Annotated in this window: 50 protein-coding genes and 1 pseudogene; 23 read left to right on the top strand and 28 right to left on the bottom strand. The window is 38.4% G+C overall.

Features of this window, described 5'->3' with window-relative positions; genetic code table 11:
• A pseudogene (locus WIW52_RS03095) lies at positions 1-177 on the bottom strand (IS5/IS1182 family transposase); the annotation flags it as partial.
• 418 nt (positions 178-595) lie between these two features.
• Here WIW52_RS03095 and WIW52_RS03100 point away from each other — a divergent pair.
• A complete protein-coding gene (locus tag WIW52_RS03100; protein WP_337708549.1) occupies positions 596-1,078 on the top strand; it encodes an AAA-associated domain-containing protein in 483 nt (160 codons plus the stop codon).
• A 64-nt stretch (positions 1,079-1,142) separates the two neighbouring features.
• The gene (locus WIW52_RS03105; protein WP_337708551.1) at positions 1,143-1,874 is read left to right on the top strand and encodes a VIT1/CCC1 transporter family protein; all 732 of its coding nucleotides are present in this window, start codon (positions 1,143-1,145) and stop codon (positions 1,872-1,874) included.
• Here WIW52_RS03105 and WIW52_RS03110 read toward each other — a convergent pair.
• The gene (locus WIW52_RS03110; RefSeq protein WP_337708553.1) at positions 1,855-2,781 is read right to left on the bottom strand and encodes an MBL fold metallo-hydrolase; all 927 of its coding nucleotides are present in this window, start codon (positions 2,779-2,781) and stop codon (positions 1,855-1,857) included. The genes WIW52_RS03105 and WIW52_RS03110 overlap by 20 nt on opposite strands.
• Positions 2,782-2,803: 22 nt before the next feature.
• Positions 2,804-3,061, bottom strand: a complete 258-nt coding sequence (locus WIW52_RS03115) for a hypothetical protein (RefSeq protein ID WP_337708555.1) — start codon at positions 3,059-3,061, stop codon at positions 2,804-2,806.
• A 126-nt stretch (positions 3,062-3,187) separates the two neighbouring features.
• Here WIW52_RS03115 and WIW52_RS03120 point away from each other — a divergent pair, with 126 nt between their 5' ends.
• The 7 genes from WIW52_RS03120 to WIW52_RS03150 all read left to right on the top strand — a co-directional run bounded on the left by WIW52_RS03120 (position 3,188) and on the right by WIW52_RS03150 (position 9,479).
• On the top strand, positions 3,188-4,372 hold the full coding sequence (locus tag WIW52_RS03120; RefSeq protein WP_337708556.1) for a glycosyltransferase: 1,185 nt from the start codon (positions 3,188-3,190) through the stop codon (positions 4,370-4,372).
• A gap of 2 nt (positions 4,373-4,374) precedes the next feature.
• A complete protein-coding gene (gene cas4, locus WIW52_RS03125; RefSeq protein ID WP_337708557.1) occupies positions 4,375-4,983 on the top strand; it encodes a CRISPR-associated protein Cas4 in 609 nt (202 codons plus the stop codon).
• 49 nt (positions 4,984-5,032) lie between these two features.
• On the top strand, positions 5,033-6,247 hold the full coding sequence (thiD, locus tag WIW52_RS03130) for a bifunctional hydroxymethylpyrimidine kinase/phosphomethylpyrimidine kinase (protein ID WP_337708559.1): 1,215 nt from the start codon (positions 5,033-5,035) through the stop codon (positions 6,245-6,247).
• Entirely contained in the window at positions 6,244-7,113 is an 870-nt protein-coding gene (locus tag WIW52_RS03135) for a ribokinase (RefSeq protein WP_337708561.1), read from the top strand. Before thiD ends, WIW52_RS03135 begins: the two co-directional genes overlap by 4 nt.
• Before the next feature lie 93 nt (positions 7,114-7,206).
• Positions 7,207-7,902, top strand: coding sequence for an MBL fold metallo-hydrolase (locus WIW52_RS03140; protein WP_337708563.1), 696 nt, complete (start codon positions 7,207-7,209; stop codon positions 7,900-7,902).
• Entirely contained in the window at positions 7,895-8,620 is a 726-nt protein-coding gene (locus tag WIW52_RS03145) for a class II glutamine amidotransferase (RefSeq protein WP_337708565.1), read from the top strand. The genes WIW52_RS03140 and WIW52_RS03145 overlap by 8 nt, the downstream gene beginning before the upstream one ends.
• 34 nt (positions 8,621-8,654) lie before the next feature.
• Complete coding sequence (locus WIW52_RS03150; RefSeq protein WP_337708567.1) at positions 8,655-9,479, top strand: transposase; 825 nt, start codon at positions 8,655-8,657, stop codon at positions 9,477-9,479.
• Here WIW52_RS03150 and WIW52_RS03155 read toward each other — a convergent pair.
• Positions 9,476-10,459, bottom strand: a complete 984-nt coding sequence (locus WIW52_RS03155; RefSeq protein ID WP_337708568.1) for a histone deacetylase family protein — start codon at positions 10,457-10,459, stop codon at positions 9,476-9,478. The two genes, WIW52_RS03150 and WIW52_RS03155, sit on opposite strands and share 4 nt — an antisense overlap.
• Positions 10,460-10,494: 35 nt before the next feature.
• On the opposite strand from WIW52_RS03155, the gene WIW52_RS03160 reads away from it, so the two are divergent.
• Positions 10,495-11,556, top strand: coding sequence for a M24 family metallopeptidase (locus WIW52_RS03160; RefSeq protein ID WP_337708569.1), 1,062 nt, complete (start codon positions 10,495-10,497; stop codon positions 11,554-11,556).
• On the opposite strand, the gene WIW52_RS03165 is transcribed toward WIW52_RS03160, so the two are convergent.
• Both WIW52_RS03165 and WIW52_RS03170 read right to left on the bottom strand, forming a co-directional pair.
• Entirely contained in the window at positions 11,553-12,692 is a 1,140-nt protein-coding gene (locus WIW52_RS03165; RefSeq protein ID WP_337708571.1) for an aminotransferase-like domain-containing protein, read from the bottom strand. The two genes, WIW52_RS03160 and WIW52_RS03165, sit on opposite strands and share 4 nt — an antisense overlap.
• Complete coding sequence (locus WIW52_RS03170) at positions 12,665-13,618, bottom strand: ornithine cyclodeaminase family protein (protein WP_337708573.1); 954 nt, start codon at positions 13,616-13,618, stop codon at positions 12,665-12,667. The genes WIW52_RS03165 and WIW52_RS03170 overlap by 28 nt, the downstream gene beginning before the upstream one ends.
• 60 nt (positions 13,619-13,678) lie before the next feature.
• On the opposite strand from WIW52_RS03170, the gene WIW52_RS03175 reads away from it, so the two are divergent.
• Positions 13,679-13,993 carry a winged helix-turn-helix transcriptional regulator gene (locus tag WIW52_RS03175; RefSeq protein WP_337708575.1) on the top strand — a complete coding sequence of 105 codons (315 nt, stop codon included), beginning with the start codon at positions 13,679-13,681 and terminating at the stop codon, positions 13,991-13,993.
• Here WIW52_RS03175 and WIW52_RS03180 read toward each other — a convergent pair.
• The 4 genes from WIW52_RS03180 to sul7s form a co-directional block, all read right to left on the bottom strand.
• The gene (locus WIW52_RS03180; RefSeq protein WP_337708576.1) at positions 13,983-14,666 is read right to left on the bottom strand and encodes a polyprenol monophosphomannose synthase; all 684 of its coding nucleotides are present in this window, start codon (positions 14,664-14,666) and stop codon (positions 13,983-13,985) included. The genes WIW52_RS03175 and WIW52_RS03180 overlap by 11 nt on opposite strands.
• Positions 14,638-15,117, bottom strand: a complete 480-nt coding sequence (locus tag WIW52_RS03185) for an RNA-binding protein (protein WP_337708578.1) — start codon at positions 15,115-15,117, stop codon at positions 14,638-14,640. The genes WIW52_RS03180 and WIW52_RS03185 overlap by 29 nt, the downstream gene beginning before the upstream one ends.
• A 3-nt stretch (positions 15,118-15,120) precedes the next feature.
• Positions 15,121-17,241, bottom strand: a complete 2,121-nt coding sequence (locus tag WIW52_RS03190; protein ID WP_337708580.1) for a xanthine dehydrogenase family protein molybdopterin-binding subunit — start codon at positions 17,239-17,241, stop codon at positions 15,121-15,123.
• A gap of 64 nt (positions 17,242-17,305) precedes the next feature.
• Positions 17,306-17,494 (bottom strand): winged-helix single-stranded DNA-binding protein Sul7s, encoded by a 189-nt coding sequence (sul7s, locus tag WIW52_RS03195; protein ID WP_337700172.1) that lies wholly within the window; start codon positions 17,492-17,494, stop codon positions 17,306-17,308.
• Between the two features lie 70 nt (positions 17,495-17,564).
• Here sul7s and WIW52_RS03200 point away from each other — a divergent pair, with 70 nt between their 5' ends.
• On the top strand, positions 17,565-17,924 hold the full coding sequence (locus tag WIW52_RS03200) for a hypothetical protein (protein WP_337708582.1): 360 nt from the start codon (positions 17,565-17,567) through the stop codon (positions 17,922-17,924).
• Here WIW52_RS03200 and queC read toward each other — a convergent pair.
• A complete protein-coding gene (queC, locus tag WIW52_RS03205; protein WP_337708583.1) occupies positions 17,921-19,312 on the bottom strand; it encodes a 7-cyano-7-deazaguanine synthase QueC in 1,392 nt (463 codons plus the stop codon). The genes WIW52_RS03200 and queC overlap by 4 nt on opposite strands.
• A 44-nt stretch (positions 19,313-19,356) precedes the next feature.
• On the opposite strand from queC, the gene WIW52_RS03210 reads away from it, so the two are divergent.
• Positions 19,357-21,594 (top strand): DEAD/DEAH box helicase, encoded by a 2,238-nt coding sequence (locus WIW52_RS03210; protein ID WP_337708586.1) that lies wholly within the window; start codon positions 19,357-19,359, stop codon positions 21,592-21,594.
• Here WIW52_RS03210 and WIW52_RS03215 read toward each other — a convergent pair.
• Positions 21,591-22,073 carry a M48 family metallopeptidase gene (locus WIW52_RS03215; protein ID WP_337708588.1) on the bottom strand — a complete coding sequence of 161 codons (483 nt, stop codon included), beginning with the start codon at positions 22,071-22,073 and terminating at the stop codon, positions 21,591-21,593. The two genes, WIW52_RS03210 and WIW52_RS03215, sit on opposite strands and share 4 nt — an antisense overlap.
• A gap of 157 nt (positions 22,074-22,230) precedes the next feature.
• Between WIW52_RS03215 and WIW52_RS03220 the strand changes: the two genes are divergently transcribed.
• On the top strand, positions 22,231-23,250 hold the full coding sequence (locus tag WIW52_RS03220) for a zinc-dependent dehydrogenase (protein WP_337708590.1): 1,020 nt from the start codon (positions 22,231-22,233) through the stop codon (positions 23,248-23,250).
• Here the strand turns inward: WIW52_RS03220 and WIW52_RS03225 are convergent.
• Both WIW52_RS03225 and WIW52_RS03230 read right to left on the bottom strand, forming a co-directional pair.
• Positions 23,173-24,090: a cobalamin biosynthesis protein gene (locus tag WIW52_RS03225; RefSeq protein WP_337708592.1), complete on the bottom strand. Its 918-nt coding sequence runs from the start codon at positions 24,088-24,090 to the stop codon at positions 23,173-23,175. The genes WIW52_RS03220 and WIW52_RS03225 overlap by 78 nt on opposite strands.
• Positions 24,045-24,794: an adenosylcobinamide-GDP ribazoletransferase gene (locus WIW52_RS03230; protein ID WP_337708594.1), complete on the bottom strand. Its 750-nt coding sequence runs from the start codon at positions 24,792-24,794 to the stop codon at positions 24,045-24,047. Before WIW52_RS03230 ends, WIW52_RS03225 begins: the two co-directional genes overlap by 46 nt.
• 18 nt (positions 24,795-24,812) lie before the next feature.
• Here WIW52_RS03230 and WIW52_RS03235 point away from each other — a divergent pair, with 18 nt between their 5' ends.
• The gene (locus tag WIW52_RS03235) at positions 24,813-26,198 is read left to right on the top strand and encodes a cobyric acid synthase (protein WP_337708595.1); all 1,386 of its coding nucleotides are present in this window, start codon (positions 24,813-24,815) and stop codon (positions 26,196-26,198) included.
• A 48-nt stretch (positions 26,199-26,246) separates the two neighbouring features.
• Positions 26,247-27,365 carry a GMP synthase (glutamine-hydrolyzing) gene (locus WIW52_RS03240; RefSeq protein ID WP_337700526.1) on the top strand — a complete coding sequence of 373 codons (1,119 nt, stop codon included), beginning with the start codon at positions 26,247-26,249 and terminating at the stop codon, positions 27,363-27,365.
• Positions 27,366-27,391: 26 nt separating this feature from the next.
• Here WIW52_RS03240 and htpX read toward each other — a convergent pair whose 3' ends face one another.
• Positions 27,392-28,360, bottom strand: coding sequence for a zinc metalloprotease HtpX (gene htpX, locus WIW52_RS03245; RefSeq protein ID WP_337708596.1), 969 nt, complete (start codon positions 28,358-28,360; stop codon positions 27,392-27,394).
• Positions 28,361-28,563: 203 nt separating this feature from the next.
• Here htpX and WIW52_RS03250 point away from each other — a divergent pair, with 203 nt between their 5' ends.
• Together WIW52_RS03250 and WIW52_RS03255 are read left to right on the top strand one after the other, a co-directional pair.
• On the top strand, positions 28,564-28,959 hold the full coding sequence (locus tag WIW52_RS03250) for a CBS domain-containing protein (RefSeq protein WP_337700154.1): 396 nt from the start codon (positions 28,564-28,566) through the stop codon (positions 28,957-28,959).
• Between the two features lie 109 nt (positions 28,960-29,068).
• Positions 29,069-29,836: a cytochrome C oxidase assembly protein gene (locus WIW52_RS03255; RefSeq protein ID WP_337700152.1), complete on the top strand. Its 768-nt coding sequence runs from the start codon at positions 29,069-29,071 to the stop codon at positions 29,834-29,836.
• 129 nt (positions 29,837-29,965) lie between these two features.
• Here WIW52_RS03255 and WIW52_RS03260 read toward each other — a convergent pair whose 3' ends face one another.
• The 3 genes from WIW52_RS03260 to WIW52_RS03270 are packed head-to-tail and all read right to left on the bottom strand — an operon-like array spanning position 29,966 to position 32,866.
• Positions 29,966-32,263: a tRNA(Met) cytidine acetyltransferase TmcA gene (locus WIW52_RS03260; protein WP_337708598.1), complete on the bottom strand. Its 2,298-nt coding sequence runs from the start codon at positions 32,261-32,263 to the stop codon at positions 29,966-29,968.
• A gap of 5 nt (positions 32,264-32,268) precedes the next feature.
• Positions 32,269-32,514 (bottom strand): MazG nucleotide pyrophosphohydrolase domain-containing protein, encoded by a 246-nt coding sequence (locus WIW52_RS03265; RefSeq protein WP_337708599.1) that lies wholly within the window; start codon positions 32,512-32,514, stop codon positions 32,269-32,271.
• Positions 32,504-32,866, bottom strand: coding sequence for a hypothetical protein (locus tag WIW52_RS03270; RefSeq protein WP_337708600.1), 363 nt, complete (start codon positions 32,864-32,866; stop codon positions 32,504-32,506). Before WIW52_RS03270 ends, WIW52_RS03265 begins: the two co-directional genes overlap by 11 nt.
• 53 nt (positions 32,867-32,919) lie before the next feature.
• Here WIW52_RS03270 and WIW52_RS03275 point away from each other — a divergent pair, with 53 nt between their 5' ends.
• The gene (locus tag WIW52_RS03275; protein ID WP_337708601.1) at positions 32,920-34,356 is read left to right on the top strand and encodes a gamma-glutamyltransferase family protein; all 1,437 of its coding nucleotides are present in this window, start codon (positions 32,920-32,922) and stop codon (positions 34,354-34,356) included.
• Here WIW52_RS03275 and WIW52_RS03280 read toward each other — a convergent pair.
• A complete protein-coding gene (locus WIW52_RS03280) occupies positions 34,342-35,241 on the bottom strand; it encodes a BadF/BadG/BcrA/BcrD ATPase family protein (protein ID WP_337708602.1) in 900 nt (299 codons plus the stop codon). The genes WIW52_RS03275 and WIW52_RS03280 overlap by 15 nt on opposite strands.
• A gap of 42 nt (positions 35,242-35,283) precedes the next feature.
• On the opposite strand from WIW52_RS03280, the gene agl3 reads away from it, so the two are divergent.
• Entirely contained in the window at positions 35,284-36,444 is a 1,161-nt protein-coding gene (gene agl3 / locus WIW52_RS03285; protein ID WP_337708603.1) for a UDP-sulfoquinovose synthase, read from the top strand.
• Here the strand turns inward: agl3 and WIW52_RS03290 are convergent.
• From WIW52_RS03290 to WIW52_RS03305, 4 genes are read right to left on the bottom strand one after another with little or no spacing between them, the layout of a single operon-like run.
• Positions 36,428-37,192, bottom strand: a complete 765-nt coding sequence (locus WIW52_RS03290) for a nucleotidyltransferase family protein (RefSeq protein ID WP_337708604.1) — start codon at positions 37,190-37,192, stop codon at positions 36,428-36,430. The two genes, agl3 and WIW52_RS03290, sit on opposite strands and share 17 nt — an antisense overlap.
• A complete protein-coding gene (locus WIW52_RS03295) occupies positions 37,182-38,363 on the bottom strand; it encodes a glycosyltransferase family 39 protein (protein WP_337708605.1) in 1,182 nt (393 codons plus the stop codon). The genes WIW52_RS03290 and WIW52_RS03295 overlap by 11 nt, the downstream gene beginning before the upstream one ends.
• A 12-nt stretch (positions 38,364-38,375) precedes the next feature.
• Positions 38,376-39,194, bottom strand: coding sequence for a class I fructose-bisphosphate aldolase (locus WIW52_RS03300; RefSeq protein ID WP_337708606.1), 819 nt, complete (start codon positions 39,192-39,194; stop codon positions 38,376-38,378).
• A 9-nt stretch (positions 39,195-39,203) separates the two neighbouring features.
• Positions 39,204-40,706: a hypothetical protein gene (locus WIW52_RS03305; protein WP_337708607.1), complete on the bottom strand. Its 1,503-nt coding sequence runs from the start codon at positions 40,704-40,706 to the stop codon at positions 39,204-39,206.
• Positions 40,707-40,873: 167 nt separating this feature from the next.
• Between WIW52_RS03305 and WIW52_RS03310 the strand changes: the two genes are divergently transcribed.
• From WIW52_RS03310 to WIW52_RS03320, 3 genes are all read left to right on the top strand, one after another.
• Positions 40,874-41,188, top strand: a complete 315-nt coding sequence (locus WIW52_RS03310; RefSeq protein ID WP_337708608.1) for a hypothetical protein — start codon at positions 40,874-40,876, stop codon at positions 41,186-41,188.
• A gap of 205 nt (positions 41,189-41,393) precedes the next feature.
• On the top strand, positions 41,394-42,809 hold the full coding sequence (locus WIW52_RS03315; protein ID WP_337708609.1) for an APC family permease: 1,416 nt from the start codon (positions 41,394-41,396) through the stop codon (positions 42,807-42,809).
• A gap of 96 nt (positions 42,810-42,905) precedes the next feature.
• A complete protein-coding gene (locus WIW52_RS03320) occupies positions 42,906-43,799 on the top strand; it encodes a metallophosphoesterase (protein WP_337708610.1) in 894 nt (297 codons plus the stop codon).
• A 36-nt stretch (positions 43,800-43,835) separates the two neighbouring features.
• Here the strand turns inward: WIW52_RS03320 and WIW52_RS03325 are convergent, their stop codons facing one another.
• The 5 genes from WIW52_RS03325 to WIW52_RS03345 all read right to left on the bottom strand — a co-directional run.
• Positions 43,836-45,041: a mandelate racemase/muconate lactonizing enzyme family protein gene (locus WIW52_RS03325; protein ID WP_337708614.1), complete on the bottom strand. Its 1,206-nt coding sequence runs from the start codon at positions 45,039-45,041 to the stop codon at positions 43,836-43,838.
• A 51-nt stretch (positions 45,042-45,092) separates the two neighbouring features.
• Complete coding sequence (locus WIW52_RS03330) at positions 45,093-46,859, bottom strand: peptide-N4-asparagine amidase (RefSeq protein WP_337708615.1); 1,767 nt, start codon at positions 46,857-46,859, stop codon at positions 45,093-45,095.
• Position 46,860: 1 nt separating this feature from the next.
• On the bottom strand, positions 46,861-50,769 hold the full coding sequence (locus WIW52_RS03335; RefSeq protein ID WP_337708611.1) for a protease pro-enzyme activation domain-containing protein: 3,909 nt from the start codon (positions 50,767-50,769) through the stop codon (positions 46,861-46,863).
• Positions 50,770-51,348: 579 nt separating this feature from the next.
• A complete protein-coding gene (locus WIW52_RS03340) occupies positions 51,349-52,818 on the bottom strand; it encodes an MFS transporter (protein ID WP_337708612.1) in 1,470 nt (489 codons plus the stop codon).
• 50 nt (positions 52,819-52,868) lie between these two features.
• A partial coding sequence (locus WIW52_RS03345) for a transposase (protein ID WP_337708613.1) occupies positions 52,869-53,818 on the bottom strand: 950 nt, incomplete at its 5' end.

A 53,818-nucleotide genomic window follows, 5' to 3' on the forward strand; every position in this document is an offset into this window, starting at 1 on the left:
TGCTAGGAATTCGTTGAACTCCTTTGGTGCCTTGTAGGTTTTCTTTGCATGTCTATTCTCCTCTGCTAGTAGATCCCACCAGTGTTCGAAGACGTAGAAGGGGAACATTAGGGTATATCTCATTATAACGTTCTCGTCGTACTTGTGCCAATCCCTCTTGTACTTACTCTTTCCCATGGGTAATACTCGTAATTATTTTTTATAAATTTTTGTATAATTCTGAAGTAGTCCACAAAGCAGGAATAAGGATCAACTTTAATAATCTTTGGTAAGGATGAACTTCTTCTTGTTAATGATAACTGTGAATATAGTAAAGGCTCGTCCATCAACGTATATATGTGATGGAAGTATAAATTTTTTCTTTTTAGAATTGAATTTAGAATTGAATATGTTAAATCATATTCTGATATTAAGCATACAACGAGAACTTTAATCCACTAATAAAAATCTAGATGATCGTTACAATTCTAGCTTAAACATTGTTAACTACCGCAATAACAATGAAAGATAATATATTTTTAATACTTGGAGCAACCATGTTATTGAATGTTAATGTAAATAAAGTTTTTATTAACAATACCTATTCTAAGGGTATATGGCTACAAGTACATATAAGGTTATTCATCCCGATGCTAGAGTTGCAGATTTGTTAGGTTTGCTTACTACTTTACATAATACCTTTAATGATAAAGTGGATATATACATACTTGAGAAAGAGTTAGAAGTAGATATGGACGAACTAATGCCAATCCTTTATGCAGCAAATACGATGGGCTTTATAAATTTAGCTGAAGGTGATGTAATAATTACAGATAAAGGACTGGATTTTCTTAAGGCAAATCTCAAGAAGAGAAAGGAGTTGCTGAGAGAGTCAATAGATAGGCTCGAGCCTTTTTCGACGGCTAAGGAACTTAAATCTTTCACTGTAAAAGAGTTGCTAGAAAAACTTGAGGATAAGGGGATCACAATTTATAGCAGCCCTACGGGATACAACGATTTAGAGATCATTTTAGTTGAGTGGGGTATATACTCAGGATTTCTAGCAAGAGAAGGAGATCACTACATAGTTAAGGTATAAATTACATTACGATTTTTCGTAATCCAAGAAGGGTTTAAAGATTTTTTTAACAAACAAATTAAACATGGAAGAGCCGGTAATACACTATACTAACGAGGCAGACACTTTTAGGACCAGAGTTTTCGGAATCCAAGACGGGCTTATAGGTGTTGGTTCAATTGCTATAGGTGCTGCAGGTTATTCTCAAGACCCGTTACTAGTCCTTGTTACGGGGTTAATTGCATCTATAGGTCAAGCTTTTTCCATGGGTATAGGAGAATACATCTCTACGAGAGTCAGGATGCAAATCATAGAAAATGAAATTAAAAAAGAAAGCTTTGAAATAGAACATTACCCTGAAAAAGAGAAGGAGGAATTGAAGCAATTTTACATCCAAAAAGGTCTGCCAGAAGAGGAAGCTGAAGAAATCTCAACTAGACTAATGAAAAACAAGAATATGGTACTAAACGAAATGTTAATCCATGAGCTTAAACTGTTCCCAGAAGGATACGAGAGTCCAGTGAAATTAGGACTATTAATGTCTCTATACTTAACAATTGGTTCAATAATCCCATTATTTCCTTTTATTCTGTCACTATTCTTCAAGATTCCCTTCATCTATGACGTAGTCAGTTCAGTAGTGTTAATAGCAATAACGTTGGGCATTTTCGGTTCTATGTCTTCAAAGTATACTGGACTCAGTAAATATAGGGGAGCTTTTGAGCAAATAGCAACGGGTATGTTAGCTTTGGCGGGAAGCTACGCAGGCGGACTAATACTAGCTCACTTCTTACCTCTCACGAATCTCCCGCTGTAAGAAGTTTTGCTAGATTTCTAGGTATTTTAGCCGGTCTGTTATCTTTTTGGAAAAGCTCTTTTCTCCTAGCCTCCAAGATCATAGGCTCTATTGACAAGTACTCTGCAGCAGTGATTACCCTACATCCTACTGACTTAGCTACTTCCTTCACTGGTTTAAGTATGTTTTCGTAATTAAGATCACGTAAAACATGGTGATCAATAATAGCATATTGAAGACCGTTTTTAACTATATTTTCTAGATTCTTTATTTCAATGTCTAATTCTTCTTGGGATAATGCTCTACCTAATAAATAGCTTAATGGTCCATCTATAATTAGAAAGTTAGGCTTAACCTCGTTGATAAATCTCACATGTCCTTCCTTTGGTGCACCCTCAATGTCAGAGGTGAAGAGAACTGTTCCGTCCTTATCATTAATTGCAATCTGAACCACATAGCCAAGTCTTTCATCAGCACCATGAGGAACAGCAGGAGAAAACTTTATCATCGTAGAGCCGAACCTTATCTCTTTCCCATCCGCACTCTCAACTACCTTAGGTCTATCTTTAATAGATTTTAGAAATCTAGGAGCTCTTCTGAACTTTTGGCTAGGGTTTATGTTATTCTGAGGGTCTTTGATAAAAAGTACTTTTTTGTCGTAAATATCAATAGGAATTACGTACCCTGGATCATGATGGTCATAATGGTAATGTGTAACAATGATTACATCAACATCTTTAGAAACCTCAAAGATTTTTTTAGCTAGCTCGCCTAGTCTGTCAACTTCTAATTGATGAGGGGGTAGATTATACCTCCTCGGAGCAAGTGAAACAGCAGGATCTACCAGAATTCTTACGTCTTTAGTCTCTATAAGTGTAGCTTGAGATCTTACCCCTAAGCTTTCAAAGGCTAGCGGTTTAACTTCCATAACTTTACTCTTCTCTCAAGGATTAAAATCTCATTGTGGTTATGTCCATTATTGCTTCCCTTAAAGATCTTTTCATCTCTTGTATATCTCTGTACGCCAGTCTGAGCCCGTAGTTAGTGCGTCTTTCCATTAACTTACCTATTCCGTAAATTGTAAATCCAGAGATAGTAGTTATGTGAAAAGGATCGTCAAGTCCGAAGGCAATAAATTTCCCTACAGCTTGGACTGTTCCTCCCTTTACTTCATAATCCCCTAATATCTCTTTAAACGTGTTTTTCATACTTATGATCTGTGTGGGGAAACGATTTAAAGGAGAACGCATCGTATCAAGGTATTTTAACGTAATAAGACCCATGTGTATTACCTTACAAAAGAATTTTAAACAAGATAAGACAGTGTTTAATTAATGCTAGATGACATCATTGCCATATTCAGTATCTTAGTCTCAGGCTGGAGTGTTTATAATTCACTTTTAGCGATGTATGGTTTCACATGGTCTCCTACGAAATACACGAACTATTCTGGCAAGACATTTTCTATTATTATACCCGCTAAAAACGAGGAAAAAGTCCTACCGCGACTTCTAGATAGGTTGATAAACCAAGAGTACGATAAGTCCAAATACGAAATAATAGTAGTTGAGGACGGTTCTACTGACAAAACGTATGAAGTATGTAAACAATACGAAGAAACTTACAGTAGAGATTTCATAAAATGTCTTAAGTTAGATCAGCCTAAAGTACCTAACGGGAAAAGTAGGGCTTTGAATTATGCATTAAAAATAGCCAATAATGAAATTATAGGAATTTTTGATGCCGATACAGTTCCGAAATTAGATGTCTTAAACCAAGCATCTTCTTGGTTTGATAAGAATGAGGTGGTTGCTGTACAAGGGAAACTAATACCGATTAACGTAACGGAAAATATTGTGACAAGGTTTGCGAGTATTGAAGAACTCTTCCACGAATACTCTATTGCCGGTAGGGCACGCTTGGGCTTATTTGTGCCCCTTGAAGGGACTTGTACTTTCATAAGGAAAGAAACGCTGGAGAAAATAGGAGGGTGGAATGAGTTCACCTTAACCGAGGACCTTGACTTAAGTATATCCTTAATCTCTCGAGGTTTTCAAATAAAATATGACCCTATGATAATAGCCTGGCGAGAAGTACCATCCAGCCTAAGATGGTTGGTCAAACAAAGGTTAAGATGGTATAGGGGACATTTCGAAGTAACGATAAGATTGCCCCAAGGCAAAAAACTAGACCCTAAAATAATAGACGGATTCTTACTTATAGGTACGCCTTTATTAATGGTATTGAATTTAGTTAATTATTCATTAGTGTTAATCTACTCCACATCTCTGTTTGTTATAGCTGCATCCTTCGTTTCAGCAGCCTCGTTTATCTCCTTCATAGTAACCGTCACTATTTCAAGAAAACATCTTATTGAATTCTATTACTCAATATTATCACTCATTTACATGAATTTTGTTGTTCTCTTAAATTTAACAGCACTGTTTATGGAAATCGTCAGAGCACCTAAGGTCTGGATAAAGACGGAGAGGAGTGGAAAAATAACATCGGAGGTCTAGAGATGATAATAGATGAGTTAGTTAATTCAAAAATCAATGACACATTATCACATAAGCGTGAGGATAAAGCATTATACGTCACAGATCTAGTTAGATGTGCTCTTAAGATAAAATACGAAGAAAAATATAAGGAACTTTTAATAGCAGAGTCGATTAAACCGTCTACAATTCTCGGGGATTTAGTCCACGAAGGGCTGGAGAAATTCCTAGCTGAGAAATTTAATGCAAAGTTGGAAGTAGAAAGTGAGAAGCAAGTTACATTAGCTCAAGACGTGTACAAAATAAAAGGTAGAGCAGACGCGATCATCGAGGGAGAAAAGAAAATAGTTATAGAGATTAAAACAGCTAGAGCTGATAAAGGCTTACCGTTAGAACATCATAAACAGCAGTTGAGGTTATACTTGTGGCTTTTCGACGCTAATGAAGGGATCTTAGTCTACATTACCCCGGATAGAGTAACGGAATACAGTATCCGTAATAAGGCTGAGGACGACGAAGTGATAAGACTTGTAGAGGAGACAATCAAATTGCTGAAAACCCCCCGATATAACTGGGAATGCAGTTATTGCATCTTTAACGTAATATGCCCAGAGTCTAGGAAAAACAAGTGAAAACGTCTGTTATTATTTTATATTTTGATTGCCAGAGTTTTTACATAGTATGGAAACCAGAAAAAGACCTACCGTAATGACTATAGCTGGAAGCGATTCTGGTGGAGGGGCTGGGTTACAAGCAGATCTAAAAACCTTCACTTCTTTAGGAGTTTTCGGAACTACAATTATTACTGGACTGACAGCTCAAAACACTCAAGGAGTCTATAAAGTCTTAGAGGTACCTTTAGATTTCATAGAAGCACAGTTTGACGTAGTAATGAAAGATCTTTCACCTCAATTTGCTAAGACAGGTATGCTAGCTAACTCTTCAATAGTTAAACTAGTAGAGAAAAAAGTCTTGGAGTATTCAATAAAACTAGTTTTAGACCCAGTGATGGTAGCCAAGAGCGGAGATCAACTCGTAACTGAGGACACTGTTGAAGCTTTGAAAAGCCTTATGAAACATTCCCTCATTACGACACCTAACAAGTTTGAAGCTGAGAAGCTCACGTCCCAGAAGATAAATAGTATAGAAGATTTGATGAAAGCTGCGAAAAAAATCTATGAGGAACACGGCGTGAACGTTGTTGTTAAAGGAGGATCTACTTTAGGGGGAGTTGATGCTGCTATAATTAACGGAAACGTAATAACCCTAAGGGGAGAAGAGGTAAATACTACTAACACACATGGAAGCGGAGACGTGTTCTCAGCCGCAATTACAGCCTATCTGGCTAAAGGAGAGACCTTAGAGAACGCCGTGAGGCTAGCTAAAAATTATGTTAATGAAAGCATAAAGTTCTCACTATCCCTAGGAAAAGGGCACGGTCCGGTAGATCCCTTCGCCCCTATAGAAAGAATTGTAGAGAGAGAGCAAGCAAGAAGTACTATTGAGAAAATACTATGGAACATTGAAAAGGAACCAGAGTTAATTACTACTTTATTAGATGAGGAGGATAAGTCGAATCTTGCAGTAGCAACAAGTTACGGAGATATTGCGAGCCTTGCTGGAGGGATAATCAGATACCTTGATAAGCTAAAACTTGACGGACCAATATTAGTTAATATAAACAATAAAGTTACTGAAGTAGCTAGAAAGCATAACAAAAAGATAGTATTATCCTTAACGGTTACAGATCGTCTATTGAAAAAAGCTGAAGAAGGAAAAATAATACCTACTACCAGTGGTAAGACCGGGGATGTGATAATTGAAGGTGGAAGAGCTTATCTGACAGCTTATAATTGCGAGGAATTAATAGGCAAATTGAGGGCTTTGACAAAATGATAACTATCGTTGGAAGTTATAACGTGGACTTCATCTTAAAGGTAGATAAATTCCCTGAAGAAGGAGAGACTGTCTTCGTCAAAGACATTTATATAAGCCACGGCGGTAAGGGATCTAACCAAGCTGTCTCGGCATCAAGATTAGGAGCTAAAGTTAAATTGATTGCGGCTGTAGGTAATGATGAGTACGGCAGAAGGGCAATAAGCTTTTGGGAAGACGAAAAGATAGACGTGGGATATGTTAAAATAAAGAATGCACCTACCGGCTCAGCATATGTTATTGTAAACGAGAACGGTCAGAATATGATAGTGGTAAACAGAGGGGCGAATATCTTTCTTGTACCTGAAGACTTAAACAGTGAATTAAAAGGTGAAGTGGTACTAACGCAGTTAGAAATAAGGGAAGACACTGTGAGAAAGGCTTTGAGAGAGTTTAACGGATTGAGAATTTTAAATCCAGCTCCTGCGACTCTTAACGATATTTCAATCCTGGACTATGTAGACATCCTCACTCCCAATGAAGTGGAATTTAAAGAGTTGAGTGGTGCTGACGATCTAGATTACGGTATCGAAGTGTTGTTAAAAAAAGTAAAAAAGGCTGTAATAATAACATTAGGAGAAAAAGGTGCATTAATAGGGATGAGGAATAAGAGAATAAGAGTGGAAACAATGAAGGTTAACGCTATTGACACAACTGGTGCTGGTGATGTATTTAACGCGACGTTGGCTGTGTATTTAGAAAAAGGTTATGAAATTGAGAGGGCAGTAAGAATAGCTAACATAATTGCAGCGTATTCGACCACCAAGATTGGAGCTTTAGGTCCTAGGTTAGAGGAGGTGAAAAGTTTAATTGAGGAAGAAGCTTAGAATCAAGAAAACCGAGGAAAAAGAAGAAGGGCACAAGTGTATAGGTTTATGTTGTGATGATTTGGTAAGTATTGAAGAACGAGATGATGTGAAATGAAGATCATATTCTTAGGGACTGGTGCTGGAGCCACCTTCGGGAGCAAGAGAATGAAAGCGGGTATTTACGTAAAGGGAGAAAAAAATTCCGTAGTCTTAGACATGGGTACTGGGGCTAATTTTAAGTTAGAAGATATAGGATTACTGGACTTTTCGACATTATTCATTACACACTTACACATCGATCACTTTAACGGAATTTTCGACCATCTAGTCCAGAGAAAACTGAAGGGATTACAGACTTTGAGAATATATTCCCCTAAGGGGCTCACGGAAGTCCTTAACACGTATATAAAAAGCGGAAATAACATATACGCTGAAGTAATAGAATCTGATTTACCTTCGGCGGAAGTAGGTGAACTTCAAGTTTACTCTGTAAAAGGATGTCATAGCATATATGATGTAGCGTATGTAATTTCCGACGGTAAGAAGAAAATACTTTACACTGGTGACACAGCTGAACCTTGTGAAGACATTCTTAAAGAGTCCGAAAAAGTAGACTTAGTAATCCACGAAAGCAGTTGTATAGACGATTGTTCAAAATGGGGGCATACGTCCCTTAAACAACTCATGGAGCTTTTTCCGAAAGAGAAACTAATTCTCACTCACATTCCCGCTCAAATAGAAGATGAAATCAAAAAATTGGCTAAAGGATATAATATAGCTTTTGATGGTTTTATAATGGATGTGTAGATTACTGGCATTCGACGTAAAAGAGAAAGTCGAGTTAGAAGTGATTAAGGCCTTCGTAAATGCTGCTAAAAATGACATTTATTTTAAATATATCTCACATTCTCACGGTTGGGGAATATCGGCGATAATTGAAATAAACGGTAAACACAAGCTAGTCTATTATAAATCTCCGGAACCAATATACGAGGATGAGTTCTTTTACAACATCGTGAACTTACTAAAAGGTGATAGGGTTACCGGTATAATCCACGCCAGAAAGGCTGGGAAAGAATTCCTTATAGGGTTAAGGTATAACCACCCCTACCACATGAAAACTAAGACCCATGACCTTTACTTCGCTCATAACGGTTCAATAAACAGGAAGGCTTTCAGCCAGCCAGATTACCCTAGTACGGATAGCTATCTATTCTTTCTGGAGTTAGTTAAGGCCTTAGAGAGCTCTCAACAAGGGATAGAAATAGTTTACAAACAAGTAATAGATAATTTAAGTAAGTTCTCTTCAAGCTTAAATTCGGCTCTCCTTACTTTTAACGAAATAGAGGGACCGGTAGTCTACTTCGCTCATTACTATAATAAGGAGAGGATTAAAGAGATGGAAGAATATTATAAAGTGTACAAGTACGGAAATTACGTCTTCTCTTCTACGGTAGGATATTATCTTAATAGAGATGTCGAAAGTGTTGAATTGGGAAGAGTAATCAGATTGTTAAATGATTAAAGAATTTAAATAAACTAGATGAGAAATTTATTTTATGCCAAAAGAGGAGATAGTTGAAGCTAAAATTTTAGACTATGGTAAGCTAAAAACAATATATAGCTCAATCCAATTCGCCAGAGCTTATGCTAAAATAGTGAAAGACGGACCACCTCCTAGGGATATTCCTAAAGAGTTGTACTATCAAGCTCTACAGTCTAACGAAATAAGATATGGACCGCTGAAGGTGATAAACAACGGAAATTTAATCAAGATAGCTGAAGTTAACGCTCTAGTTAAGTCCGATAGAGAAGGAATACCTCTCTACGCTATAGTGGATTTCACAGACGGAATCAAAGTATACCTTGCTTATGAAAAGCCAAAGACAGTTGTGGGTGTGGATATCGGTGTAAGACATTTGTTTACTATCGTGGCAATCAGGGGGACGACAGCTTGGAAAGTAAGGTACTGGGGTAATGAAGTCATAATAAACGAAATGATTAAAATTTTAGGAGATCCACAAGGTTTGCCAGAACTTAAAAACATAAGATCGAAAATAAAAGGAATCGTAGATGAGGCAGTAAAGTTTATAGATGAACTTGAGCCAAAAGTCGTGGCATTAGAAGACTTAAAACTATTTGAAGGTAAGGCAGGCCAAGCCCTAAGAGCAGTTGAGGAGATGTTGGAAGAAAGGCTGTACAATGCTGGAATTAGGTATAGGAGGTTATCTCCGTTTTATACAAGCAAGATCTGCTCTAAGTGCGGATATAAGAAAGGAGAAATAATGGGACCTTTATTCGTATGTCCTTCCTGTGGATATAAGTCCGAAAGAGATTATAACGCAGCTTATAATTTAGCTCTTCAGTGCTACTACCAATGCTAGATCTTCCAGTACTCCCTTAAGATCCTTTTTTCTGTAGAGAGGAATTCCGCAAATTTACTTCTCGTTCTATCAGCACTTTTAGTACCAACATAGTCCTTTTTCTCACCCTCTAACCCCTCTACGAAAGCCTTTATACCCCTCTTCAAACCTACGCTATACCCACCCTCTAATACGGCGTAAAACTTGTTTCTAAGTCCTAACAACCCTAACGCATTATAAGTCCTTTCGGTAGCCCTAATACTAGCCAATCCGTCATCTTCGAAGGCGTCAAAACCGGCTGAAAATGCTATGAGTGTCGGTTTAAAGTCGTCTAATATTGATTGGATTATAGGGAATAAATCCTCATATAGATCATCCCCAGCCAGTGGTGGTAAAAGGAGATTAACCTTTGTACCTTTAGCTTCTCCCCCACCTATCATGTCAGGAAAACCGGTCCCAGGGTAAAGGGTATGAGGATCTTGATGAATATCTATGTGCACGACATCTGGGTTCTCCCAGAAGATTTCTTGTGTACCGTTGCCATAGTGAACGTCAAAGTCTATAATGGCTACTCTTTTCAACTTCAATTTCAAGATGGGGTAAGCTATGTTGTTAAAGATACAAAAACCTAAAGTAGGTGCTCCTAAAGCTCTACCTGATTTACCCGCGTGATGACCCGGAGGGCGAACTAAAGCAAAACCCTTATTTTTGTATGCTGTTAACGCTCCGCCTAACGCTAACAATGCAGAATTCCACGTGTGTTCGTTAGTATATGTATCGGCGTCTAACCATTCTCCTCTCTTGGAAGATAATTTTACTAGATTTACGTAGTTATCGTCATGAACGACTTTTGGCTCGTCCTCACCTACTTGCTCTGGAGAGATAATAGGATTCTCTTTCAGGACTGACAACACAGTCTTTAATCTTTCGGGATTCTCAGCGTGACTAGAGGGATGTTGATGAAGAAGATATGTCTCGGAATAAACTAGTGGTATTTTCATTTACTTTAATACTTTCTCCCTGAGAATAAAAGTGTATGAATAGAGTGGCAAAAGTAAAGGAGTTAATGGTTAAAAACAACGTTGACTACATGTTGCTAGGTCCCGGAAGTAATATGTTCTATTTAAGTGGGTTCTCAGAAGAACAGATGGAAAGGCCTTTATTTCTTATCATTAGTCAATGGGACACTTACTTTTTAGCTCCGAAAATTTACGAGGAACAACTTGAAAAACTGAACTTTAACGTGGTTTCTTATAACGATGGAGAAAACCCCTACAAAAAGCTGAATATAGAGAAAGGTAAAAGTATAGCTATTGACGACACGCTATGGTCTGCCTTCACCATAGACATTTTAGATTCGTTTTCTCCTTCTCGCCTAATAAAGGCTAGTAATATAATGAGAGAGGTAAGAATAATTAAAGATGATGAGGAGATCGCCATTATGAAAGAGGGGCTTAAGATCGCCGAAAAGTCCTTCCTTGAGACATTAGAAATAGCAAAAGAGGGAATGACGGAGAGAGAAATCTCTACATACTTAGTGCACAGGTTTATCGAAAACGGAGCTGACGGATATTCGTTCGAACCTATCATAACTTCCGGGAGCAATACATCGATGCCCCACCTCCGTTCTACCAGTAAGAAAGTTAGAAACGGTGAGGTTATAATATTCGACTTTGGCGTGAAATACAAAGGATACTCAACAGATACTACGAGAGTCGCCTTTTTAGGAACTCCTACCGAGGAAGTAAAGAAGATTTATGAGGTAGTCAAGGAAGCTCAAGCGAAAGCTGAAGAATCCACAAGAGAAGGTATAAAAGCTTGCGAAGTTGACAAGATTGCTAGAGGAATAATATCTTACTACGGATATGGAGACAAATTTATTCATAGAACTGGGCACGGCATAGGAATAGACGTTCATGAAGAACCTTATATATCTCCTGACAACAAGAGAAACTTACAAAATAACATGACGTTTACTATCGAGCCTGGGATATACCTTCCTGGAAAGTTCGGCATAAGGATTGAAGATATGGTTTACATTAAAAACGGAAAGTCTGTAATCATGAATGAGCTCGAGAAAGAGATATTTAGGATCTAAGCGTATAACCATGCTTTTTTAAGTCTCTTTACACCTTCAACTATTTGTTCCTCTGTAGCTACAGATACGCTTAACCTAGCCATCGTCTCACCACCTATTAAGAAGAAAGGCTTTGCCGGAACGAAGCTGAGCCCTAGTTTCACCGCTTCTAAAAACACTTTCCATGAGTCCTTCTTTAAGTCTAATAGTAGAAAGAACCCGCATTTTGGAGGGTCAAAGTCTTTAAAACCTTCGTTTTGAAGCGAATCTGTAAGGACACTCATCTTCTTTCTGTAATGCTCCGATAACGATTTCATCCTACTTGTCACGATACCTTTTCTTATAAGCCTAGCTACAACGTATTGATTTATCGTAGAAGTTGAGAAGTCCATTTGCTCCAGTAAAGCCAGTTTTTGTGATATATCCTCCCTAGCTATAACAAACCCTATCCTTAATCCAGGGGCTATTATTTTACTGAAGGAACTGATGTAAATAACCCTACCTTCTTTATCGAAATACTTGATAGGTTTTGGAGTACTTCCAGCTATGGGCTTATAAGGATCATCCTCAAGGATATAAAAATCGTATTTACTTGCCAGCTCCACTAACTTTTTCCTTCTCTCCTCACATAAGTTAACTCCTGCAGGATTATGACAATTTGGTATAACATAAAGGAGCTTTATCTTCACTATCTTCAATAACATCTCAAGTTCATCGACATTAATTCCGTTTGAGTCTAAAGAAATTGGAACTACTACATTACTTCTCAGCTTAAGAGGAGTAAAGGTTTCGACAAAAGTAGGGTTTTCCACGGCTATTGTGTCGTTTTCGAGGAAGTACTTAGCTAATAACTCCATAGCATGTTGAGCTCCGCTCGTAACTACTATTTCGCTTTCTTTGGCTGATAAGTCGAGAGACGGTAATAAGATGTTTTTTATTTCCTTTATTAACTCCTCTTGACCACCAGCACCAGGGTAAAAGAGAACTTTACTTCCGTATTCATCAATTACTTCTTCATAAGCTTCCTTTATTTCCTTCAGAGGCATAACTCTTGGATCTGGCGTCCCACTAGCTAAGTTTATCTCAACCTTCTTAGCTGTTTGTGAGCCTAATTCTACTGGCGACAATTCTATTTCTTTTCCGATTCTGGAGACCATCTACCCCTCACCACTATCTCTGTACCCAAGCCTATTTTCTTAGCTTTTTCATATAATACTTTCATAACCGCTACGTCTTCCAGCCCTATCCCTAAGGATTTAAAAACTGTTATTTCGTCCTCGCTTTTCCTCTTTATTTGCCCATCTATAACGGAAGAAATCGGTACAACTTTATCCCAGTCTAGCATCTTCATTTTATCTGCTAAAATTAGGTCCCCCGCCTCTTCCTTAGCTTGTTGTAGATCTTCAACAACTATCAAAGATGCTACTTTGAGGACTTCTGGAAATAATTCCACCCTTTCTGGTAAATTAGATCCCATTGCGTTAATATGAACACCTTTCTCTAGAAATTCAGATTTGAGAAAAGGATCCTTTGAATTCGTCACGGTGACTATCACTTCTGCATCTTTACACGCATCTTTGTAATCCTTGGCTTTTATCACGTTAAAGCCGTCCTTAAGCAACTGTTTCACTTCTAACTCTAGCTTCTCTCTGCTAAACACTTTAATAGTAACTCCTTTCTTCAGTTCGTGAAATGCTCTAACTTGGAATTGACCTTGTCTCCCGAGACCTATGACCGTAATGTGAGAATAACTTGGTTTTGCTAGATAGTCAGCTGCAATTACTGAAATAACTCCCGTTCTAATTCTGGTCAGAAGATCCGCCTCAGTTATTAACAATAACTCCCCGTTCTCGTCAAAGAGCATAGAAATGAAAGAACCTTTGAGAAATACCTTAAAGCCTAAATAACTGTCTATGCCACCCGCTTGATAAGTCAGTACACTACCGTGATAAGACGTTCTCACCCTTTTCGTATTAGCGGCGAGACCAGAATTCAATTGTTTAAAAGCTCTGACTAGTGAATCATAAACTTCCCTATAGTTTAACACCTTTTCAACGTCATCCTCTCGGAGCAGTAATGCCATTTAGTCCCTATTATCTTATGCCTTTCTGCTTAAAAGTAAAACTAATATAATTTTTCAATTATGGAATTAACCCCGAGGTTACAAGATATTATCTCAATTTTAAAAGAAAGGGGAACTGTAAATCTAAAAGATCTAGCCCTAGAACTTAAAATATCTCCAAAGACAGCTAAGGGTTATGCAAGGGAATTGTATCGGCTTGGTTTTGTAGAAATAGATGAAAATGATAACCTAAAGTTGAAGAACGAGAACCCTGATAGTGTAGAACATCTAAAGAAGACTGTCGAGATCCACGATAACGAAATAACTTTACTTAAGAAAGAAATTGAACAACTAAAAGAGGAAATAACAAGACTTAAAAAAGCCCCTAAGAAGTAAGCCCTAAGGATAGTTTCATGACATAAGAAAGCCATCTTAACATTTTTCCGTTATCAAGCTTACTATTCCCTTTTTCTCTATCTCGGAATACTATCGGAACTTCAACAATCCGTAAATTATTCCTCAACACTTTGTATATAGCACAAATTTGAAACTCATAACCACCAGCGTTCTGGCAAGATGAAACGACTTCAACAGCTTTAGCACTATAGACTCTATAACCCGAAGTGTTATCCTGAACTGGAGAACGAAGAAGTATCCTAGTGATCAAATTCGCCCCCTTACTTATGATTTTTCTTTTCAAAGGCCAGTTTTCGATCTTTCCGCCTTGTATGTACCTAGAGCCTATAACTAGATCAGCATTCAAACTGGCGTTAAACATTGAAGGTAAAAAAGAGGGATCGTGACTGAGGTCTGCGTCCATAGTAGCGATATGTGACATCCCCATTTCAACAGCCTTTCTTAACCCGAACCTCAAGGCACTTCCTAGACCTCTCTCGTTCGTTCTTACAAACACTACAGCACCCATCTGCTTGGCTATTTCTGCCGTATTATCCCCACTATTATCATCAACTACAATTATTACTACATCCTTTACCCTCTCCCTGATTTCCTTTATCAACACCTTAATGTTGTCAGCTTCATTATACGTAGGGACTACTACTCCGTACATTGCACATTTCCCATATTTTGTCACTTACATAATGTAAATTTATTCCAAACTTTCCTTTCCTTTCAGCCATAGCTTTCTCTTTTGACATTACCACTTTTATTATGGATACGGGTAAACCGGTTTTCGTCTTTACCAAGACTATATCCCCCTCTTTACATTCACAATCGTAACTTACAATTCCAGGGACAAACAAGTCAGCACCATTAACCACATGCTTTACCGCTCCTTCGTCAATAGTCACAGAAGATATATTCAACTTAAACTTCTGTATCAAACATATTGTAGGAATGAGTTCTTCTGAGAAGAAAGATAGTAAACCATCTATGAAATAATATACTTCCTTTTTTTCCTTACCTATTTCCACTTTACCGTCCAATTCCCAACCATACTTTTCTTTGACCCTAGATAAAAACTCCCTCTTATCCTTTTCAGACAACATATGCTTCTGCAAGACTTACTTCACCAGATCCTCAAATTTTACGGGCATTTTGTATATATACTTGCCTATACATTGTTCAATTGCATTAATAATTGCTGGAGTCGCAGCTACCGCTCCAGCCTCACCTATTCCTTTACTACCAGTTGGATGCGGAGACTTACCGAAGGTAATATAATGCCACTCAATCTCAGGGACTTCCACGGCTGTAGGTAAAGGATACTCTGTAAAGTTAGAGTTTATCTGAACCCCATTATCGTTAAACACAACCCCTTCAAGTATAGCCTGAGAAATTCCTTGCAATATACCACCAATAGCCTGACCCTCTGCTAGCAAGGGATTTATTACCACACCTACATCATCAATAGCTATATACTTTGTTATCTTTACCTTACCCGTCTCGTCAACGGTTACCTTAGCTAAATGGACACCATAAGGCGTTGTAGGTGGTGTGTTAACTTTATATACAGCTGTAAAGTCGAGACTTTCACCCATTGAATACGCGTTCCGGACTATATCATTAAATTTAACCTCTCTACCGTCTTTCTTATGTCTAACTTTCCCTTCAGTGTATTCTACCTCTTCTACATCCGCGTTGAGAAGTTTGGACCCTATTTCAATTAGTTTAGCCTTCAACTTTTCACTAACTAAAATAACCGCCGAACCGCCAATTGTCACCGTTCTGCTTCCCCAAGTACCTATTCCGTCTTCAATAATCTCTGTATCACCCCATCTTATCTCTATTTTTTCCATAGGTAACTGAAGGACATCTGCAGCAATCTGAACGAAAGCGGTAGGATCTCCTTGACCATGAGGACCGGTTCCAGTTACAAGAGTCACTTTGCCATCACTTTTGACATATATTCTTGCTACTTCCCAAGGCCCGAAAGCCGTGATTTCAACATATGTAGAAACACCTACACATCCATTGCCCTCATTTTTCAACTTTTCGTAATAACTCTTTCCGATCTCAAGAAGTTTCTTAACATTACCACTATCATAAGTAATGCCGAAAACGTTTTTGTAAGGCAACGAGTCTATTACGTTCTTCAACCTGATTTCGTATTGGTCTATTCCGAGTTCGTTTGCAACTATATTCATTATTCTCTCTATAAAGTAAGTACCTTCGGGTCTACCTGCACCGCGGTAAGACTGAGTGGGAGTTATGTTTGTGTGAACCGCGTAAGCGTCAATCTCGGCTCCGATCAGCTTATATAAACCCGGAAGCATCCTAACTGAGCTCTTTACATTACCTAACTCATCGTCGTTTGCGTCATAGTACGGTGCACCTAGGTTTCCTACTAATCTTCCCTTTATACCTAAGATTGTCCCATCCTTCTTAACGGCAACTTGGAAATCAAGGAACTTATCTCTCCCATGACCTGCAGATATCATTTCCTCAGTCCTTGTAGGGATCCACTTTAAGGGTTTTCTAGTAATGATCGCTAACTTGGCTAAAGCATACTCTTCCGGATGAGCAATGATCTTGCTTCCGAAAGCACCTCCGACGTCAGGTTGGATAACTCGGATGTTTTCCGTTCCTAAGAAGCTTACTAAATTACGTCTCAAGTAATGAGCAGATTGTGTAGAAGAGTAGAAGGTTAACTTGGTACCGTCATAATATGCTACGGCACCCCTTGTTTCTAAAGGAGAAGCGATTACCCTCTGATTGTAAAGTCTTCCAGATATTACCTTGTCAGCCTCCCTAAAGGCTTTCTCAACATCTCCACCTTTCCATGTTTCTTTATAAGCAATGTTACTCTCTAACTTAGAGTACACTTTTATATGATCCTTTAAAGCCTCTTCTGGATCCAAGACATATTGAAGAGGCTCATACTCAACTTCAATACTCTCCAACATGTCATATGCCTCATATCTGTCCTTAGCAATTACTGCCGCAATAGGCTGACCCACGTAAGTAACCTCTTGTGAAGCTATCGGAAAGTCCCTTCCAGGATTTATGTCCTCACCAGTATACACACCTTGAGTTTTCCTAACCCTTATCCTAGCATGAGGGACTGTGCTCCTAAGAAAGGCAACAAATAACATCCCTGGAAATTCGATATCATCTACGTAGACTCCTTTACCCGTAATTAACCTTACATCTTCAACTCTCTTTATTGGTTTACCAACGTACATATCATATTTTTAAATGTCAGTAAATTAAAAACTCTAGCATTAAAGTAAGTTAACGAAAGTGCGATTAATTCAAAGAATTTTGAACATAATGAAAGTACCTACCATGTCTGGTTATTTTATTTTCCTTCATTAACTGTATTAGGGCATCGTTTACCTCTGGTGCTGGTCTATTCACTAACTTCAGTAGCTCGTTAAAGGTTATCCACCCCTTCTCTTTCATTAGTCTCTCCACTTCATCCTTCACTGAACTCATGCTAAGGTAAAGAAGTAACAACAGTTAAAAAATACACATAAAATAGAGCTTGCGTAAATATTAAACAATTATGAAGCTCTATTTTCCTATACTGGCTTCAGACGTAACAATAATTTTAGGTACAATACTCTTGCTCAATAAAGTCCCTTTTTTAATCACTGTTGGTAGTATAATAGACATAGTTTTGCTTACCATTGCCGCTTACCTAATTTATAAGGGCATAAAATATTCGGATGTTCTGGGATTTGTCTTAAGTATAATTCAAATTCTAGGTAATTCTACTGATCCAGTTCATTTGAGAGCACTGAACGAGTTTGGCACAACATTATACTTGTCCATTTTAGACATCTTAATGGTGTTGTCATTTTACGTGTTTCCCCTAACCTACATAACTATGTTTCTTATGAAGAGAAAAAATCCCGTCACTTAACCTTCATATTCTACTGGGTCTTTTAATCCGTTAATTTCAAACGCTTTTTTCCTCATGTAACATGGGCCACATCTACCGCAATGTTTTTCGCCACCCTCATAACAACTCCACGTTAGATGTAACGGTGCACCTATCTCTACACCTAACTTAACTATTTCGTGTTTTACTAAATTCCCTACGGGCATTAACACGTCAACTTTCTTGTTAGGACCAGTAGCATAAGGTGATAGTTTAGCGAAAAGTCTCACGAATTCCATCTCGTTATCAGGATAAGCTCCTGCTTCCTCGAGATTTATTCCCGAGGCTATTGCATCATATCCATGTGCCTCAGCAATAGCCAATGCTACGGAAAAGAATACTAGGTTTCTAGCGGGAACCCACTCGTGTGCGAACTCTGCTCCTTCTTCACCTCTTCTGTCCTTCACTATTTCTTCTCCACCCTTAAGAAGTGTCGAGTGTCCAACAATCTTGAAAAGATCCGTGTCTATCATCATGTAAGGGACTTGCAAAAATTCAGCGATCTTCTTCACTGCCTCTTTCTCTTTTTCCTCGGCTTTGTGGTGGTAATTGAAGTGGAGTAAAGTCACCTCATATCCATTCTTAAGTAAATAGGTAGCTGCAACAGTCGAGTCAAGCCCTCCACTAGCTATCACTAAAGCCTTCTTCCTTGGTTTCTCATCTAACAACGGGATTTCCTTTAATCCCATATTGTTTGATACTTTAACAATCGAGTAGGGATTTAGCTTCCTGACAAAGACACTGTCTAAGGGCTTAATACTAAAATATTCGTCTAAAGAGGTAAAGAATATAGCCCCTAATTCTTTATCGTACATCATATAAACAGGTTTAAAGTTTTGAGCGACGTAAATCGTGTTGGGATCTGACTTGTCACCTATTATGAAAGCAAAGCTGCCCTTTACACCTTGTAGAATCGTTTTCAAGACTTCAAGGTCTCCGTTCCATGCCTTATCCAAGATGGGAGGAATAACACTGCTATCTATCTTACTTTGCTTCCTGACTTTGTACTTCTTTTCGAGTTCTGAGTCATTAGCAATTATGCCATTGTGTGTAACGATATACCGTTCTCCTTCAAATGGCTGAATCTCGTTATAGTTCTTATCCTTTACATATTCGGTTGTGGGTTCAGCCCTATTATTTGCTATGACAACTCTACTGTTTTTATCTAAAATCCCTTTTAACTTCTCCTCGTTTAACGAAGGTCTTCCGACCGACTTTACTACCTTAGTCTTACCGTCACTCTGAATTACTGCAACTCCGAAACTATCCCTTCCTCTATCTTCAGCTTTCTTCAAAATCTCTATAAGCTTAGCTTCGATCTCCTTGTAGTTCTCATGTTTAAGTATAAGTACTCCTGATACACTACACATTAAAGGCACTTAGCTTATAGGTATTTATAAAGTTAGTGAGAAAAATGTCACAAGACTATTTATTATCACGTGTCGAGGAAAGGCTTAGTTACTTCAATATAAAAATTGCTCACGTATATACAGAAACAGCTCTAGAGCCCGACTTGGGAAGCGAAGTAGAACAATTAACTTACTTAGACACCAAACTAATAGAAGAACTGAAGAAAAAAGGAATAAAGAAACTTTTCAAATTTCAAGAGGAAGCGATAAAAAAGATCCTAGACGGAAAGAGTATCCTAATTATTTCTGGGACTGGAACGGGTAAAACCGAATCTTTCCTTATCCCAGCGCTACAGTTCGCACTAAACGGTAAGCGAAGCGTCTTTATCTACCCTACAAAGGCGTTAGCGAGAGACCAATTAGATAGGATTGTGAAGTTTTCAAAAGACTTGGGAATTAGTGTAGGGGTATTCGACGGAGACACTACCGATAAAGAGAGGGACAAGATGTATACAGACCCTCCTGATATACTAATTACAAACCCAGACATGATACACATTGGACTTTCCTTGAGTTATAGGTTTAGAAGCTTGGTAAGAGGTGCGGACTTGCTCGTATTCGACGAGGTACATGCTTACGAAGGGGTATTAGGAGCACATATAAGGATGATAAGCGATAGGTTGAGAGAGTTCGGCGATATTCAGATTGTAAGTTCTAGCGGGACCATTGACGCTTCTCCATATCTGTTTTCTGAGTTGTTTGGGATAGAAGGGGAAATAGTAAAGGGAACCCTCCGGAGAAAGGGGGTAGCGATCCACGCTTTACTTAACATAGGTTCAGCAAGCAGGTGGACGATCTCAGCATTCTTAGCTTCATTTCTAATAAAAGAAGGATTAAAGGTTTTAGTTTTTACAGATTCCCAACAAATGGCTGAGCTGGTCGCAAAGATAGCGTCTAGGTTCGGTGCTGACATAATGGTTCACAGGGCTGGAATCAGTAAGGAGGAAAGGAGAGCTGTAGAGGACGGAATCAAGAAGGGAAGAATTAAGGGAATTGTAGCTACTTCCACGTTGGAGTTAGGAATAGATATAGGAGACCTTGATGCTGTTATTATGGCACAAAATCCTCCCAGTTACACAAAATACTTGCAGAGAGCTGGTAGGGCAGGTAGAAGAAACAGAATAGGTTACATTTTTACCTTACTTGGTGATGACCCGATAGACTCCTATTACTTGAGAAGACCTAAAGAGTTCTTCGAGAGAAAATTAATACCACTCACTTTCGACCCTACAAATATCGAAGTACTGAAAGTCCACGCGGCAGCATATCTACTCGAGAAGGGTAAATTATCAGTGAGCTCCATACCGTCTAACTGGCTTAAAGCGTTCAAACTATTGGAAAGGGAGGGTGTATTGATAATTAAAGGAGAGGTTATTTTACCTACCCAAAGGCTTCTTCCCTTCGTGAGATCCTCACGTATAAGGACTACCGGACCTATCATAAGAATCTACGACGAGAGCGGAAAAGCTATCGGAGAGAGAGAATTACCGGTCGCATTATTCGACCTTTATCCAAGAGCGATCTACTTAATTTCCAAGCATAACTATGTAGTAGAGTCAATTGATTTAGATAAGCTCAAGGCTGTGGTTAAAAGAGTAAGAGATGACTTAGACTATTATACTAAGCCTATCTATTCTTCTCACCTAATGTCCATCGAGACTCTTGAAGAACGGAAAGTATACGGTTTACCCGTAAAGTACGGGAATGTAAGGATCATGGAAATAGTTGAGGGCTACGCCATCTACGACCTAATGGGAAGGAAGGATAGACCTAGAGAGGAGATCTATTATAAGGAACCTATAACTTTCACTTACGAGACTAAAGGACTACTAATAAAACACCCTATCCTACCAGAATTCAATGAAATTGACGCCATGGAAGCATTCCACGCAACAGAGCACGTTCTGATATCAGCTGCTAGAGTCATAGCTGGAGCTGGTATGACGGACTTATCGGGAATAAGTTACCCTAGTGGTCACGTAGTCATTTACGACTCTGTAGTTGGAGGAAGTGGTGTAGCTAAGCTACTATTCGAAAGGCTAGAGGAGGCGTATTCAGTGGCTAAAGATATTACGGGTAGTTGCGATTGCGAGGACGGTTGTCCTAAATGCATTTACAGCCCGTTTTGCGGAAACAACAATAAGGTTTTATCGAGGAGGAAGTCCTTTAGGTTAATAAAGACGATAACCGAAGAAAGCTTAGAGGAGAAAAACGACGAATTATTCGGAAAACCTATTGCCTAACTAGACAAGTTAGAAACCCTTGCAACAACGGATGGATGAGTAGAAAATATATTAGAAGACTTATCCCCGTATTTTAGGAGAAGGCTCCTCATCTCGTTAACTCCCACAACTTTACTTGCCAACTTGTCAGCTTGTAGTTCTAATTTCCTATGTACATACCTTTGTATTAATAAACTACTCATTAGGAAAATCACGAGAAGGGGAAATTGGTTTAAAATGCCTAGTATAGTCCCTCCTGTGACTGTTACTACTAACAAAACCCTATTTATTAAGTAATGCCTCAACTCCATGTGTGCGAGTTCATGCGCTAGTACCGCTCTTATCTCATTTGGAGCTATTTCTAGAATTTTAGACGTTATTACTAGCTTATCTTTACCTAAGATAAACGCGTTTATCAGGTCGGAGTTTTTTACATACACCTTAATTCCACTAACAGTAAATACGTACTTGGAACCCAGTAACGGTAATCTCTCTGACAATAATAACAGAGGGAGTAAAGCGAAAATAATCATTTTTAACCTTTGATCCGCGGTATTACTATTAATATTTTTACATATATGAAAATTTCAGAATTATGTTGCAACTTGACTAAATCTAAACGATGGGTTTAATATCTTTTTTACGATAGCATCATTAATGAAGGCTGTAGTCCTCGAAAACGGAAAAGCTGTAATAAAAGAACTACCGAAACCTACGATAAAGGAGAAGGGAGACGTCATAGTAGAGATGAAAGCTTGCGGTCTTTGCGGGACAGACGTGGAAAAAATATGCGGGCAATACACTGCTTCTCAACCCATTTTGGGACACGAACCTTCGGGAATAATAGAGGAATCTTCCGTAGATTTTTTACGTAAGGGACAGAGGGTTTTTGCACATCACCACGTCCCTTGTTATGAATGTTACTATTGCAAGCACGGAAGCCCCACTATGTGCCCCTATTACAGAAAGACAAACCTCGATCCCGGTGGATTTGCGGAGTACTTCAGAGTCCCTGCATGGAACGTAGTAAGGGGGGGAATATTAGTCTTACCAGATAATGTGAGCTTTGATGAAGGGGCGTTTATAGAGCCGTTAGCTACAGTGGTAAGGGCTCAGAACAGAGTAAGGATTAACAAGGGAGATAGCGTACTGGTGATAGGAGCGGGACCCATGGGATTACTTCACGTAATGATGGCTAAGGCACAAGGGGCAGGAACAGTGATAGCTTCTGACATAAGCGATTATAGAGTCGAGTATGCAAGTAAAGTGGGGGCAGATTATTCACTAAATTCTAGGAAAGGTGATGTGGTCTCTGAAGTCAAGAAGTTGACTGACGGAAGAGGTGCTGATATCGCTATAATAGCCTCTGGAGCACCTCAGGCCATACTTACCGGTCTCTTTGCCGTAAGAAAAGGGGGATACGTACTACTCTTCGGTGTTCCTTATAAGGGGACGGTTCTGAATTACGATATAAGTGAATTGTTAAACAGCGAGATCTCAATAATATCAAGTAACGCAGCAGTAGAAGAGGATACGAAGAAAGCGTTAGAGTTAATAGCCCAAAAGAAAGTTGATGTGACGAAGCTGATCACTCATAGATTACCACTTGATCAGTTCAACGAGGCCGTAAGGATAGCTAAAGAGGGCGAGGCCGTAAAGATAATAATATACGATTGAGATAATCAAAAGATAAAGAGACAAAGTCAACTTGAACAATTTAAGAGCCCTTTTTAGATCGTTCTCAGTAGGCAAGTTACCCTTTCCCACTGTATAATATCCGGGTTTCTCTAGTTCTACGCCCAGGATTATTGCGGCTGCTGTTATTGGATATTTGGCATTAATACTCTCTATTTCACTTCTTCTAATTTCCTCAAAAACTCCATTGACTTTGATCCCCATGAGATACGCCGAGATAACCATGAATAGAGACGTAAGCCTGGCAGGTATGTAGTTGAGCAATGTATCGACCTTAGCTGAGAACCAACCTTGTTTAATCAGTTCAGGCGTTTTATATCCAACCATAGAATCCATAGTATTAGAAAGTCGCTGTAACAATGCACCCGGGAATCCCAGAAAAAGAAACCAGAATAAGGGAGAAGTTATTCCATCTACAAGGCTTTCAAATAGGGACTCTATCGCGGCTGAAATAACGTGTCCGTCATCGAGCTCGTATACGTTTCTTCTTACTAACTGCTGTGTATATTTTCTGGACTCCTCGTTGACTGGAGCTGACTTTTTGACAAGTGTGTAGAGCATTTTAATAGAAAAAGTAGTCTTTAAGAAGATTATAGCCAAAATTAACTCTACACTCGGTATTGGAATTAAAAAAACCAAGGAAAGTATAACAAGTATTGGCATTACTGATACGAACCAAAGTAAAATTCCGTAAGCTTTACCTTTATAAGGAACGATTAATCTTTCAGAAATTTTTCCACTCCATACTACGGGATGAAGCCAAAGGGGCGGTTCACCTAGTGCAAGATCAAGAGCAATTGCAAGATAGAGAATTGGCAACAAAGCTTCTCCGCAACTAATAAGTAAATGGGAAAAGATAAAGTTATAACGAAACCCACGTAATCACCAGAAGACCCTTTCAGTGTCCTCTTACACAGAACGAAGAAGAAGACTGTCAATAATAGATAAGCAAGGAGTAGAGGTAAAGAGGAAAAGAGTAAAGCCTCTAATTGAATGAGTATAAACTTCCACCATTTACCGTTTAACTTATCGTAAAAGACCTTAGCTAAAAAGCTGCCTTCAATTGGTGGTAATAACGCTAAAATGGATATAGCAGACGCTCTACTTAGGACTTCTGCTGATAAAAGGGTAAAAACAGAAGGTTTTAGGTTTAATGTGGCTACTACAAAGATTGTCACATAAACTAAAAGAAGACCTATTGCCCCGGACCCAGTTTGAACGTCATGTAACACCTTGAGTTTCTTTTGGTAGTCTTTAACCATTAGAGCATCGCCGTAATCCAAGAGCCCGTCAAGATGATGAAAACCCCTTATTATCTCTACAAAGGGTATCAGGAGAAGGAACGCCGTATTTCCCAAAAAGAAATGGGAAATGTAGAGAAATATAAAGTCCAGAATACCAGTGAATGCCCCTACAATTAGTGGTGCGGAAAATGAAAACCCCGCGATCTCTTCTAAGGGAGCTGAAATAGAAGGGATAATTGTGAAAAAGGAAAGTTGAGCCAGAATCGCCTTAAATACCTTCATCCTGATTATCTGATAAGTATGGCTATTATAATTGCTTCTACGATGAGTGACTCGGGAAAATCTACTATAGCCGCAGGTCTAGTAAGACTGTTTTCCGCTATCCCTTTTAAAGCCCAAAATATGTCATTGAACAGTTATCCTACATTAGACTACGGGGAAATAGCATTTATTCAAGCTTACCAAGCTATAGGCTCTGGATTAAGTCCCAAACGATATATGAACCCCATCCTCCTGAAACCGGACGGGAGAGGAATAGAAATAGTTTTTATGGGCCAACCTTTGGGTAGCTTCTCCGCGTCCTATTATTACGAACATTTTCTACCTAAAGCTTGGATTCAAGTGAAGGAGTTAGTTAGGGATGAGATGGTAATTGAATCCGCAGGGGGCATCGAACCAAACTTTGTCGAAAAGGACATAACTGCTGTAAAACTTTCAAAAGAACTACAGATCCCAATTATATTAACCTTAGATATAGATAGAGGAGGAGCTTTTACCTCAGCATTAGGGGCTTATCTGACTTTACCTCAAGAAGTAAGAAAAAAGGTTAAGGGGTTCATTATAAACAAGTTCAGAGGGGAAGAAAAATACCTCGAACCTGCAATAAAGTGGTTGGAAGAAAAAACTGGAATGAGGTATTTGGGCTACCTCCCGTTATTTGATGAGCCCCTTATAATGCCTGAGGATTCTATGAACGTCCGAAATTTAGGTGAAGGAGAACTCGATATTGTGATAGTATCTTATCCCTATATGAGTAATTTCAACGAATTCTACGCACTTAAGGACTCAAACGCGACAGTTAGGTTCATTAAAAGACCATCTGAAATTGCTAAAAGTGACTTGGTAATTTTACCTGGGAGCAAAAACACGTTAGAAAGCTTAAAGTATCTAGTGGATAAAGGCTTCGTCGAAGTCCTCAAGAAAAAACAAGTCCTTGGAATTTGCGGTGGATTTCAGATCATGGGAAGGAAGCTGAAAGACCCATATAACGTGGAGATTAGCGAAGGAGAGGTAAATGGGCTCGGACTACTTGATGTGGAAACGATTTATGAGAGGGATAAAATCGTTTCTTTATCAGAAACCGACTTGTCGGTAAACGGCTACGAAATAAGAAGGGGGAGAATCAAGTATTTGGACTATGGAAAACCCTTGTTTATTATAACTAAAAGGGGTTTGAAGGAGGTAAATATACCGGACGGAGCTGAAAAAGATAATTACTTAGGTTACAGCATACACGGGTCGATGTTCTCTGAGGGGGGTAAAAAGCTTCTTAGGGAAAAATTCGGCGTAAAGATTAACACGAAAAGTTTCGAAGACACAGTAAAAGACGAGGTCGAAAAATTGACTATTATCATGAAAAAATACTTACATTTTGACGAAATAAGGGATATTTACTTAGGTAAGTAAATAAATAGTAGGTTTTAATAGGAAGAATTTTACTCATTTATATAAATGCTGTTTGATCCTGTCAAGTTCATTGAGGAAGTAAAACCACAATTAGAACAAATAGTAGATGGAAAAACTATAGCTGCTGTAAGTGGCGGAGTCGACAGTACCACTGCAGCTGCATTGGCCTATAGAATTCTTGGCGATAAGGTTATTCCCGTAATGATAGATACCGGATTCCTAAGAGAGAGAGAAGCGGAAAAGGTAAAGTTGATGGTGGGAAACCTTATGCCTTTACAAGTAGTTGATGTGAGCGAAAACTTCATATCTGAGCTAGAAGGAATGTCAGACGCTGAGGAGAAGAGGAAAAAATTTAGACAACTTTTCTACAATACATTATCGGAACTTGTTAAGAAGTACAATGCTAAATACTTAATCCAAGGTACCATTGCAGCCGACTGGGTGGAAACCCAAGGAGGAATAAAAACGCAACACAACGTCCTAGTGCAATTGGGTATAGATACTGAAAGAATGTGGGGATTTAAAATAGTTGAACCTTTAGCCGACCTGTATAAAAATGAAGTGAGAGACCTAGCTAGGTATTTAGGGTTACCTAAGGAAATTTATAACAGACAACCGTTCCCAGGTCCAGGTTTGTTAGTGAGAGTAGTAGGTAAAGTTACAAGAGAAAAGCTAGAATTAGTGAGGAAAGCAACAAAGGTAGTAGAGAAGTACTTAGATAGCATGGATTACTCTCAATATTTTGCAGTTATTTTTGAATCGACTTCGAGTTACGAACCTGAAATGTCTAAAGGAGTTGGTTGCGACGTATATACATACACCAGTAAAGCTACCGGAGTAAAGGGAGATGTAAGGGCTTATGGTAGAATAGCCAAAGTTGAGTGCAATAATAAGGATTATGAAAAATTGAGAAGGGTTATGGAAAAAATTACCTCATACGATATAACTCACGTTACAGTAAAAGTAGGTGAGGGCTATCCTGAGGGGAAGTACACTATTGGCATAAGGGCGGTTTTAACACAAGATTTTATGACTGCAGAATTTGCAAAAATTGACTGGGAGCTCCTCGAGAAGATAGCATCTGAAATCTCTTCACTCAGCAAGAATATAAAAGAAGTGGTTTATGACATAACTACTAAGCCTCCTGCTACAATAGAATTTGAATAATACCTTTTTGATAAAAAACTTTTATTTTAGCTTATGAATTTGTCCAGCATTTTAATTCTTTTTGCAGGATGAGGATGGTCACTGAATATATCACTAAGTCTACTTACTTTCTGCATCTTCCATAGCTGTACTAGTTCCTCTACGTCTGATGAGCTTATCTCAGGCCTTTCCAAAGAGGAGAAGAATAGCATCTTACCTACACTGCCTCCTGCTGTTTTCTTAGCCTTTTCTAATACTCTTGGGTCAGTATATAATACGATTTTAGCCAATGCTGTTTGAAGGTTCCTAGCTCCTTGAGGAATTGTTAAAGCTGCGTTCACATCCGCATAAGATTCTCTCATCCTATTCAGGAAAAGGACTAGAAAATTGAAAAGGTAACTCAGAGCGATCATTACAATACCTATTAGGAATAGAGAACCTCCATTATTATTCCTCCCATTTCCTCCTCCTAAAATTCCGCTCCACCACAGAGAGTAACCGAGCCAGTAAAGTAGCGTTGGTATCAGACCTACGGCAAGTAAGAGCTCAGTGTCCCTATGCTTAAGATGACCAAGTTCATGCCCCACTACAGCCTTAATTTCTTCAGGAGTTAATATTCTAAGTAACGGCAAAGTCACCGCAACGTTCTTACCGTAAAGCGGACTGCTGAACGCAAATGCATTCGGAAAAGGAACATCTGCAATGTAAACTTTAGGAATGGATATCCTATTGTAGATAGAAACCTCTTGCACTATATTATATAGCCAATTATAATTAGGGTCTGATGGAGTAACCTCGTGTAATTTGTAGAGTGATTTTATGAGAAGGGGGCTAAAAAGCCACTGTAATAATGTGATGGCTGTAAGAACTGATAGTGCTCCAGTTATTACGTAAGGAAATTCTCCAAATCCTAAGAAATAGCCTAAAATCCCAAGAAGTAGTAGAAAACCTAATACTACTGTACCAATTACTGCAGTTATCATCCCTAATCTAAACTTTGTTAACTCTTTTATCATACGTTTATTATCCGTCCAAACTTTTAAAAACCTTATGCAAAAATGAGATCCCTTACGGATATTATGAAAATGAAGTGCGAAAATTTTCTATAGAATATCACAGTCTCATCTGTACTTATAATCATTTAAATTTATCATTAAAGACATTTAACTGAGAGCTAAGCTGAGAAGCTTTATTAATCTCTATAGAGATAGTGATTATTATGGCAGAGGAAATTGTAAGAGAATATATGAAAAGTTCAGTTATCACAGTTGATAAGAACACTATCCTTTATGAAATCGCAAAGATAATGACTGAAAAGAATATAGGATCTGTCATCGTGGTCGAAAACGGTAAACCAGTAGGCATTATTACTGAACGTGATATTGTAAGGGCAATAGGTAAAGGAAAAAAGCTAGACACAAAAGCTGAGGAGTTCATGACCGCTTCCCTGATAACAATTAAGGAAGATTCACCAGTTACTGGAGCATTAGCATTAATGAGACAATTTAACATAAGACATTTACCGGTAGTAAACGACAAGGGTGAGCTTACCGGTATAATTTCCATACGTGATATAGCTAGAGCTGTAGATGATATGTTTGAAAATCTTGAATAATTTTTCTCTTATATTTAACATTTTATCAAAAATAATCTAATAATGAAAATGTCTTGACGTTTTAATTAACAGTGCAAGGTTTTTTAAACTAAATGTGAAATTTTTACCTATGATACCCGCTTTTACATTTCCGACATTAGCTTATATAGGCTCGGGCTTGGCAGCTACTACAATAATACTGGGCGGAATAGTAGAGGGATATGGTTACGGTCTGTCCTTAGGTACTAATTGGCCTTACACCAGAGATATTATGTCAGTAGCAATAAAAGGAGATCCTGAAGCTATACACAGGATTTCAGCAACATTAGTAGGTTTGATCTCCCTCACATTATTGGTCCTAGATTTTAACATGATAACTCTAATAGGCTTCGTCAGCGTCATATTTACAGCACTTCTAGGCATGGCAACCTTGTATGTGCTTGCTGGAAAATTACCGTCTATATTTCAAGGACTCCATGACATAGCAGCTTACACGACGTTTGTAAGTTATCTCTTATTAGCTACCCAATTTCCAGCTTCACAATTCATAAGCTTCCTAGAAGATGCTATAATACCACCTCACTTTCTATATTTCGTCATATTCATGGGAGGAGTAGTCACCGGCACTAGAAGAATGAGATTGAGTATCGGAGATGTCAGAAGGCCTAAGAATAAACTTCAGTGGGCTTGGGCTATACACGGTATTGCCGCATTAATATTCTTCGTAGCCCTGATTTACCTTCAGATGTGGATAGCTTTAGCATTTGGAGTTGCTGAAGCCGTTATAGGAATATTAACCTATAAGGCTATAAATAAGAACCCTGAAAAACCTGGAATTTTAATAGGGCTTCACCAGCTATTCTCACTGGCTGTAGTAGTTGCATTACTTTTCACATGAACTTTTACATAACGAGATATATAGTTTTTCCCATTCTTATTGTTTTTAAGCAAGAATTAAAAAAATTAAATACAAGATCGATCAGTCGAGGTGCACTTCTTCATCGATTCCGAGTTGTGAAATTCATCATTAACTTATATCTTTAAGTTCGACCCCAGTTTTAACATCAGCTGTTATCCCGTAGTACTTGTAAAGAAGTTGAGCTACTATTTCATATAACATTTCATTAACATGCGTTCTGTTAGACCTTAGAGACGCTGATGTAAACCTCCACGGTCTCCCTTGTAGGACCTTGGCAATTAATAACATTTCTTCTTCCGGAGTTAAGCTCCAATTCCTTCTGGCATCCCAAAAATACTTGAGAGTTAACATGTGAATTCCGTCAGCAGAAGACTCGTAAGGGCTAACTCCTTGTATGAAGGCCACAGCTTTGTCTATATAGATCTTGTTTATATCTACGTCTTTATGAGCCCTTGTCCCATAGATTACTAGTCTAGCAACTTCAGGATCCATTCCGAAATATACGTCATGGATAGTGTTGAGCAATTTATCCTTCAAAATGTAGGACGCAATTTCAACCACTTTCTCGGCTACTTCGGTTAAAGGATACATAACAACTACAGGAAAATCGCCAAGTTTTTCATTTCTCTTAGGCGATACATGCACTATTCTAAAGCCGTTCTTGATCCAGAAATTTATTACTTTTACATCACCCATGAAAGCTGAGCCTATCCAGTCCAATCCATGAGATTGCCCGCTTTCTATTACCATCTTTAGCATTTCACTACCGAAACCTTTACCCTGAAGTTCCTGCATTATAGCTATTCTAACTATTCTCCAACCTTTCATCCTTCCAAATTCTTTCAACCTAGCGTGTTTAATGAGCCTATCAGGGATGAGGTCACCATCGAATGTAACCCCCTTTAGGGCTGACTCTATCATTTCCTCTGAGAGCCCTCCTTCCTCAGCAATTTGGACTACTCCTATGGGTATTCCATCGGAAGTATTCAACGATACTAATCTATGGTGTAGTCCATCTCCCATTATCATCAGGTCGTTAGGGTTATTTCTATAATGAGCAGTAACTAGAATACCGTATACTTGTCTTAACTTCTCGTCATCAGCAAATAACTCTTCTTGGTTTAACGTTTCGAACTGAAGCACAGTAAGCTTATCTTTTTCCGGTTCTTTAGGCTCAGCATCTAACAAGAGAGCATCGTATAACCACTTCTCTATGGGATCTCCCTCACTGTATCTTAGCGGTCTTCTCATCTCCTGCCAGTAAACGGTAGACTTCCTTTGCTTTAGGACTCTAGTTAAATATCTGAGAAATGCCTTTCCAGATCCTTCATACCCGTGAACAGTAGTGACTAAAACCACTTTCCTCCATATCTTAAGTGCTGAATCTATAATCCCTATGCCAACCGCAGCAGCTTCATCGACTACCAATATGTCTCCTTCTGTCTCAAGTATCGCCTCAGGTGCTTCAAAGAAAACTCTAAAGAATTCTCCCTCTATCGAGTTAAGAAAACCCAAGTTAGACCTTTTCTCTCTATGCTTTATACCTAGTACTTCCAAACCTTTCTTTAAAAATTCCATAGTCTGAGAAGTACTCGAAATCGAGGGAGCGGTTATAACTATTTTAAGCTTTTTCCCTCTTTCTCTCTCTGCGATTCTATAAAGGTAGCCAGCTAAACCTAAACCTGTCACTGCACTTTTTCCCCTCCCTCTGGATGCTGTAATTACTAAAACTCTTCTGTTGGATCCTCTAAGGTTTACAAATGAGTCTAAGACCTTATTTTGATCAGGGCTCAAGCACAAGCTATGAAGAGCCTCGGGCATTATTTGATTAGGCGGTATGAGTGGTCTAGGCTTATCTCCGATTTTACCCTTAAACGGTTTCGCATTATAAACCGAGTTAACGATTGTAAATATACCTTCATGTTCCTCTAATTTTCTCTTGAATCTTTTCTCGTAAACATCCCTGACTTTTCCGTTCTTAATGAGTGAATTTCTGAAAAGTTTCCCTTCTGTCAAGGAATTAGTATAAAGAATTATTATACCTCCTCCTCTAACTAAATCCACCAACCTTCCTGTATAATTTGGTTCGAAGTTGTCCACTAGATCTAGAATCACAACATCAAATGTCGCTCCCAAATACCTCTCTGAAGCTGAGTAATCAATATCTACAAAATTTTTACATAGCGATCTCATCTCTTTCATTCTGTCTTTAGCTCCCTTAACCCAAGGGTGAAATGCATAAGCAACTTGAGCTTCAGGATTTATCGACAAGTAAAGCAATAGAACTTCTTTAACCAAATCGAGGTATTTCTCAGCGTCTTCAATATAAACAAGGTTTCTGTAATACCTCTCCCTGCTGTCCTCTATAGACTCCTTAAGGAGTTGAAAGAACTGCTCTTTTTCCACGGCGGTTAAATGTTATATTTCTTCCTTAAAGCTTCTTCTACATCTACACCTAGAAGATTTGCTACAGAAACTGTCCAAGCAATAACGTCAGCAATTTCTTCCTCTATTGCATCTCTATTTCCGCTTAATAATGCCTCAGCCAACTCTCCTACCTCCTCAACTAACCATGTAAAAGTACCATAAGTACCTCTCAGCTTGTCTTTCTCAAAGTACATTTCCTTCATTTTTTCTTGAACGTACTTAATTTCCAAGACCTATTTCCCTCCTAATGAGTTTTAGATCTTCTTTGTCTATCTTTATTTTAAAATTCATCTCCTCCCTAAACTGCTCATCTACAAAATACACAACTACTTCACCATTCTTTTGAGTTACAGCCTCAACAAACTCCTTATCAACAGAATACTCTAATGTAAGGGGATTTTCGGGATCGTCTTTAATTATATGCCTTAAAACCACACTTCCGCTCTCCCTATCTACTTCAAGGTCTATCTCTACATCCAAACGTCTAGGTACATCTTTACTCATACATATGACTACGTTTTCATAACACACTATACAAACTCCTTCGTTAAGTTGTTTCTTTATTTCCTCAGGCAAATCCATTTCAATATTAACCTATTGTCTTATTTTCCTCATTTAAAAAAATTAAATATAACATGAAAACAGCTCTCGGAGAAAAAATTGTTTCTACTCAAAATTATATAGCAACACATGTAGGGGTTAAGATTCTAGAGCAAGGTGGTAACGCCTTTGATGCAGCTATCGGCATTAGTGCTGTCTTATCGGTCGTTATGCCCCATACCAGCGGATTGGGAGGTGACGGTTTCCTCTTAGCTAAAACCCCTGAAGGGATAATAGCTTATAACGCGTCAGGTTGGTCTCCTAAAAGACTTAACGTCGAAAAGATAGCCTCAGTTAGGGATCCTTCTACAGTAGTAATACCAGGTTTAGTTGACCTATGGGATTTTGTATACAGACAATATATGACGATGGACTTATCAGAGGTCTTACGACCCGCAATATCTTTAGCTGCTAATGGGTTTTACGTGGGAAGAGAGTTAGCTAAAGTTATATCAAAATCAAATAATATGCCAAGAAGTTGGAGCGAAATTTTTGAAGGAAAAAGAATGGGAGATATTTTAAAACTCAACGAACTTAGTGGAGTGTTAAAGATAATATCAAAAGACCCAAGAGATTTCTACGAGAGTAAACTCACAGACGAGATAGTGGAGGGTTTAAACTCTCAGGGTGTAAATGTTGAACTGTCTGACTTCGTTGACTTTAGAGGGAAAGTTGTAAAGCCCTTAAAGTCCTCATATAGAGGTTACACTCTTTACGAATTACCTCCTAATAGCCAAGGGATTACCACACTTGAGTCATTAAAAATGGCTGAAATTAAAGAAACGTGGAAGTTAAGATTTGATGACCCTAAAAGAGTTAAAGAACTCGTTAATATCTTCATATTAGCTTATGAAGATAGAAACAAGTTCGTTACGGATCCGAGGTTCTATTATCCTGAAGAAGACTTATTATCTGAAGAAAGATTGAAAAGAAGACTTTCTAGTTACTCGTCATCAGGAATGGAAATGAACACAAAAGACACCACTTTCTTTGTAGTTTCGGATGGTGAAAATGAAGTCGGGTTCATACAGAGCTTGTTCTTTCCATTTGGCTCTGGAATAACAGTCAAAAATATTGTGTTCAACAACAGAGGTTACGGATTCACTGAAGGGCACAACAAACCTGAGCCTAGAAAGAGGCCCCTTCACACACTCTCTATTCTTAGGGCTGAAAAAGACGATGAAAGTTTAATAATAGGTTGTGCTGGGGGTGACTTAAGACCACAAATCCACACGCAGGTATTGCAATATTATGTAGACTACGGATTGGAAATTGATGATGCTGTGTATTATCCGCGGTTCGCATTCTTAGGAGACAGAATAGTTCATGAAAAAAGAATTAACCTACCATTTCAAGAGCTTGACTTCTTTACTAACGAAGTAGGGGTAGTTCAAGCCCTGAAGAGAAAAAAAGACATATATATAGGTGTAGCTGATCCCAGAAGCGAGGGAATAGCCTTACCTGCTAACTAACTTAGAAGGATTTAAGCCGAGTTCTTTAAATGCTAATATTACAGCGCCTAGTTCTGGGGATCTAGTTCCTATATCCCCAGAAATATTGTATAGAGAAAGATAGCTTTTGAAAACTGACAAATAGATTGGTGACTTAAACATTCCACCCTTTAGATAAACCTTGTCTACCCTCAGTTTCTTAGCAAGAGTCACTGCCTGATGAGCTAGGATTTCTGCACCTTGTTTTAGGATAGATATCGCTACGTGATCTCCTTCCTTAGCTGCTTTATCTACTGCCTCCGCAACCGATGACACTACGTCTATATGGCAGCTACTCGTGTATGCCCAAAGAACCAAATCGTCAAGTTCTCTTACCCCGATTTTCGATGTCACGTAGTTAAAAAGAGGGGTTTTGTCTTCTAATCCGTCCATCATACGCATTATCTTTCTTAATGCTTCTCTTGATACCCAATACGCAGACCCATCATCTGACAATAACCAACCTCTTCCACCCAGTCTGTAAAAATCCTTTCCGTCATATCCTTCTACTACACTTCCAGTCCCTGCAATTACTACAACGCCTGGTTGTCCTAGGGTTTCAGCAAATAATGCTATAACACCATCGTGCTTTATAATTACTTTCTTAGCTATGTTCATAGCTAAGGGTGAAAAGTTCTCCCAGTCATACCTAGAGTCAAGACCGGCTACACCCATTGTAACAACGTCTGGCTCTTTACCCTGGGTGGATTGGTAGATTGATTCTTTAATGTGGGCAATAGCCTTAGATAAACCTACGTTGTGATAATTTCCTGAGCCAGAATTCCCTTCACCTATTAGATTACCTTCCTCGTCGTAAGCTACCGCCTTAGTTTTAGTGCCTCCAGCATCGACTCCTACTATTATCATTAGAAATAATCTTATTATACGTTATTCATAAAGATTATGTAAATGAAGGTTCTAATACTAGGAATAGATGGATATCTGGGTTGGCCATTAGCCTTACGATTAGCTAGAAGGGGTCATGAAGTCATAGGTATAGATAATCTTTTCACAAGAAAGTTCTCACAAGAGGTAGGGGCAGATTCCGCTTTTCCGTTGCCCGAGCCTGAAGAAAGAGTTAAAGAAGCGAAGAAACGTCTTGGCATCGATATAACATTTTATAAAGGAGACGTCACGGACTATCCTTTCCTTAAGGAAATAGTTAGTAAACATAAGCCTGACGCTATTGTTCATTTCGCCGAGCAGAGGTCGGCCCCATACTCGATGATAGATATGGATCACTCAGTTTTTACCGTAATTAACAATGAGATCGGAACCCTTAGGGTTATTCAGGCGATTTTCGAAGTAGACCCTACTATACATCTCCTTAAAATGGGAACAATGGGCGAGTACGGTACGCCTTCATTTAACATACCAGAAAGTATATACGTGGACGCCATAGTGAACGGAATGAAAGACAGAATAATAGTTCCTAGAAAAGGAGGTTCAATATATCACATTACTAAGATACACGATACTGACTTTATCCTTTACTTTAATGAGATCAGTGGAGAACTTACCGTGACAGATATAATGCAGGGACCAGTATACGGTACAAGGACTGAAGAGATAATAGAAGAGACATTAAGGACACGTTTTGACTTCGATGAAGTTTGGGGGACTGTTGTAAACAGATTTTGTGTAGAAGCCATAATAGGGCAACCACTAACAGTTTACGGGAAAGGAGGTCAAACCAGAGGTTTCCTGTCTCTTGAAGATAGTATGCAAGCTTTAACACTACTTCTGGAACATCCTCCTAAACAAGGAGAATATAGGCTCGTTAACCAGTTTGCTGAGGTTTACTCTGTTAGTCAGATTGCTCAGATTGTGAAAAAAGCAGGAGAGGAACTTGGCTTAAATGTTCAGATAGGCAACTATCCTAATCCCAGAGTAGAGGCTGAAGAGCATTACTATAACCCAGAGATCAAAATCCTTCCGTCACTAGGTTTCTATCCTAAGAAGAGGTTACCTGAAGAAGTTAAAATTATGATAAAAGACTTACTACCTTACAAAGAAAGGTTAGAGAGATATAGACACGTAATTCCTCCTAAAACTAAGTGGAAGAAGTAAAAGTCCTACTCAACGCCTCATAATAACTTGTTGGATCTCCTACGTTAAGCCACTTCTCATCTTTTAGTAGTATTCCGTAAACTTCTCCACCATCATTAATAACTCCCTGAATTCCGTAGGTTAATTCCAGTTCTTTTCCCTCTTCAACGGTAATAGACTTCAAAGCCCTGAACACTTTAGGAGTTAAAATATATACAGCCGATATAGCTATATTAGACTTAGGGTTTTCTGGCTTTTCATCTGCTTCTAATACTTTGAATAACTTGTGATTCATGTATATACCTTTATCTTGTACAGTAACAACTCCATATCTCTTAGGATTCTTAACCTCTCTCAATAAGAGAACAACTTCAGGTCTAATCTCACCGAAAAGTGAAGTAGCCTCCTTATACCCTCCAGTTAATACACCGTCATCTGCGTGAACGAAAAAGGGATCAGAACCAGCAAAATCTTCGGCCTTTAAAACTGCATCCCCGAAACCCTTAGGCTCTTTTTGAAATACAAAAGTCACCTCCCTCTCGAATAAGTAATCCATTAGTAGTTTACCATGTTTACCAACTACTATACAGAATTTCTCTACACTAGCAGCGTGAAGAGAATCCATTATTAAGTCTATTATAGGTCTCATAACTATTTTTCCATCCTCGGCTTTAAATAAAGGTAATAAAGCTTTTGGTAAAACCGAGGTTATATATTTCATTCTACTACCTTTACCTGCTGCTGTAATTACAGCTTTCTTAACTGACATTAGAAGGACTCCCAGGATTGTCTTGTTTTACAAAATTATTAACTTTCTCCGACCTCCTCGTAGAGATCCATCTATAGAATTTAAAAATTGAGACTGGGACATAAACATTTATTATTCCGGCAAAATCAGTAACATAAAAACTAAACAACGTATGATTACCTAGAATATATACAACACAAAACGATAGCCATATTGTCCATGCAGATATCGTAAGTATAATACTTTTCAGGTCTCGTATTATGAACGCGAGGGGTGTAGTAACTACCCACGCCCACATTATAAATGGATTAGTACTCGCGTAGAAGTTATAGCCAGCGTAAAAGGGATGTATATCCAAAAACCAATCCCAGGGAGTCGATATCTGGTCTATAGCTGTAAGAGATATATGCCCGTTTGTAGCATCCCAGCCTAGCATATATAAAAAGGAATTATGAATCCACCCCGATATACCATCGAAATAAATCATTATGGGAATTGATAGTATTGCAAATACAGTAGCTGGAATTCCCATGCTGTATACGGCCCTCTGTATAGGATTTTTCTTAAATTCTCCAATATAGTAGAGAAAGGGAAAGATTAGAGGAAACGCACTTTCCTTAGATGCAAATGCTAAACCTAAAGTAATAGAGGCTAGTAATAGATTATCACTGAGCAAAAAGTAAATGGATAATAAAATGAAGAAGCTTACGTAAATATCTAGCATTGCTATACCATGCAGTAACCATAAATTAGGGGATAGTATTATTAGCATAGCGGCTACTAGACCCGCTATATTGCCTAACTCTCCTCCTACAAGTTTCCTAGCTAATAAGAAGCCGACTATAATCATTAAGTCACCCACTATCCAACTTCCTAGTCTCCACGCTAGAGGTTTATAACCAAACAAGACTATGAAAATCGCCATTATATACTTCGCTAAAGGAGGATGTTCGGGATTAATATAATTCTGAATGTTAGACTCCTGAGGATAAGGATAATACATAGGAGGAGTTATGTGAAATATAAACTTCAGAATATTATAAGCTGCAGAAGGATACCACACTTCATCTCCAACATAACCGTTAATCGGGGCAAAGGTGATTACTGTAAAATACGTATACAAAAAGATCATTACTGCTAAGGCGATTTCTGATAGCAACTTAGATTTCTTTATAATAAACTCTTTTAGCATTAAGCAAAATGTCTATTTTAATACTTTTAAGATTTCTCCAAGATCTTTGTTATCGTGAACTAGGTAGGAAATTGCTTGAGCTAGTTTATCAGGATTATCAGATTGCCACAAGTTCCTTCCTACAGTAATTCCTTTAGCCCCCGCATCTAACGCTTCCTTTAACATTTTCAAGAATTCCTCATCAGAATTAGTTTTTGGACCTCCCCTTATAAGGATTGGTGCAAAAGCATAACTCACTACCTCCCTAAAAGATTCCTTGCTCCCCGTATAGTCCACTTTTAGTATATCGGCACCTATCTCTGATGCTAGTCTCGTCACATATTTTACCAACTCAGGCTCTTTTATAGAGTCAGGGTTATCCGGTGCAACAAATAAAGGCTCAATTATAAATGGCAACCCGTAGTCATTAGACTCTCTCCTCAGAGCCGCCAAATAATCGACATTTACACCCTCAACTTGATCTTCACCATATCCTACAACTAAGTAAGTCACTACAGCATCTGCTCCCGCCTCTATAGCGTCCCTAATAGTATAAACAGCTGAATAATAACCACTTTCATACTTTCTGTATTTTTGCCTCCAAACGTTAGCAGTGTCAAGCCTTGCTATCAACATCGGAGAAGATCTCGAGAAAAAGTTCTCCTTAAGGATCCTTACCATAGCTGGCGTCATTTGGAGAGCGTCAGGTCCTTTATACGATATTTTTCTCACGGTCTCCGCAATTCTTTCCAAGCCTTTTAGGGGACCCATAACAAGACCGTGATCTAACGCTACCACAAAAGCTCTGTTCTTCTCGAAGAGCTTTCTCATCCTAATTTCAAGACCGGTCATAGCACTTAATTAAATTCTCGACATAAGAATTTTTCTTATCTCCCTAAGGGAAGCTTCAACTAGATAACGGGCATAAGGGTTGAACAGATAAAGTAATCCTATGAACATAAATGTCGAAATCACGGCATTCAGTAACATCCACTCATAACTCACGTTTTTCGATAATTCCAACATAGCCAAAACCACTATCACCATCGCCGAAACTGAGGACGTAATTTCCTTGTAGGGAACGCTGAAGTTATATAATCTTTTGCTTAATTTGTATGAGGAAAATAGCATCCAGAGGGAGTTTATAAGAAGACCTATCGTCATCATAGCCGAGATCTCGTAAGGTTTAGTTCCTTTGAATAAGTATACAAGAGCTGTTGACACCGCAATTCCAATTATTGAAAACGTAAGATTCGATTTATTTAATGATGCCGTATATCCCTTAAATGAAAGATCGTCATCAACCCCCATACTTTTATCGATCATGAACACGGAATAGTAAAAGATCGTGTATAGATTCCTTGCGAAATTAGATACTGACAAAAGTACGATGGTATAGATAGACATAACATACTCAGGTCTTATATGATACAGAAGTGCGTGAGCCTCGACAATAGTAAAGACCATAAAAAGCGCAGATGTAACAAAGTAAAGCTTTAATGAGGTCTCTACAACATCTTTAGATTTAGTTTCGCCTAGTTTTGCTATCAGACCATCGTAAACTGATTGTGACCATCCTACAATATTTGCTATAATTAAGGCTGATTCAAAATAAGATACTATTTCGGCATCTCTAGTAATTATTAAAGCCAACCAAACTAATGATGCCTCCACTATCAACTGGATGTAATAAATAATAGTAATTAGTGACTTCTTTATTATAACTAATGTTGTTTTAAGATCTATTTTTAAGTTAGCATCTACGTATGAAATGTTATATAAAGTTTGTGCAACATATCCTATAACGTATGCTAGTGCTACTCCTATAATTGTCAAGTGCAAAAAGTAAAAAGCTAGAATTACGAAGCCAAGCCTAGAGATTTGAAACAAACTATAGCCTATACCTATTGCTATAGGTTTCCTACCTCTTGCTATAGCTATGACCACTTTATTAACATAGAACGTAATAATTACTAGAGAAGAAATTAAGAAAGCAAAAGGATCATAATATCCTAATGTAGACATGAAATAAGGAATAAGAAGAATATAGACTGCTGTTGTTATAATACCAGATACTAAATTTACTATTATTGCTCCACCAACCGGTCTATTTTCAGCAGTATATCTTGATGTTAGAAGGGAAAATATATCAGACGGAATTGTAAAATAGCCCGTCACTAAAACAAATATCGATTGCCATGTAGCGAAGAGCAGTACTCCGTTCCTTAGACTACTTAAATAGTGGGCTACTAAATACATGAAAACGAATGATAAAGGTGACGTAAATAACCTCAGACTTAAGTTGACCAGCCCAGTATAAACCAGTCTCACTCTACTCTTCTCGGTATTCCCTTGTTTTTCCATTCGAAATCAATTTGTTTAGTTCACAATATAAAATGTTTCCAACACTTTACTGTTAGTTATATTATAATATTCACAACTGACCCCCAGTTAGTCTTTATGCTAGCTAATCATATTGCCTAAAGTACCTCCAGTTAATTCTTTAATCACATAATATTTATTTAGGTTTAATGAGTGCTAAGGACATCTTGTGGAGACTGATAGACAACGATATACCCCTTTCTGATGACGATTTTAGAACATATTTAGTAAAAGACGGTACAATCACGGAAGAAGACCTTAAGGTATGGAATGAGGCGGTAAAAAAGGTCAAGGAAGCTTACAAAAAACTAACTGCTACACATATCGCAGTAAAATTACTTAATGAATCCTTAAATCTATTAAATTCTATAAATCCTAAGAAGCCTTTTCCACCTGACACTAAAGTCAGATTTGAGGAAGTTAAGCAAAATATAAAGAAAGTAATAGAAGAACTAGGGAAATAACAATAGGAATAATTTAGTTTTATTTAACTTTTGACAAAAAAGTCTCTTATCAATTCCCAAATAATACCAATTTTTTTTAATTCCCCTATAAGCTAACTAAACATTTCTTCAACGTATTGTCTTATAAGCTTTGCTGATCCGGGAGGGATGAAAATTAGATAATTTTAAAAATAGTTTAGGACAGTAAAGCTTATAGGGAAGTCTTATGGGCCTCTCTAAGGCAAGTCTATCGATTAGAGAAGCTTACGGTCAAGCTATGGCAGTTACAGCACCATTGGGTAGTGTAGTTTCCACAACTACTGCTGCAATAGCGTATGCTGGACAAGCAGTAGTATTTGCGACAATCCTCGCTTTGATAGGAAGCGCATTATGGGTTTATACACTCACTAGATATTCAACCCAGTTAGCTTCAGCTGGTGGTTTCTACACATATGGAGCGGCAGCGTGGAGACGAAAAACAGTAGCTTATTATGAAGCTATATTTGAGGTAATAGCTTACTCTAGTCTAAACGCAGTTAATGCTTTAACTATATATCTCGTTCTTGACATAATACTCCAGTTATTAAACATAACTTTACCTCCTTACGCGCTAGGTTTGGCAATACTTGTGGGTTTAGCTTATCCTACAATAGCCTCATATCTTATTCACATCAGAAGGTTACTAAGTTATATTGTTAGTGTGAGTGCGACATTAGAGGTCATTTTCCTTTACGCTCTCTTTGCTTACGCAATAGCTACGAAAGGATTTAATCCCGCATTCTTCATTCCCGCTCCAGGTACTTCATTCGGCACAATAGGAACCGCAATGATATTATCTATTGTAAGTATATCTGGAGCTGGGGCTGCTACTTATCTAGGAGAAGAAACTAAGACACCCAGAAAGAACATAACAGCCGGTATATGGTTAGCCTTAATATTAGGAGGAGGAGCAATATTAGCTGGAACTTATGGTTTGGTAGCATTATGGAACGGCTCTTTTTCTTCACTATCAAATTATCCTCAGCCACTTTTATACGAACTCTTCAGATTCGGACTACCTATTGTTATGCTTGGACTTGCGTTGTCTGTAAACAGCTTGCTAGCATCTAACATAGGAACAACTGTAGGAGCATCTAGAGTACTATTCAACTTAGCTAGAGAAAAAGTAATGCCTAAAGTTTTCGAAAAAGTCAATAAAGAAAATGAACCTATTGTCGCAATAATGATCGTTGGGCTGATATCAGCCTTATTCACATTAATCCCGTTGATTGTTACAGGTTCACCAGAAAACGCGTTCACCGAAATAAGTGTTATATCAAGTATATTCTGGCTAAGCGGAAGGATAATTGATGGTTTTGGTGTCCCTCTTCTATACTGGTTCATAGGAAGACTAAATATAGCTACAGCTGTTATTCCAGTGGTCTCATCTTTGATTAACTTGATCGGCATAGGTCTATCAGTTCAGATACCTGATACATTCCAAACAACAACATTAATAACTATCCTATCGGTAGCAACACTATGGTATATCTTAAAAGGTAGATACGGTAAGCCTGGAACGTTGGTAGTAGATGATAATAACGAATTGATAACAATCGATGAGTACTTAAAGAGATACAAACAAACTGCAAGAATAGCTTAAGGTTTTTCCGAGGAAAATATTAATTTTTCGACTTTTATTCCATCTATAATAAGACTCCTTAAACCTTTAAAATACACTTAATACAAATCATATAGTATGTCAAACGAACAACAAAAAGTGGAAGAACAAGAGAACATTTTCGAATTGCTTGAAAAAGCTAAGGACATATTCAAGCAATATGGGACATTCTTAGGAGAGTTTAAAGCACAAAAAGTTGTATTTATAGGTGACACACACGGTGCAATTGATATTACTAAATACGCCTTTGACAACTTTTACGATAAAGTAGATCTAATAGTATTCCTAGGCGATTATGTAGATAGATACCCACCTAAAGGTGTTGAAAATTTACAACTTATATTAGAAAAAATGGTTCAAACGGATGGTAAAAAGGTTCTGGTTTTACGCGGAAATCACGAGAGCCCAATTACAAACTATTATTACGGCTTCTATGATGAAGTGAAGCAAAAGTTTGGTGACGAGAATGTGTATGAAAAATTCAAAGACTTCTTCTCTTACATGCCTTACGCAGCCGTAGTTAACGGATATTTTTGTGTTCATGGAGGTTTACCGTCTAAAGTTGATAGTGACGGAAATCTAGTCTTAGGTATTAATAGCGTAGATGACATTAAAAAATTGCCTTACCCAGATACTGAACCTTCGGATACTATAGCAATGCAGTTGCTTTGGAATGATCCAAGAGAAGGATTAGAAGAGCTCACATTTGTGCCAAACATAAGAGGTGAGGGAATTTACTACTTCGGGAAAAAAGTAGTGGACCAGTTCCTGTCACAAACAGGTCTTAAGGGGATTATAAGAGGGCACGAGGCTGTAGACGGATTTAGGATCGATATAGATAAAAAGATAATAACAGTCTTCTCTAGCGTATACCACGGTCAGTCTGCGGGAATATTGTACATAAATGGAGATGAAATAAAAAGAATACTTATAGGTCAGGATAAAACAATTTATGAACTAAATGGACTGTAAAAGAAATGAAAAATCAGTTTTAGCTTAAAAACATTTTTAGCTGAAATGCTTCCATGTACCTTTCACTACCCAAACTGGTTCATCTACAACATCCAATTCTCTAGGCTCTACTTGCATACTCTCGATCGCTTTTTCATTTATAGAGACACCTATTCCAGGTTTCTCAGGAATTTTTACATGTCCGTTATCAACCTTAGTCTCATCATATATTATATCTCTCTTCCACTGAGGGAACCAATCGTAAAAGTTTTCCAGTAAATACAAGTTTTTAACAGTTGCACTTAACTGTAAGGAATAAGCGTTTTGAACAGAACCAAATGCATTATGAAAAGCCACTTCAACGTCATTAGCCTCAGCAAGACTTACAACCTTTTTACCTACAGTAATCCCACCGATATTGCAGAGGTCGGGCTGTATTATATCTACCAATCTTTCACCAATGTAAAACATTGCCTCCTTAAGACTCACTAATCTTTCACCTAGTGCTACTTTGAGCGAAGTCACAACAGACTTATATTTTCTCAAACCCTCTATATCCTCATGGTGAACCGGCTCTTCCATAAAAACTGGACTGTATTTTTCGAGTCTTTTTGATATAGCTATTGCACTATTAGCATTAAAACGTCCGTGATGTTCAATTAGTATATCCACTTGATCACCAACTGTTTCTCTTACAGCTCTTACCCTAGCTTCGGCTTCCTTCAATCCTTTTTCGTCAATCCAGTCATAATAAGGACCGAAAGGATCAAATTTCAATGCTTTATATCCCATGTTCACTACTCTTTTAGCCTTTTCAGCAAAATCTTCAGGATATACCGCATCTTGATACCAACCGTTAGCGTACACTGGTATTTTGCCCCTCACCTTACCGCCAAGTAATTTGTATATAGGGGCTCCTAGTTCTTTCCCCAGTATATCCCATAGAGCCTGATCTATTGCACTAGTAGCTGTAGCTGACTCAAAAGATCTCGCTAAGTAGAAGTCTTGTTTGTACCACTCATGGTAATTTTTCTCAGGCTCCTCTGCTTCTTTTCCTATATAACCCTTAGCTACTTGTTTTATAGTATTATATACGTTAATAACTCTAAGTGTAGGGACAGCTTCTCCATATCCTATCATTCCATCTGAGGTCACTACCCTTACAAGTATCATCACTGAAGCCCATGTGGCACTCCCTTTTTCGGGATGAGCTAATAATATAGGCTCTATTTGAGAAATCTTTGACATAAGAAAAATCTCTATTCTACAGTTTTAAGTTTATCAAAACAGACAAAAAATGTTAGTAGGGAAAAATTAGCTAATCGGAATATAGTTCACTGAGATCTTAATGTAATAGCCAGATAAATTAGTGGTACTGTTTTGCGAAGCTTCAGCGTTAAATAACTCTTTATAGCCTTCACCATTAACTAGGAACTCGGCGGTAAGGCTCTTTTCAGTTAGGGCATTATTAGATGTAAGGCTTACTAGTAATGCCCCACCATATTTGTTTATAATCTCTAAGATGCCACTGAACCCTCCTATACTTGTCTCATTTTCTTTGATCCACATAGTATTATTACTCGAAGAATAGGAGATACTAAAGTAGTAATATAATCCTAATGATAGTGTACCGTTCTGAATATAAGTCAAGTTGTAAGGAATTACATTGGGATTGGATATTGGAGTTTCAAACGCCGAGAATTGTAACAGTATAGGATAGTTGCCTCTTATGACCATTGTGGAGTTTACTAACCCGCTTTCTAGTGAATATTCGCTGAACGTTTCATCTAGATATGCTTTCTCATATATATTATTAAAAGTCTGATATGCAGTAAACCTACCTTCTTGTGTTACTAGAGAATATTCAGTACCGCTCTTAAACTTCAAAATTGCCGAGTAATTTACGAGGTAGTTCCCTACCTCTTGATAATATATTCCTGAGAACCCAGCAGTAAATATGGGCGTAGAGTCTACGTATCTTGTATAGCTCGTTAACAACTTGCCTGAGATAAGTGGATTAGAAGTGTTAACCCATAGTATTAATACGCCTGCAATATCCCAATCAAAAGCAGTAGACCCAGTGATCTGTAAGGTCTCCCTTAGATTTGTGACATGAACCGTAATAACACCCTTATTACCTAGAGCTAACATAGGAGTAAGGTCAATTATATACGGTGTATGAAATGCTAATGTATTAATGGATGGCATAGGTTTCCACCAGAATAGGTCTATTCCTCCAGTATAGATAGTTTGGTACGGGTTTACCACACCGACAAGGCTACCATTGTAATATACTTCAATACTTCTTGTAGCAGGCTCATTGGTGTACCAGAATTCGTCAAGCCCTCCTCCTTCTTCATAAATCAGTAGTTTCATCATATATGTTCCGTTAGGAATATTAACTATTTGGCTAGTGGAGGGGTTTAAAGGATTAAGAATGGTATAAGAGTAGTTATACTTAGACACGAAGAGAGGGATAAACACATTAGGTAAGCCCTTGGGTTCGATACCGGGATACAATAATAGAGTAATATTAAGATGGTAAACACCCGTTATGTTTAGCTTAGCATCATAGAAGTTCTCAATGACGGCTTGAAACGTAACATTTCTGCCCACTAATAAGTTCTCAAACATGGTTAAGTCTACAGAAGCGGTAGAATTATTGATCTCTTGAGTAGAGCCCCAAAATATAGGGACACCATTAATAAATATGTAAACCTGCCTATCGTATTGAATACCGTTACTTTCCGAAATACTAACGTTCATTATAACCATGCTATAACTACCATTAGGAACATTAATGGTGAAGTTCTCTGGCGTCAAACCGGTGTTATTAAATATTGCATTGGTGGCTACATGAATTATAACTGGTGTAACGTTAGGAGGCTTTACCTCGTAGGCTTGGAAGGAGTAATACTTAGGGTCTGTAAACCCTTTAAGGATAGGCGAGGTGATGTTATAAAAGAGTTGAGGCCTAGAGATTGTTAAGGTATTTTCATGAATATTTACAGTATTTAGAGAGTAATATGTAGGAGAAAAAACTATAAGAAAAACTAAAAATGAAACGAAGAATTTTCTCATTTCATTTACCACTTTTGCCACCTCCCTTCCTAAAGGTTATAATTATAGCTAAAACGGACAAGATTATAGCTACCAAACCTAACGATAACGCTAATGTTCTAGTTGAACTTACCGAAGAAGCTACTGATGACGATAAACTCTGGAACGGATATTGATTATCTACACTAAAGGAAAGATCATAATACATACCATTATAAACCTTGAGTGAGACAGCATTCACTCCAGAAGGCATCTCGGTTGAGTTAAACGGTATCTTAACTTCTACTCCGTTAATTCCCTGACTTACACTAAAGTTCACCGGTTTACCATCCACTAGAACTTTTATGATTTTCAACACAGAGGTGTTATAATTGGTTATATTAGCCAATATGTAGGACGTAGGATAGGTGATTTGATTGGGGTAGGAAAGTTGAGGCGTTGGGAAGTTGCTTATTTTACTAACATTTATAAAACTCGTACCAGATGTAACTATACTGCTATTTACGTATTTCAGAGCTAAATTTATATTCTCAAAAGTTACCGAACTCAATGTTATATTAGAACCCATTGAGTATATCCCTACCTGATTATTCTCTATTTTCGTATTTATTAACTCTAAATTAGAATTTAAAGAAGTAATAGTTGATATTGTTGATCCCTCTACAATCACAGTTGAGTTCTGAGATACTAGGGAACCTATTATTGAATTCTGTATCATATATTTTCCGTTTGAGAGATTTAGAGCTGGAATATAAACTCCTTGAATCTCATAAGTACCATCTACTTCAGTTATCAACGGTAAATACATTATTTTTGATGAGCCTAGATTTAGTGATGGCAAATAAACATAAGGTTCAACCTGAACATATCCTCCATAAGATAGAGAGTTGTACCCATTATAGCTTGCCCCGGATATAGCTATTTTCCAAGGACCAGCCAGAGAGTATATAGAGTTCCCAATATATACAGTAGCATTTATACCTCCCGGCACTCTAAGTAAACCCACCCACTCTTTCAATGTAGAGTTATATTGAAGTGGAACCTCGTTTTCAGACTCTAAAAACATCTGTTGATTCTCGTTCTGATATGGTATTAGTGTAACTGTAAATATACCAGTAGTTATCTCGGTTCCGTTAGGATAAGTTATATTAGCATAGACTTTTATGTATTGGCCTTCGAATACTTGACCTACGCTTTTAACATCTACAGATGCAGTTGAGGGAGAAACATAGAAGTAAGTAGTGTAATTCATCTCTTCTAAGCCTATAGACCCGTTATAAAACCCTACTACTACTACTCTATAGAAACCTGGTGAAGCATTCACTGGGACAGTAAAATTACCCTCTTGGAAACCGAACAAATTGTAGACGCCGAACTGGGTTGCTTCAGTTGCAGGTGTTAGGTTCACTTTACCAACTAAATTCCCCTTAGGCGAGTATATATATGCCGTTACGTTACTTGTGAATATACCTAATCCAAATTGATCATATGTAAAAGCTAATATGGTAATGTTCTGACTAGGTGAAATTGATGGAAATCCATCATCAATAGGAGTAAAAATCAAAGTGATCAAGTTAAGCCCTCCTATGGTCTCATAAGAGAATGCGCTGCCGTAGGTATCATTAACAAACATTACAAAAACTCCTTCTTTAGACGGAGTGACTACAGCAAATACCCCTTTATATAAACCTGGAGTGGAAGTAGGTAAAAGCGTTACGTTATATACCACAGCATTATTTTGAACGAAATGAGCTTCTAAGGATACATTGGCAGGGGTTAAATTAGGATAATACACACAAGCTTCGATAGAAAATGGAGAGTTAGGCGGTATAGATAGACCGTAGGGGAAAGGCACCGGTGAAATTATGTTAACTGAGAGACCTATGTCTATCTCATAAGCTCCGACTCCGCTTAATTTGCCAACTGTTCCGTTCACTACTATATACCATATGTTTGGAGGATTGCTGGGTTTAATTGTGTATACTGCCTCCCAGTAAGAGCCGTTAAAGATCAGAGGTAACGAGGTAAGTAATCCCTTGGTCGTATATATGTAAGCATTAAAGCTTCCATTCGTAACCTCGGTTCCATTAGGATAGGATACCTTAGAAATAATCATGAACGTAGAATTATACATAAACCATGGATATTGAACGTTAGGTTCCACAGCTGTAACCGATACGTCCAGCCTTGGTATCGATTCATAATATTCAACAGCCTTAAGTAACCAGTAATAATCAGGAGACCCTAACCCAGTTACCAAGTTATAACCTGAATGAGCAGTATATAGCCCGTTAAACCCAAATGTAACTTGATGGAAAGCTTTCTGATATAATGTGGAGTTAGAGTATATCCAGTAAAGTATGTCATTCAAGAGCCCTATTGGTTTATGAGTCTGAGATATTATATCCGCTACAATACCAGCCCATATAGGAGAGGATAAACTAGTACCTCCTATTACTACCTGCTGTCCTAAAACATATACTAATTCGCCAGTATAGGGATTAGCAACAGCTGCTACATCTGGACTTGACCTAGTGGAACCGTTGATCATTATTTGGTACCATGGTTTAGGATATATTTCGCTATAACCTCCGTCAGAGGCTACATACGGGAAGAAGAACATGTTATCAAAAGACCAAGCTGTTTCATACCCGTAAGTTGCTGTAGAATTTTCTGTCGATAAATACCCTGATGTCACGTTAACGAATAATGTCGTTCCTCCTACAGCAGTTACAAAAGGACTTGTGGCTGGATAAGATACACCACTATAAGTTGAAAGCCCTCCTGCCGTTGCACCCTCGTCGCCAGATGATGCCAGAAAGGTTATTCCTTCAACAGTTCCTAAGGCGAAGTAATAATCCCAATATGGTGTATTTGGATAAGCTGTCCCCTGAAAAACGATAAACAGTCCAGATGCACCTAAAACGTTCTCAGGAATACCAAAACTCATCGACACTACTTGAGCAACATCATTAGAGACAATATAATCTATTGCCTCAGGGATAAACGTAACACTTGAAGGAACTACCAAATCGATGTGTGCAAAAGGAGCTATAGAATGAGCTGTTTCAACATCTAAAGCTGTCTCCAAATACCAACCAGTAGTTAAACCGAAAATAGGATGATAAGGACCTATTGGAGTAATGGATATATTAGCTGAAGGTAAATGAAACTCCTTATCGAATAAAGCAAGGTCTTGTAATATTGTTGGATCCCCGTAAGCATCAATTATCGCTATTGTTACATTCTTTCCTCCTTGTGTAATGTTATAAGCACCAACTATATCTTGAGGAGTGTACATATTAGCGGCGAATGATAGATACTTAAACCCAGTCACGTTAGCTATTGCGGAATTAATATAAGGTATGAGAGTATTCCCCTTTACTTTTCCTAACTCGATCAGGTTTAGTTGATAGTTTACGTTAGTATAGTTAGTTAGACCTTGAATCATAACACCACTAAATTCGGACGGAACTATTGGTTCTGTCACAGGCATATAATAGAAAACATTACCATCTTTATATAGAGCTAATTTAGTATGGAACGCATCTTCTACTTGATATACATATCCTTCAGCTATAATGGCGAAGGGACTCTTATAGACAAGTTGGAAACCATTTTCATTCAAGAATTTTATTATCTGATCCTCCTTATCCTTTTGGGCAAACATTGAAAATAATTGCGGAGTAGGAATTGGCTTTATCTGATGGTAAGCTACTTCCTGAGCTAATAAGTAAAGTTCATTCATATTTTTAGGCGGTATGAGGATGCCTATACATATTGGTTGTTGAGGGTTCAAATAGCCTATAAGTTGTGAGTTCCCAATTTCTGGTCCTACATAAGATGCATAAGTATTTGTAGATATGGCAAAGAATGTTAACAGATCTAACATAAAAAGTATTAAAAGAATTACCGAATGTAGTTTTATCATATCATAAAACGTTTAAGTAAAGTAATATAAAAACGTTAAACTAAAAGCTCACTAATGTATTTTCCATTTAGAAACCAGAAAGGATAGAAAAATAAGGAGGTGAGTCACAGAGAAAAATCTTTTAGATTAAACTTAACAGTTTATGTAGTAAATCCTGACTGATCACCTAATACTCATCTTCATTGCTTCTTCTCAAATGTAGTCTGAGGACTTCTTTTTAGGATAAACTGCATAGAGAATGTATTCTGGAACTAGACCCTTTGTCTTAAGCCTTGAGCTTACTTTTAAGAAATAATACTAACTAAGTGTTCTTATGAGTACTTATTATTGAGGGAGAAGAAATAGTTTAGGATAAAATAAAAATGATAATACGAAGAAAGATCCATTATTCGATCGCAAGAACTTTTAGATCACGCTGTTATTAACAGCTGGTCTTAACATAATATCGGTTAATCTAGTATTACTACTAACTTTAAGGATCATGAGGAGCGAGTAGAAAAGGAGTTTTTCGGTGAGACTTTTCAGTTTACCTAAATAAATCGGGGCGTAACAGACTTTATATGAAAAAATTAAAGTAAGTCACTGAGACACTTCTATCTTTTCCCTTGAGGCTTCCTCTAGGGGTTTCAGCTTAGGCTCTGGAATAAGTGCATACGTTAGTATGGCTCCTATCACGCTCAGTATTGCGAGCATTATAAGTATTTCCTTTATCCCTATTGCAGCTAATAATGATGGAAATAAATATGTGGCTATTGCAGCACCAAACTTTCCAGAAGCTGCTGATATACCATGACCAGTTGTTCTAAATTTAGTTGGATAAACTTCAGCTGGGATTACAAATGTAGTAGTATTTGCACCGAAATCTATGAAATAGAAAGATAAGGAGTAAATGATAAACGCTAACGTCGGAGCTATAGTGAAACCTTCTACCTTTGTCCCTTTCACCACCATAACTGAAGCTACCACAACATAAATTATTGCCAGAACGATAAATCCTTGAAGTTGTATCAATTTTCTACCAAGCTTATCTAACAAAGCAACAGCAGTAAAGTAGCCTGGTAATCCTGCTAAGAAAGGTACTCCACCTAAGAACAATGCTTTAGCTAAATCGGACTGAAACTCGCCTAGAGATAATGTGGTTGCATGGGAAGGGAACGGGCTCCCGAACACTGGAGCTAAAGCCGAAGAAGAGTATACACCAGTTCCATAAAGGGCTATATCGATTAAAAACCACGATCCGGCAGTCCCTATCAGAACGGGCCAGTAAGTAGATAAGAACTCATTAACTCCTTTATGTCCGCTTCTCACGTTAGAGTTTGCCTCAATATCAGTTCCTAAATATTTAGCTGCCTTCTTAGCTTCTTCTGTGCTACCCTTAACTAAAAGAGAGTATCTAGGAGTCTCTGGGACTTTCCTCCTCAGATATATTACCGTTGCTGCGGGAATAGCTCCTACTCCTGCCATTACTCTCCAGGCTATATCGGGAGGAAATATAGTGGCCGATATAACACCTACAGCAAGTGCAGCTACTGAACCTATGCCCTGGTTAGCAAAGACTAAGGCGACTAACTTTCCCCTATCTTTTACGTTTGCGTATTCACTCATTATTGTAGCAGATATTGGATAATCTCCACCTATTCCTAGTCCCAGTATAGACCTGAAGAATATGAGCGAAGGTAAGTTCCATGCAAATGCACTTAACAAAGCACCAATTGTTAGCAAAGGTGCCTCAATACCGTATACGGCTTTCCTACCTAATTTATCTCCTAAAAATCCGAAGATTAGTTCGCCAAGTACTGCAGTTATTATCGCTGATGAACCCAGAAGACCTGTCCAAAAGGCGCTATTAGGGCCTATTAAATAATTTGTGAAGCCGGGCATTGACATTCCGTAGTATTTATACGCATCATTAAACGTAGCCAAGATAAAGGATATAACTAATAAATCATAGGCATCAGTAAAAAAACCCATTCCGGCTGTATACCATATCTTTATGTGGTTGAATGTTAACTTTAAAGAATCCATATTCTTAAAGGGACTGTTTGACATTTCGAATATCTACACTCGATACATAAATATAATACAGCAGTTATGGGACTTTAACGTAACTTAAAGATTTTCATCAGCCCCGGCGGTCCACCTAAATAACGTTCAACGAACCTGAGGAACGCCTCCACGCTCCTCAGGTTAAGTGCCCCCACCAGCTCCCTGACAACATTGGTCATGATGGTGAAGATCGTGAGGTAACCCTGAAGCCTCTCTCTCCTCCAGAACGAAGAGTCCTCCAGTCCAAGGGCCTTGGCGTCCCTGTGAAGCTTCTCGATCTCCCACCTCATCCTCCATGCCTCCTCGATCTCCTCCTCGCTGAGCGAGAGATCGGTCGTGTAGAGATATCTGACGTGTGTCCCGGAGTCACCTTTATATTCTTGGACTAGCAATTTTACTGTAATCACTCGGTCTCCCAGGGTCAGGTCGGCGTAGTAGACTCCGGGGGGTAGGTCCCCCACTCGGAGGTGTCCCTCCACCTCCTCGAGGGTCCCCCGGACCGACTCGACCCTGAGGAGCCTCCGGTTAGACTTGAGCTCAGACACCACGTTGTCCGTCACGAGCTTCTCCGACCAGTACCATGAGTCGAAGACTACTCTGGACACGCGGAAGTACCCCTTGAGCACGTCCAATATCTCCCTGGCCATCTCGATCTTGGTCTTGAACTCGGTGACCATCCCCAAGTCCAACATCTTCCTCACGGCGTAGGGGAAGGCTCCCACCATGAACGCCCTGCCCGTGGAGAGGTCTACTATGGCGACCGTGAGGAGCTTGACCCTCTCGAACCTCCCGTGGGCGTGGCAGTAGATCCAGTAGTTTCCGTGGGGGCTCACGTCCTTCCCCCTAGAGTACTCCTTGTGGTCCACGGTGTCGTCTATGATGACGACAACCTCACCCTTCACCAGCCCCGACAGGACCTTCAAGTAGTCCTTCCACGCGTCTTCGAGTTCTCCCAACGCCTCTAGCAGGTTTGCGTAGTCTAACCCGAACGTCTCAGCAGCAT

The organism is Stygiolobus sp. RP850M (assembly GCF_037389295.1).
Classification (GTDB): domain Archaea; phylum Thermoproteota; class Thermoprotei_A; order Sulfolobales; family Sulfolobaceae; genus Stygiolobus.

Coding starts and splice junctions, on each gene's coding strand:
- WIW52_RS03100 (WP_337708549.1), top strand. CDS start 596: ATGGCTACAAGTACATATAAGGTTATTCATCCCGATGCTAGAGTTGCA.
- WIW52_RS03105 (WP_337708551.1), top strand. CDS start 1,143: ATGGAAGAGCCGGTAATACACTATACTAACGAGGCAGACACTTTTAGG.
- WIW52_RS03110 (WP_337708553.1), bottom strand. CDS start 2,781: ATGGAAGTTAAACCGCTAGCCTTTGAAAGCTTAGGGGTAAGATCTCAA.
- WIW52_RS03115 (WP_337708555.1), bottom strand. CDS start 3,061: ATGAAAAACACGTTTAAAGAGATATTAGGGGATTATGAAGTAAAGGGA.
- WIW52_RS03120 (WP_337708556.1), top strand. CDS start 3,188: ATGCTAGATGACATCATTGCCATATTCAGTATCTTAGTCTCAGGCTGG.
- cas4 (WP_337708557.1), top strand. CDS start 4,375: ATGATAATAGATGAGTTAGTTAATTCAAAAATCAATGACACATTATCA.
- thiD (WP_337708559.1), top strand. CDS start 5,033: ATGGAAACCAGAAAAAGACCTACCGTAATGACTATAGCTGGAAGCGAT.
- WIW52_RS03135 (WP_337708561.1), top strand. CDS start 6,244: ATGATAACTATCGTTGGAAGTTATAACGTGGACTTCATCTTAAAGGTA.
- WIW52_RS03140 (WP_337708563.1), top strand. CDS start 7,207: ATGAAGATCATATTCTTAGGGACTGGTGCTGGAGCCACCTTCGGGAGC.
- WIW52_RS03145 (WP_337708565.1), top strand. CDS start 7,895: ATGTGTAGATTACTGGCATTCGACGTAAAAGAGAAAGTCGAGTTAGAA.
- WIW52_RS03150 (WP_337708567.1), top strand. CDS start 8,655: ATGCCAAAAGAGGAGATAGTTGAAGCTAAAATTTTAGACTATGGTAAG.
- WIW52_RS03155 (WP_337708568.1), bottom strand. CDS start 10,459: ATGAAAATACCACTAGTTTATTCCGAGACATATCTTCTTCATCAACAT.
- WIW52_RS03160 (WP_337708569.1), top strand. CDS start 10,495: ATGAATAGAGTGGCAAAAGTAAAGGAGTTAATGGTTAAAAACAACGTT.
- WIW52_RS03165 (WP_337708571.1), bottom strand. CDS start 12,692: ATGGTCTCCAGAATCGGAAAAGAAATAGAATTGTCGCCAGTAGAATTA.
- WIW52_RS03170 (WP_337708573.1), bottom strand. CDS start 13,618: ATGGCATTACTGCTCCGAGAGGATGACGTTGAAAAGGTGTTAAACTAT.
- WIW52_RS03175 (WP_337708575.1), top strand. CDS start 13,679: ATGGAATTAACCCCGAGGTTACAAGATATTATCTCAATTTTAAAAGAA.
- WIW52_RS03180 (WP_337708576.1), bottom strand. CDS start 14,666: ATGTACGGAGTAGTAGTCCCTACGTATAATGAAGCTGACAACATTAAG.
- WIW52_RS03190 (WP_337708580.1), bottom strand. CDS start 17,241: ATGTACGTTGGTAAACCAATAAAGAGAGTTGAAGATGTAAGGTTAATT.
- sul7s (WP_337700172.1), bottom strand. CDS start 17,494: ATGAGTTCAGTGAAGGATGAAGTGGAGAGACTAATGAAAGAGAAGGGG.
- WIW52_RS03200 (WP_337708582.1), top strand. CDS start 17,565: ATGAAGCTCTATTTTCCTATACTGGCTTCAGACGTAACAATAATTTTA.
- queC (WP_337708583.1), bottom strand. CDS start 19,312: ATGTGTAGTGTATCAGGAGTACTTATACTTAAACATGAGAACTACAAG.
- WIW52_RS03210 (WP_337708586.1), top strand. CDS start 19,357: ATGTCACAAGACTATTTATTATCACGTGTCGAGGAAAGGCTTAGTTAC.
- WIW52_RS03220 (WP_337708590.1), top strand. CDS start 22,231: ATGAAGGCTGTAGTCCTCGAAAACGGAAAAGCTGTAATAAAAGAACTA.
- WIW52_RS03230 (WP_337708594.1), bottom strand. CDS start 24,794: ATGAAGGTATTTAAGGCGATTCTGGCTCAACTTTCCTTTTTCACAATT.
- WIW52_RS03235 (WP_337708595.1), top strand. CDS start 24,813: ATGGCTATTATAATTGCTTCTACGATGAGTGACTCGGGAAAATCTACT.
- htpX (WP_337708596.1), bottom strand. CDS start 28,360: ATGATAAAAGAGTTAACAAAGTTTAGATTAGGGATGATAACTGCAGTA.
- WIW52_RS03250 (WP_337700154.1), top strand. CDS start 28,564: ATGGCAGAGGAAATTGTAAGAGAATATATGAAAAGTTCAGTTATCACA.
- WIW52_RS03255 (WP_337700152.1), top strand. CDS start 29,069: ATGATACCCGCTTTTACATTTCCGACATTAGCTTATATAGGCTCGGGC.
- WIW52_RS03270 (WP_337708600.1), bottom strand. CDS start 32,866: ATGGATTTGCCTGAGGAAATAAAGAAACAACTTAACGAAGGAGTTTGT.
- WIW52_RS03275 (WP_337708601.1), top strand. CDS start 32,920: ATGAAAACAGCTCTCGGAGAAAAAATTGTTTCTACTCAAAATTATATA.
- WIW52_RS03280 (WP_337708602.1), bottom strand. CDS start 35,241: ATGATAATAGTAGGAGTCGATGCTGGAGGCACTAAAACTAAGGCGGTA.
- agl3 (WP_337708603.1), top strand. CDS start 35,284: ATGAAGGTTCTAATACTAGGAATAGATGGATATCTGGGTTGGCCATTA.
- WIW52_RS03290 (WP_337708604.1), bottom strand. CDS start 37,192: ATGTCAGTTAAGAAAGCTGTAATTACAGCAGCAGGTAAAGGTAGTAGA.
- WIW52_RS03295 (WP_337708605.1), bottom strand. CDS start 38,363: ATGCTAAAAGAGTTTATTATAAAGAAATCTAAGTTGCTATCAGAAATC.
- WIW52_RS03300 (WP_337708606.1), bottom strand. CDS start 39,194: ATGACCGGTCTTGAAATTAGGATGAGAAAGCTCTTCGAGAAGAACAGA.
- WIW52_RS03305 (WP_337708607.1), bottom strand. CDS start 40,706: ATGGAAAAACAAGGGAATACCGAGAAGAGTAGAGTGAGACTGGTTTAT.
- WIW52_RS03310 (WP_337708608.1), top strand. CDS start 40,874: ATGAGTGCTAAGGACATCTTGTGGAGACTGATAGACAACGATATACCC.
- WIW52_RS03315 (WP_337708609.1), top strand. CDS start 41,394: ATGGGCCTCTCTAAGGCAAGTCTATCGATTAGAGAAGCTTACGGTCAA.
- WIW52_RS03320 (WP_337708610.1), top strand. CDS start 42,906: ATGTCAAACGAACAACAAAAAGTGGAAGAACAAGAGAACATTTTCGAA.
- WIW52_RS03330 (WP_337708615.1), bottom strand. CDS start 46,859: ATGAGAAAATTCTTCGTTTCATTTTTAGTTTTTCTTATAGTTTTTTCT.
- WIW52_RS03335 (WP_337708611.1), bottom strand. CDS start 50,769: ATGATAAAACTACATTCGGTAATTCTTTTAATACTTTTTATGTTAGAT.
- WIW52_RS03340 (WP_337708612.1), bottom strand. CDS start 52,818: ATGTCAAACAGTCCCTTTAAGAATATGGATTCTTTAAAGTTAACATTC.